Genomic DNA, 45,949 nt, shown 5'->3' with positions numbered 1-45,949 from the left:
GACGGTGGTGATAACTCCCGCAGGCGTCACCCGACGAATGCGGTCGTGGCCGCGATCGGCGATGTAGAGGTTGCCTTCGGCGTCCCTCGCAAGGCCGGTGGGGTTCGACAGCCGAGCCGAGCGAGCCATGCCGCCGTCGCCCAGGCCCGTGGCCGTGGGATCTCCGACCTCGCGCTCGATCATGCCGTCCGGAGTGACCCGGAGAACTTGGTGGTTGTTGGTATCCGCAACCCAGAAGCCGCCGCCGGGGGTCGCCAGAACGGCTCCCGGCCAGCGCAGGCTGACAGAGGTTGCCGGACAGCCGTCGCAGCCTAAGGCCGAGGTTTCGAGGTCGGGCGTCGCTCGGCCGCTGGGGAGACCTTCGACCGCGAGATCGAGGAAGTTGAAGAAGCAGTCGCCGGCGACGGTCGAGATGGTGCCGTCGGGAGCGACGCGGCGTACGCAGTCGGTACCGATGTCACCAATCAGCACGCCGCCGTTTTCTTCCACCGCCACGGATGCCGGATGGGAAAGCTTGGCGAGGTGAGCCGGCCCACCGTTGCCGCACTCGGTGGCGGTGTCGCCGATCGTTTGCTCGGTGCACTGCCCGCCGCCGCCGGCAAAGGTGGTGATGATGCCATCGGGCGAAACCTGACGGACCCGACCGCTCGAGACGTCGGCGAGGTAGAGGGTGCCGTTGGGAGCCACGGCGATGCTCCAGGGCCGCCGGACGGCGGCTTGCTCGGCCGGTCCGAAGTCGCCATTCGAGCTGTACTCGCCGGTGCCGACGGCGCGCTTCGATGCGACGCCGAAGGGCCTTGGCGTGCGCCGATCGCCCGTGCCGAGGTAGAGGGAGCGGGAGTCCGGGTCGTAGGTGTGGTGCGGCGACAGGGTCCAGCCTCCGAGGCCGGTGTTGCGGGCATCCCACTGGGTGAGCGGAGCGCCGAGCTCCGAGAGGTTGGTGCGCCGCACCCGTTCGGTGCAGACCACGCCGGCGGTGCGGACTTGACTCGGGAAGATGCCACCGACCTCACCGAACCGCCCCCAGGAGCGACGCGACTCGGGCCCGACGGAGGGGTTGTACTCGAGCTGATAGCAGAAGCGCTTGGCGATGCGCGCTTGGGTGCGGCCGTTGGTGTTTCGGCCCCAGCCGTCGCGACCATCCCAGGAGAGCTGCAGAAACTGGTTCGGTAGCGGTTCGAAGGTCTCGTAGATCCTCTGGCCGGCGACCTCGACGATGACTTCGGCGCGCTGCAAGGACGCCGGAACGGTGGGGCCGGTGACTCGCACGCTCAGGGTTTTGCCTTCACGGCGCCCCGGCGTTCGGTCTGAGCGATAGTGCAAGGCCAGACCGGTACCGGGAATGGAGACCGCCTCACCGAGGATCTGGTTCTGACACTCGATCACCGAGCCGCCGGTACAGTCCGGTTCGTCTTGCATCGGGTCGTCGCGATCGGCATCCTCCTCGCCATCGGGATCCGAGGGGTCCGAATCGTCCGAGTCGTCGCCTTCTTCGTTGTCGTCTGCCGGTGGCAGCTCGACATCGCCCGGCGGCTGGAAGGGCCAGTTGCAGTCGTAGGGCGTCAAGTGAGGAATCGGCACTCGCCACAGGCTGGTGCCGATCGCATAGCGGCTCGCCAACTCAATGCGCTCCGCCTCGGTCACTCCGAGGTCCGCGAGTGCCGCGGCGTCCGCCGCTTGGCCGGAACCGTCGAGGTCGAGCTCGGCGCGGCCCTGTCCATCGACCGACAAAATCTCGATCACGCGGCCGTCTTCGACTCCCACCCAGGCCGCCTTCTCGCGGTCGTAGTAGCCGGTGGGTACCGGTTCGCCGATGGGGAAGCCCAGGAAGTTCTCCTGGTGCAGGACCAAGGGCTGGCTGAAGCGCACCTCGGTGGCGCCGGCGGCGTTCGCTTCGTCGGCGGAGATCTCCGCCGCCCAGGTGTAGGCCGAGGCCGGCGGCAGATCGGCCGGCATGGCGTCGGGCCCCATCGCGCCGAGGGTGAACTCGCTGACCCGCAGGCTGGCGGTGCCGAGGCTCTGCATCGAGCCATCGGGAAGCTCCATCTCGATGTCGGTGCCGGCCGGCGCCAGCACCACCGGGCAGCGAGTGCCGTCCTCGTCGGTCACCTCGGTGCCGACCATCACCTGCATCGACCCGGCATTGGCGGCGATGGCGGTGACCGCGGGGTCGAGAGGCGTCATGACCACGTCCGGGGCCCAGGCGAAGTCGCGCCAGGGGACGTCGAGGCGCCGCTGCAGGGGCAAGTAGCCGTCTTTCTCGTAGACCACCACCCGAGGACCGCCGCCGGAGACGGCGAGGTCGAAGATGCCGTCGGCGCGGGTCTTGGTCTCACCCAGCTCGGGATGGCCGTGGCAAGTGATCTTGACCCCCGGCAAGGGCGCGCCGGCCCGCGAGAGCACTCGCCCCCTCAGCACGGCGATGGTGCGGTCATCGTCGAGGGCGCCGGGGGCGACGCCGGTCTGGATCGGGTTGGGGCCCTCGGTAAGAAACTCGATCTCGGTGGCGAAGTCGGTGGCGACGGTGGGATCGATTGGCGGGGCGACTTCCGCCGGGTTGGGCGGCAGGTCCTCCCCCTGGCCGGGAACCGTAACCAGGGCGGACGGGCCGGTGTTGCCGGCGCAGTCGGTTTGGCGCAGGGAGAGGCTGTCGCCGGCTCCGGCACCGAGCTTGAGGAGGAAGGAGCCGTCGAGGTTTGCGGTGGTGTTGCCGCCCCCACCGGGACCGATGGCGCTGACCGATGCCCCAGACTCCGCAGCTTCCGGGCCACCGGAAACGCTCACTTGAGAGCCATCGAAGGTGAGCGTGACGCGCGCGGTGTCCACCGCCAGGGGTGCGCCCGCGTCGACGGAGAAGCTCACCGAGGCGCTCGAAGCGAAGTGGCTGGCGTCGTCGGTAACGCTGGCGGCCAGCACCACCGAGCCTTCCGGAAGGTCTTCGAGCAGAGTGCAGTCGATGCGCCCACCGGCGGCGCCGCAACGCACCGCCAGCGGATCGTCGTTGGCCGACAGCATCAGCGTGGCGACGTCCGGCTCGAGGTCCCCGGGACCGCTATAAGAAAGGGCGACATCCGGCCGCAGTTCGCCCAGGCAGCCGCCGGGAAGGGGCTCGAGGAATCCGATCGTCAGTCGCGGGAAGCGGTCGCTCCAGGAAGAGGTGTCTCCGGTTTCGAAACCGTCGACGAAGATCACGCTGCCGGGGGGCGGTTCCTGGGCCAGGTGAGCGCCAGTCGCGAGGAGGAGAGCCAGTAGCGTCGTCAAACCCCAGGTCTTCCAGATTCGGCCTGCACTGCGGTGAGTCATTCGGTTTGCTCCTCGTCGGCTCGGGGTGGGGCCTCGAGCTCTTTGGCGGTCGATCGTTCCGTTGCTTCGTCTTCCCGTCGCGCCTTCTGGGCTGCTCGTTCCGCCGCCCAGATCAAGTCCGCCAGACCCCAGGTGCGCGGCGACATCGCTCGGTCGCGGCAGGGCTTGCCCGGCCCATCAGTCGAGGTCGACGGAGGCAGGCGGTGGGGGCGTTGGGAAGACAAAAAGTCATCACTCCATCCCGGAGCACTCCTCGAGCCGTTTGTCCGGGTCATCAACCCATAGGGCAAGGATCATGCCGGCCGAAAGTGGCCTTTTTGCACAGGTTTCTGTGCAAAAGATGTCCGGAAGATGTCCGAAAGATGTCCGGACAAATGTCCGCTGCCTCGAGAAGGGGTGACCGGGCCTCTCGCGCCGACTCTCGATCGGAGGCGGACCCGGTGGGCTTCACCTGCGCTGGTGAAGTCGCGACAGAGACCGATGGCTGCGCCCGGCCAACGAACCAATTCTGCCGCTGATGTTTGGAGGGAGCCCGCGTTGGCCCCAGGCTCTCGGCTCCCGTGGTGGCTGAGAGCCCCGTCTCAGGTCTCGGCCGACGTCAGGCGTTGGTGACGAAGCCCTCGCGCACCGCCAGGAGTGCGGCCTGGGTGCGATCGTCGACGGCGAGCTTCGACAGGATGATGCTGACGTAGCCTTTGACGGTTCCTTCGCTGAGGTGGAGGGCCGAGGCGATTTGCTTGTTGCTGCGGCCGTGGGCGATGAGCTCGAGGACGGTTTTCTCCCGCGGCGTCAGCTCGTCGAAGGGGGAGGGTTGCTGGACGCGCTGCATGAGGATGCGCTGCGCCTCCGGATGGAGTGCCGGTCGGCCGGCGGCGGCTCCCCGAATGGCGCTCACCAGGTCGCCCTTCGAAGCGTCCTTGAGCAGGTAGCCGAGGGCACCGGCCTCCACCGCCTGGCGCACCATGTGGTCTTCGATGAAGCTGCTCAGCACCAGGATGCGGGCGCGGGCTTGACGGTTGCCGAGCTCGGCGATCGCCTCGAGGCCGCCCATCTCGGGCATCACCAGATCCATCAAGACGACGTCCGGGTCGAGGCTCGCGACCTGCTCCAGGGCTTCCACTCCGCTACCCGCCTCGCCGACGACGGTGAGATCGTCGAACTCACCGAGCAGTGTCCGCAGCCCTTCGCGCACGATCTGATGGTCGTCGACGATCAAGATGGAGATGTTGTGGCTCATCGCGTCTCCTTGGCTTTTCTTGGCTCCTGCCGCGGGCCGAAGGGCGAGGTGCCCTCCGACTGGGGTACCGGCGGATCGTCCGCCGGCGATTCCTTGGGCAGGCGCGCGGCCACCCGGGTGCCGAGGCCGACGAAGCTCTCGAGGCGAAAGTCTCCTCCGAGGGCGCGAATCCGTTCGCGCATCGACAGCACGCCCATACCGGACTCGGAGGCGGGTCGCGCCAGGGCCTGCCGGGCGTCGAAGCCGAGTCCGTCGTCCTCGACCGCCAGCCGAACCTGGGAGTCGCTCGCTTGCAGGGTGAGGGTGACCTTTTTCGCTCGAGCGTGCTTCGAGATGTTGTTGAGGCACTCCTGGGTGACCCGGAAGAGGGTTTCCTCGAGGTCCGCCGACTGGCGGCTGTAGTCGGACCACTGGCGGGTCACCTCGAGACCATCGCGCTCGAGCTCCGCCAGCAGGTCGTCGATCACCGGCAGGAGTCCATCGCGCCGCACTCGGAAGATCGTCGGTCGAGGGAACTCGCCGCTGTTGAGGGGCATGGGTTCTTCGGCCGGTCGCAGCTCGCGCAGCAGGGCGCGCATCTCGCCGAGGGCGGAGCGGTTGAGCTCGAGCAGGCGCGCCAGTCGGCGCTCGCCCTCCTGCGGATCCCGCTGGTAGGCCTGCGGGACGGCCTGGGCGATGAGGGTGGCGCTGAACAGCATCTGAGTGACCGAGTCGTGGAGCTCCCGCGCCAGCCGCTGGCGCTCTTCGAGCACCGCCAGGCGCTGGGCCTGGGCGAACAGGGAGGCGTTCTTGATCGCCACCGCCAGGTGATCGGCGACGATCTCCAGGCTCGCCGCGTCTTCCGAGGTCAGCGTTCCGGAGGTCTCGACGTTGAGGACGCCGAGGACTTCGCCAGCGAGGAGGATCGGCACGGCGAGCTCCGCCTGAATCGCCTCGGAGCCGGGTGTCGGCACATAGCGCGAGTCGCGATGGACGTCCTGGACCAGCATCGTCCGGCGCTCGCGGACGGCGGCTCCCATGATGCCCTGGGCGACGGGAAGCCGGTAGACCTCCTGGATCAGGTTGCGGTAGCTGCCGCCGACGGCGCGCAGGACGAGGGTTTCGGGTTCTGCCGGGTCGATCACCGGGATGGCGACGTTGGCATAGCCGAGGAGTCGGTGGATCGCCTCGGCGGCGTTGTCTAGAAGATCGTCGAGGTCGAGGCCGGCAGCGATGATGCGGGCGACCTGGGCGAGCAGGTCGAGGCGCTCGGCGCGCTCCTTCTCGCGCTGGTAGCGCTCGGCGTTGACGATCGCCACCGCGGCGTGGCGGGCGAACAGACTGAGGATGTCGACGTCGCTGCGATCGAAGCGGCGTGGCGGCTGGGCGCCGATACCGAAGAATCCGATCAGGTCGCCATGCCAGAAGATCGGCACCCCCAGAACGGCGTTCTCGGCGAGCTCTGGCAGGACCGGCTCCGGGACGTCGCCGTAGCGCTCCAGAACGACTGGCTCACGGCGCAGCAGAACCTGGCCGGCGAGTCCCTGGCCGACGGCGACCTCGGAACCGAGCTCGCCTTCGGGCATGCGATAGACGGCGGCGATGCGCAGCACACCGCGATCGTGGTCATAGAGACCGATGCTGCCGTCGTGGGCGACCAGCAGCTCGCAGGCTTGGCGCACGATGCTGGTGAGGAGAGGGCGCAACTCGAGCTCGCTGCTGATCTCCTCGATCACCTGGCGCAGCGCTTCCTGTTGGCTGAGGAGGCGCTCGACCCCGAGGTTGCTGTCTTCTTGCAGGCCCATGACGTTCGCGCAGCAGTCTAGCGGTCGCCCTACCTCGGGGACCACCCACCTTAGTCAGGGACGGCAGCCTGGCGAAGGCTAGGAGGAATCAGCGCAGCAGCGCTTGCCGGCGGAGTAGAGCTCGCGGTTGCGTCGCCATTGCGCCACCAGCTCGCTGCCGGCCTTGTCACCGTAGGCCTCGAGCAGGCGGTCTTGCTCTTCGACGGCTTGCTCGAAGCGGCCGGTCTCGGCATAGGCCATGGCGAGGGTCTCGAGGCTCTGTGGCGTCGGTACCTGGCGTGCCACTTCGAGGGCCAGGGTGAGGGCACGGTCGCCGTCCCGCACCTCGAGATCGGGGCAGCCGGCGAGGTGTCGGGCCAGCACGTCCTTGAGATCGAGACTTTCGGGAGAGGCCTCGAGGCCGGCTTCGATACTCGCCAGGGCTTGGCGATGCTCGCCGGCGAAGATCAGCGCGGTCACCTGGCCGAGGCGGGCCGAGACGTCGTCCGGTGCCTGCTGCAGGATCAAGCCGTAGGTCGAGGCCGCTTCCGTGTAGGAGCCGGACTGGCCCATCAGGCCGGCGAGGCCGCGCAGGGCTTGCCGGTGGGTGGGGATCAGGCGGAGCGCTTCCTGGAAGCGGCTCGCCGACTCCGGGAGGTCGCCGAGGCGTTGGGCGATGAGGGCCAGGCCGACGTGGGCGTCGGCCTGCTGGCGCCGGCTGCCGCCGATCTCGATGACCCGCAGGAGGCGTCCGCGGGCCTCGTCTACGCGTCCCGCTTCGAGATCCTTTTGGGCCCCTTCGAGGAGCTCTCCGGCGCGTTTCGCTTCGGTCTGGGCGAGGGTCGGGGGAGTCGCGGCGAGGAGCACGATCATGGCGAGGAAAAGCAGGCGTCTCATGGCTGAGAGCTTACCAAGGATGGGTTCGCGGGCCGACCGACGGCCACTGCTGCTAGCATCTGGCAGGAAGCGAGATCTTGCCCGCGAGGAGAATGACGACCGCCATGAAAACCCGATCCGCTCTGCTCATCCTGACCCTCCTGCTCGCCGCCGGCTTCTATGCCTCCGCCCAGGATCCGGCCGCGAGTGACGATTCCGCCGGCTCGCAAGTCTTCTTCGAGTCCCTCGACGTCAACCTGGTGAATGTCGAGGTCTACGTCACCGACCGGCAGGGCAACCCGGTGCGCGGCTTGACCAAGGACGACTTCGAGGTCTACGAAGACGGCCGGCGTCAATTGGTGAGCAACTTCACTGCCGTCAGCAGCGAAGGCAAGCGACCGCGGGCCCTGGGGGTTCCCAACCTGCCGGTGCCCGAGGGCGAGGTTCCGGAGTCGATCGCGGTGGAGCAGCCGCAGGTCTCGGAGGACCAGCGCCTTCACCTCATCGTCTACTTGGACAATCTCTACCTCAAGCCCTTTGGCCGCAACAAGGTGTCGCGCGAGGTGCAATCTTTCCTCGATTCCTATGTCGGTCCCGAAGATCGGGTTCTGGTGGCGACCTTCGAGCGTTCGCTGAACATCCGTCAGCCCTTCACGGCGGACCGCGCCGCCATCGCCAAGGCCCTGCGCGAGACCGAGAAGCTCACCGCCTTCGCGGTCCAGAACGAGCAAGAGCGTCGGCAGGTGATTCAGCGCATCGAGGCGAGCGATAGCCTGCAGACGGCGGAAGTGGCGGTGGAGAGCTACGCCGGCTCCGCATTCCAGGACGTTCGCACCAGCATTCGTGGCCTCAAAGAGCTGATCAGCTCCCTCGGTGGGCTGCCCGGTCGCAAGGCGATTCTCCACGTCAGCGAAGGCATGCCGATGACCGCCGCGGAGGACCTCTTTCGCCTGCTCGACATCGAGTTCGGCCAGGTCGAGGGGGTCGGAGGCCAGCTCCGTGCCCAGCGCTACAACGCCCGACCCCAGTATCGCGAGCTGATCTCCCACGCCAATGCCAATCGGGTGACCTTCTACACCCTCGACGCGGCGGGCCTGAAGTCACGCTCCTCGGTGTCGGCGGTGAATCGCGGCGCCGCGCGAGGCGGCTCCCAGATCGAGCTCGACTTCATCGAGCAATCGAACATGAGCGAGCCCCTGCAGATGATCGCCCGCGACACCGGTGGCCGCTCGGTGTTCAACACCAACAACTTCAAGCTCGCCTTCGACCAGATGGCGACGGACTTCGACGACTACTACTCCCTCGGCTACCTGCCGGCCCACAACGGGGACGGGCGGTACCACTCGATCGAGGTCAAGCTCAAGAACAAGGTCAGGGGTTACGAGCTGCGCCACCGCGCCGGCTATCGCGACAAGACCCTCGAAACGCGCCTCAACGAGGGCGTGCTGGCGTCCCTCCATCACGGGGTTGGGGTCAACCCGCACGGGCTGCGGGTGAAGACGGCGAAGCCGAAGGCCCGGCGCGATCGCTTCTACCAGGTGCCCGTCGAAGTCGAGATCCCGATCGGTTCCATCGCCATGGTGCCGCAGGGCGACGCCTACCATGGTCGGCTGGTGGTGGTGGTGGCGGCGATCAACCGCGATGGCGGCACGTCCGTGCCGGAGCAGAAGCCGATTCCGCTGGTGATTCCCGCCGCCGAGTTCGAGCGCGCCCAGCAGCAGCACATCACTTACGAGGCGGAGCTGCTGATGCGGGCCGGGTCGCAGGAAGTCGCGGTTGGCTTACGCGATGAGTTCTCCGGCAAGACGTCCTTCATTCGTCGGGTGGTTCAGGTCGGCTGACGGGGCGCGGGAACCTTTCTCCCGTTGCGGGGTTGTAAGGGTCGAAAGCGGGGCGGGAGCTCCTGTCGATCTCACAACACAGGTGGAGAAACTCAACATGATGAAGAAGTCTCTGGTCCTCGGTCTGTCTGCCCTTTTGATCGCCGTTGGAGTCTCGCTGGTGGCGTCCGCCGGCGACGACGCCCAGCGCGTAGAAATCCGTAAATTCATGAGCCCCTGCGAGGGCGACGACTGCCCCTCTTCGGACGACGTTCGGGCCCTCTTCATCGGTGAGGACGGCCATCACGTCGGTCTCGGAGGCGGCCCGCTGAGCTGGGTCCACGGTGGCGGCTTCCTGGGGGTGGCTCTGACCGAGCTGTCGCCCGAGCTGCGCGAGCACTTCGGCGTTTCCGGCGACTTCGGCGTCATCGTCTCGCAGGTGATGGCCGACAGCCCGGCGGAGACGGCCGGCATCGAGGTCGGCGACATCATCACCGGTATCGATGGCGAGGGTGTCGCGAGCGCCTTTGGCCTGTCGAAGAAGGTGCGGGGGCTCGAAGAAGGCGAGGCAGCGGCCATCGAGCTGTGGCGGGATGGCCGTCAGGAGGTTCTTTCGGTGGCGGTCGAAGAGCGCAAGGGAAGCGGCCTGTCGAGCTTTGCTTTCCGCTGCGAAGACGGCGAATGCGAGGGCTTCGACTCCGGCGACGCCAACATCTTCGTGCTCGGCAGTGGCGATGGCGACCGTCATCACATCGTGCGGGAGAACCGCAAGGTGGTGGTTCTCGATTGCGACGAGGGCGATTGCCCCGAGATCGCGACCTCGGGTGGAAATTTCGACTTCGATTTCGACTTCGACTGCGGTGACGAGGCCTGCCAGATCGAGGTCAACTGTGACGGTGGCGACTGCTCCTGCACCCTCAATGGCGACGACGCGGACTGCAGCGCCCTCAGCCTCGACCTCGGCGACTGAGGGAGGCTCGGCGGTCAGAAGAGCTCGCAACCTGCGGTCGCGAGCCGTTTGGAAAGGGGACCCGTGGCGGTCCCCTTTTTTCGTGGCCGTTACTGCGAGCGGGGCACGAAGACCGAGCTGTCGGAGTGAATGTGGTCCCAGCGGAACTCGCTGTTGGGGCGAACCAGATTCCAGTTGGTGCGCAGCGTCGGGCGCCCGTCGTCGGCGAAGCAGTAGCCGGTCCAGGCGGTGAGGCTGCCGTAGTCGCCCCAGTGGACCGTGAAGGTGACGACTCGGGCGTGATGTCCCTCCGCCTCCGGTTCGCGGTCGTTGCTCCAGCCGATCATCGGGAAAGTTCGACCATCGGTCGAGGTCGATGAGATATACCGCCCCTCGATGCGTCCGCTGGTGCTGTCGATGGAGTCGATGGCGAGCACCGAGTCGAGCTCGTTGACCCACTCGCCGGCGAGGCGCTCGCAGTCGGTGTCGGAAGGTCCCGCCGCTGACGCTGCGGAAGCCGTCGCAGAAGCTGGAGCGGCCTGTCCACTGACGCAGCCCACGGTGAGGAGGAGACAGAGCGGGAAAAGGATCGTCAGGCGGCGGACGGGCGGCTTGCGGTGGTGGCTCATCGTGTCGGATCTCCCATCGGTCGCCGTGGACTCTATCTCCTCCCGGCTCCCGGTGGCGAGGCCTTTTGCCGTCACTACCGCTATGATGGAGCCTCGCCAAGACAAGGAGGCTCGCGGATGAAGATCGCCGGAGAGTACACGTTCGACGCCGACCGCGCAGCGGTCTGGGAAGCGCTGCAGGATCCTGTCGTGCTGGCCTCGGTGCTGCCGGGCTGCGACAAGCTGGAACAGACCGGCGAAGGGGCCTATCAAGGCATCCTCAACCTCAAGGTCGGGCCGGTGCAGGGCAAGTTCCAGGGCAAGGTCGCCCTCGTCGACATCGATCCCCCCAACGGCTACACCATGCAGGTCGATGGCCGGGGAGCTCCCGGGTTCGTCAAGGCCACCGGCGCCGTTCGGCTGGAGGATCGCGACGGCAAGACCCATCTCCGCTATGAAGGCGAAGCGCAGGTCGGAGGGCGGGTGGCGAGCGTCGGCCAGCGCTTGGTGGAGAGCTCCGCGAAGTCCATCGTGCGCCAGAGCCTGGAAGGGCTCGGAGCTTCCCTTGGAGTCCGGGAGGGAGGGCAGGATGGGGCGTCCGAGGCGGCGCCCCCTGCGGAGGCTCCGACGCAGGCCGAGTTCGCGGCGCGGGTGGCGAAGGACGTCGCCAAGGACGTGATTCCGAAGCCGGTCTGGCTGATCGGCGTCGTTCTGCTGGTGCTGGCGCTTCTCTACTGGGTCGTTTTCTAGTCCGAATCTCTTGCTGAGAGCCCGGCCAGACTGGCGCCAGCGCTGTGGCAGCGGGCTGGGGCTGCTCGAGGGTCCTTCCCGAGCGGCCCGACCGCGTTATCGGCTGGGTTGAGCCGCGGATTGGTGCGGGAAGTCGGCGGCGTTGTCCTCGGGCTGCTCCGGGCAGTCGAGGGCGCACTGATCCAGGGAGCCGACGCAGGTCTTGCCGCCGTCAGGGAAAGAGCAGGCCTGGAAGTTCGCCGAGGTGCCGCTCTCGAGGGTCTCGAAGAATTTTCGCGTGCCGTAGTTGCAGCGCAGAGCGAAGGAGCCGTCGGAAACCACGATGCTGGCCTGCAGCAGGGCGAAGGACGGAATCCAGCCGGCCCCGAAGCCGCCGAACTCGACGCCATCGGACTTGGCCGTGAAGTAGGAGTTGACGGAGTGCGGGATGGCGTGGACGACCACCGTGTCGGCGGCCGGACACTGAATCGTGACGTGGGCTGCCAGCGGCAGGGCGCTGACCAGGGCGGCGGCGGCAAAGAGAGCGCACTTACGAAGCATCGTTACCTCCTCAGGTTCGAATTAACGAAGGGGCTTCGCTCGTAGGTGCCGCCGGAGGAGGAAACGTTTCGGACGCGCCGCCGGCCTTCAGCGAGCGGCCCCGGCCCAAGGGACGACCGGAAATCGGGTTGACAGGAGCAGCCGCCTGCTAACCAGCAGGCGGCTCCCGAGCCCACCGGGCGAGGCGGCGGCGTAGGCCGCCGAGGATGGGGGTGAGGGCGCGCGACATGCGCGAAGCCGGGCCGCGCGCCCGAGGGGGGCGCCTTTAGCCATTGCTGTCCCACAAAGTTTTCAGAGAGCGTTGATCGGGAGTTGGAGCTGTTCCTCTGGGGGTTGTTTGGGCGGTGGTCTGAGGAGCTGTAGGAGGTTTCTTCGGTCGAAGAGGTTGAGCTGGAGGAGCCTGAGGATCTTCTGGAGAGAGCCTTCGACCTTGGCTCTGAGTTTGAGTTGCTGGAGGAGGAGGTAGACGATGAGGGCGACCCAGATCTGAGAGAGCACGGCGTTGGGACTGGTGCCGAGGAAGTTCAAGACCCGAAGGTTCTGCTTGATCCACTTGAAGAAGATCTCGATCTTCCAGCGCTCCTTGTAGATCTGAGTGATGGTGAGGGCTGGCAGATCCTCGGCGTTGGTGAGGAAGACGTAGTGCTTGCCGGACTCGGGATCGCGATAACCGATGCGTCGCAGAACCAAGCCGCTCTTGCCTTGCATGCGGATGAGCTGGTCACTCGTCAAGCCAGTGTCGGGCTCGACCGGGCGACGCTCCAAGACGGTGTAGCGCAGATCGCGACGGTGCCGGGTCACGAAGCGGATCTCTCGGCTTATCAAGCGTTTGAACAGCTTGAAGTCGACGTATCCGCGGTCGAAAACCACCACGCTTCCGGCCGGAAGGTCCAAGGTTCTCGCCCAATCCCCGTCGTAGCTCTGGCCGTCCGTCAGCTCCACGAATCGCGGTAAGTAGCCATCGTGATCCAAGCCGATATGCAGCTTGGCGGCCCCTTTGGCGGTGTTGAATTTGGCCCACGGAAACATCGAGGCCGTCAGCTTCAAGAAGGTCGCATCCAGCGAGAACAGCTTGCCCTGAAACTTGAATTGGTGGCGAGGAGCGTGCGGAGAGGTTCGGGCCAGGAGCTTCTCGTAGATCTCCTGGTACAAACTGGCCGGCTGATCCCGATTAACCCGAGCCAGCGAAGAACGACTCACCGGTCGAGCCCCGACGTGGTAGAGCTTGTGGCTCTGAGCCCGGAGATTCGAGACCAAGTCCCGAAGGCTGGCTCGCCGGGTCAACTGCGCAGTCGCCAGAGCCACCAGCTGATCCCAGCGACGAATCGACCGCAAACGACGACCTCGGTGGTGGCGACGAGCCGCCGATTCGAATTCATGTCGAGGAATCAGCTTGAGCAGCTGGCTGAGAACGGTAGAATTGTGAGCCAAGGCCTGGTTTCCTTCGTTGTTTCAATGGTTTGGGTCGCACCTTCATTGTAACAACGGACTCAGAAACCAGGCCTTCTTGCCTCTACCCTCCCAGTTTGTGGGACAGCAGTGGCCTCTAGCCCCCCTGAAACGAACCGCAGGGGCAGAAGAAGCCGCGAATGCGGCTGCTTCTGCATCCTGCTAGCGGAAGCGCACCCGGAAGAGGACCGAGTACAGCAGCGGTACCACGAACAGCGTCAGCACGGTGGCGAAGGCGAGACCGAAGATGATGGTTACCGCCATCGGTTGGAACATCGCCGTGCCGCCCCACCACAGCGGCATCAGGCCGAGGACGGTGGTGGCGGTGGTGAGGAGGATCGGCCGCAGGCGCTGCTGACAGGCGTCGACCACGGCCTGGGCCGGTTCTTTGCCGAGCTCCTCGCGTTCGATCTTGATGCGATCGAGCAGCACGATGGCATTGTTGATGATGATGCCCGACAGGGAGATCAGGCCCAGCAGGGTGAAGAAGCCGAAGGACGAGCGCGCCACCAGCAAGCCGAAGGTGACCCCGATCAATCCCAGGGGAATGGTCGCCAGGATGATGACCGGGCGCCGGAAGGAGTTGAACTGGCCGACCAGCAGCAGCAGGATGGCCATGCCGGCGAGGGGCAGCTTGGCGCCGATCGAAGCGTTGGCCTCGTCGGAGCTCTCCGACTCGCCGCCCTCCTCGTAGCGATAGCCGGAGGGCCATTCGTCGCTGGCCTGGGCCAGCCAGGGGGAGAGCTCGGCGTTGACCTCGGCGGCGGTGATGCCGGGATCGAGGGTCACTTGCAGGGTCATGGTGCGCTCGCGGTCTCGCCGCTCGACGACCCCGGGCTCGAAGGCCAGGCGGACGTCGGCCACCTGCTTGAGGGGCACGGTGCTGCCGGTGGCCTGGGAGTAGACCGAGAGGGCGTCGATCTTGCCGAGGTCCTGGCGATCGGCGGCGACCGAGCGCAGAGTGACCGGAATCAGCTTGTCGCCCTCGCGATACTCGGTCATCTCGATGCCCGCCAAGCTGGCGTTCAGCGAGTAGGCGACGTCGTCGCTGGTGACGCCGGCAAGGCGGGCGCGCTCCTGGTCGACCTCGACCACCAGCTTCTTGGTTTTGACGCCCCAGGTGTTCTTGACCGAAGCGACGGTGGGAATCTCGTACAGGCGGGCGGTGATCTGGTCGGCTAGCCGATAGAGCGGCGCCAGCTCCGAACCGCTGATCCGGATCTGGATCGGATAGCCCACCGGCGGCCCGTTCTCGAGGCGCGCAATCTGCGTCTGGAGGTCCGGGTGCTGCTCTCGGATATAGCTCTCGAGGCTCGAGATGATCTCGTCGACGTACCGTCCCTCGGAGGTCTTGCCGATCAGGAAGGTGTTGGCAGGATTGGCGTTGGGCGGATCGAGGACGAGGGTGAAGCGCGGTCCCCCTTCGCCGATGAAGGTCAGCCAGTGGGTCAGCTTGGTGACGCCGTCGGCGCTTTGGTGGAAGGTGCGATCGAGGTAGTCGTCGATGTCCGCCATCACCTCCTGGGTGGTTTCGATCGACGTGCCGAGGGGCATCTCGAGCTTGCCCGAGAACACCGGGTCCTCGGATGGGGCGATGAAGATCTGCGGCACCCAGCCGAGGCCGAAGATCGCCAGCACGAAGGCGGCCAGGACGACCAGGCCGCTGAGCGCCTTGAAGCGCAGGGCGCGCACCAGCAGGCCGCGGTAGAGGCGGTACCAGCGGCCGCTGAAGACCTCCTCATCGTCGCTCTTCACGGCACCCTTCTTGAGCTTCAGGGCGACGGTGGTGAGGAGCGGAATGAAGGTCATCGCCAGCAGCCACGAAGCCAGCAGAGTGATGGTGACGACGTAGAAGATGTCGGCCGTGTACTCGCCGACGGCGGATTCCGCCAAGGCGATGGGCATGAAGGCGGCGGCGGTGGTCAGGGAGGAGATCAGCAGCGGCGTGATCAGCTCCTTGCCGGACTCGACAGCGGCCGGGATGGCGGCCATGCCGCGCTCCCGTTTTACCAGCACCGACTCGACCATGACGATGGCGTTGTCGACCAATAGGCCGAGGGCGATGATCAGCGCCGCCAGCGAGATCTGATTGATGGTGATGCCGACGGCCTGCATGACGTAGAAGGTGATGATCATGGCGCTGGGAATCAGCGTCGCCACCACCATGCCGGTGCGCAGGCCGAGGGTGAAGATCATCACCAGGATGACGATGCCGATGGCCTGCAGCAGGCTGGAGACGAAATCGTCGATATTGGCCTCGACCAGCTCGGCCTGGAACCAAACCTTTTCGAGCTCGATGCCCCAGGGATAGCGCGCCTGTATCTGGGGAATTTCGCGATCGAGAATGGCGCCGAGCTTGAGGATGTCGCCGCCCTCGCGCATCGAGACGGCGATGGCGATCGCCGGCGTACCGTTGATGCGGGCGACGCTCGACGGCGGATCGATGGTGTCGCGGTAGACGTGGGCGATGTCCTCGAGATAGACGACGCTGCCGGAGGGCAGCTGGAGCACCGTGCGGCGCAGATCCTCGACCGACTCGAAGTTACCGGTGGGCTCGAGCACAATGCGCTCGCGGCCGCTCAGGACGTTGCCGCCGGAGGACAGGATGTTGGCGCTCGCCAGAGCTCCCGAGAGCTGCTGCGGCGACAGGCCGAGCTCGCGCAGGCGGGCGTTGTTGTACTCGACGTAGACGACCTCCTGCTGGGTGCCGTGTAGCGAGACCTTGGCGACCTCGGGGATCTTGAGCAGGCTGTCGCGGATCTCGTCTGCGATGTCCTCGAGCTCGGCGTACTCGTAACCATCGCCGGTGAGGGTGTAGACGCTACCGAAGACGTCACCGAACTCGTCGTTGACGAAGGGACCCTCGATGCCTTGCGGCAGGTCGCCTTCGACATCCTGCACCTTGCGCCGCAGATCGTCGAAGATCGGGCGCATGTTCTTGTAGCTCTCGAGGAAGTTGACGAAGACGATGGAGATGCCGGTGCGCGACTCCGAGGTGATGAAGTCGACCTCCGGCATCTCCTGGGCCTTCTTCTCGATCTTGTCCGTCACCAACTGCTCGACGCGCTCGGGGCTGGCACCCGGGAACTGGGTGGTGATCACCGCCGTGCGCACGATGAAGCCGGGATCCTGCGCCTTCGGCAGGGCGACATAGGCGAGCATGCCGGCGAAGAGCAGCAGGCCGACCACCGTCAAGGTGACCCGGTTGCGGCGAATGGCGACTTCGGTCAGGGACACGCCGTCAGCCCTCCTCGAGGAGGACTTCGAGTCCATCCCGGATCACCGACACGCCGGCGGTGATCACCCGTTCTCCGGGAGCCAGGCCGGCGGTGATCTCGGCGCCGTCGGCAGTCAGCTCGCCGACGCTCACCGAGCGGCGGCGGACGACCCCGCTGCCGGAGCCCTCACCCTCGGCGAGGAAGACGTAGGTTTCGCCATCGCTCTCGATCAGCGCCGAGAGGGGGATCAGGAAGCGCTCACCGCGGGTGCTGTTGGCGAGCTCGAAGCGCACCTCGGCGGCGAGGCCGGCGCGCAGCTCCGGGTGCTCCCCTTCGAGGGTGACGGTGGCCGGAAAGGTGGCGCCCTGACGGGCGGCGACGCCGACCTCGGTGAGGCGTCCCGAGTAGGCCTGCCCCGGCTGGGCGTCGAACTGCACTTCAGCGGCCATTCCCGGTGTGAGCGAAGCGATCAGGCTTTCCGGTACCGACAGGTCGACCTCCAGACCCTCGCCGCAGTTGACTGTGGCGACGGTGCCGCCGGTGCTGACGTTCTCGTTGATTTCGACGTCGATGGAGGCGACGGAGCAGTCCGTCGAGGCGGTGAGACGGGTGTAGGAGACGTTGAGGCTGGCGAGCTCGAGCTCTTTCTCGGCGGCGCGCACCTGGGCCCGGGCCGACTCGGCGTTGGCGCGGGCGCCATCGAGATCGGTGCGCGAGGCGTTGTTGTCGGCGTAGAGGTCCTTGGTGCGCTCATAGGTCGCCGAAGCGTTGCGCTCGGCGGCCTTGGCCTGGGCCAAGCTGGCCTGGGCCTGCTCCGCCTGGAGCTCGAACGGGAAAGGGTCGAGGCGCGCCACCAGCTCGCCGCGGCCCAGCTCTTGACCGACCTCGACCGGCAAGGCCACCAGGGTGCCGCCGACCTTGAAGCTCAGGCGCGAGGTCTGACGGGCTCGGGAGGTGCCGGAGAAGGTGCGGGTGCGACTGCCGTCGCTGGCTTCGACGGTCACCGTGCGTACGCTGCGCGGAGCTTCCTCGGTCACCATTTCCTCGGCGGCGCAGGCGCCCAGGAGAAGAAGCGTCGGGGCGAGCAGGCGGCGGAGGTGGGTCATGGCGATTCCTCTCCTTGGGTCAGGCTGCGTTTGATGTCTTCGAGGGTTTGGCGGCGTTCTTCCGGATCGAGGAAGAAATCGAACTGACCAACGGCTCGCTGCACGTTCATCAGGTCGATGAGGAACTCGTAGACCGTGCTGGCGGCGCCGAGCTCGGCGCGCAAGGAGGCATTCTGGGCATCGAGCAGATCAAGAATGCCGGTGGCCCCTTCGCGATAGGAGGCGGTGACCAGCTCGAGGTTGCGTCGTGAGGCCTCGGCAGCCTGCTCGGCGAGGGGAATGTTGTTGTAGGAGGCGTTGGCGAGGTGCAGATTGGAGCGAATGCCGAGCTCGATCTGCTCGCGCAGCGAGGCCAGGCGGTGCTCGACGGCCTCGATCTCGAGGCGCCGCTGAAGCTGACGGCTCTTGCGGGCGCCACCGGTGTAGAGGGGCAGCGTGGCGGAGACCGCCACCGACCAGTCCTCCTCGCCCTCGAGGCCCGGTGGCCCGGAGCGGCTCTCGCTGACCACGTCGCTGGCCTGCCCCTGGAGGGAGACTTCCGGCGAGTAGTAGGAGCGCCGCTCGGAGGTGAGCTGCCGTTCGAGGACCGCCAGGCTGCTCTCCAAGGCACGGATCTCCGGCGCTCGCTCGAGGCCGTCCTGAACCAGTTGCTCGGCGAAGGCCTGGAAGGAGCCGGGGTTGTCGATCAGCTCGCCGATCTCGTTCTCCGGGTCGAGAAGCTCCGGGTCGTCGAGGGTCGATGGGGTGATCGGGCGCCGTTCCGTGAGCGGGCGATTGAGCACGCCGTTGAGGCTTTCGTAGGCCCGGTCGCGGTCGGTGACGGCGTCGATGGCGGTCTGCCGCGCCCCCGCCAGCTCGCTCTCCCAGCGATAGACGTCGGAGGGGTTGGAAGCGCCGATGCGGACCCGGTCCCGCGCCAGGTCGAGGTTGGCGCGGGTGACCTCGAGGTTGTTGCGTTGCACCTGCCACTGGGTTTCGGCGAGCTGTACATTGAGGAACGCCAGGGTGGCTTGCTGGATGGTGTCGAGGCGGAAGGCCTCGAGGTCGTCGCGGGCGCCGTCGAAGGCGAGCTGTTGAATCTCGACGCCGGCGCGGGCCGATTCCGACCACAGGAGCTGCTGCAAGGACAGGGCGGCCGTCAAGCTGCGTTCGGCGACCGCACCGGACTCGACCGCCGAGCTGCCGGAGCGCAGTTGATTGCCCTGCAGGCTGGAAGAGACCTGGGGACGCCAGTTGGCCCGCGCCTGGGTGATGTTCTCCTCCTGGGCGCTGGTGTCGTAGCTCTGGGCGAGATAGGCGAGATTGTTGCGCACCGCCTCGCGGGCGACCTCGGCGAGGGTCCAGGGGGCGCCGTCGGTGGGTGGCTCGGCGTTGACCAGCTCGGCCTCGATCAAGACCGAGTAGGTCGGCCAGATTCCGAGGGCCCGGGCCGTGGCCATGTTGAGGAACAAGCGGCGCTTTTCGAGAAAGTCGACCGGCAGGCGCGACACGTCCTCGCCGAGGAGAGCCCCCTGCAACTGCAACGCTGTCTTGCGGCCGATGCGCTGCCAGTTGGAGCGTCGCGTATCGGCCACCAGCATGCCGCGCTCGACCATGTCGTCGCCATCGAAGCTGAAGCTCGGTAGCCCGCGCTCGATCAATCCCTCGACCAGGCGCTCGAGGGCGGCATCGCTGAGGCGATCGGCGCCGCCGATCATCACGGCGTCGACCTGCGGCGGAATCATCCCGACGAGGTCGCCTTCCGGGTCCGAGAAAGGCAGCAGGACGATCTCGACGCCGGCCCCCTTGGCGATCCGGGTCGCCTGCTCGGCGACATCCGCCACCGCACCGAGAACGACGGCGTCGACCAGCACTCCGAGGGTGTCGAAGTCGGTGACCCGACGGAAGGACTCGAGGTCGACGGAGAAGTCGGTGGTGCCGGTCAGATAGGCGAGATTGGCCTTGCCCGAGCCCACCCCCTGGCGCGGCAGGCCGAGCAGGCTGGCATCGAAGACGATCGGCAGCAGGGTGGGCTTGGTGAACCGCTCGCGCTTGCCGAGGATCTGATTGGCCAGCACGCCGGTCACGACGACGGCGTCCACGCGCGGGTCGGCGTAGGCCTCTTCGAGGGCCCGATTGATTCCGTCGGCGGTCCAATCGCCTTCCCAGACGAGGTACTCGACCTCGAACTCGTCGGCGAGCAGAGCGTCGATCTCCTGGCGCAGGTTCTTCGAGGCGACGTCTTCCTGAGGTTGGGGCCCGTCGCCGATCAGAGCGACGCCGATGGGTTCGGCGACGGCGGGCAGAGCGAGCAGGAGGGGCAGCAGCCAGTAGGCGATGATTCTAGGCACGCAGTGCTCCTTGGAGTCGGAACTGGATTGCGGCGAGTCTAGCGCTGTGCGCCGGGAGAGGGAACCCGTAGCGCCCGCCTTACGCGGCGTGACCTGTGGCGGTGCCGCGCCCGACCCGGCGTGAACGGGCCGCCTTGGATAGGAAGCAGAAGCACGGCCGCCGCCTTGGCCCGGGGCGTTGCGCCCGAGGAGGGCAGGGCGGCGGCGGGCGCTAGACGGTCGAGCCGACGGCTATCGGGGCGAGCCAGTGGTCGTGCTGCGGGCTGCTGCCGTCGAAGATGCCGCGGAAGCGCTGCTGCAGGTCACGGGTCAGCGGGCCCGGCCGGCCATCGCCAAGGGCGAGGCCATCGACTCGCCCGACGGGCACGATCTCGGCGGCGGTGCCGGTGAGGAACATCTCGTCGGCGGCGTACACCCGCTCACGGGTGAGCTGATCCTCGCGCACCGCCACTCCGAGGTCGGCGGCGAGGGCGATGACGGTGTCGCGGGTGATGCCCTCGAGCACCGAAGCGGCGAGGGGCGGGGTCACCAGGGCGCCGTTCTCGACCACGAAGATGTTCTCGCCGGCGCCTTCGCTGACGAAGCCGGCGGTGCTGAGGGCGAGACCCTCGGTGTAGCCGTGACGGCGCGCCTCCTGAGAGATCAGGCGGGAGCTCAGGTAGTGGCCGCCGGCCTTGGCCATCAGCGGAGTGCTGTGGGACGGCGGGCGCACCCAGGACGAAAAACCGACCTCGATGCCCTGCTCGTGGGAGTCGGCTCCCAGGTAGGCCCCCCACTCGAAGGCGGCGATCGACACCTCGACGTCGCAACCCTGACCGGTGAGGCCGAGACCGCCGGCGCCGAGGTAGGCGATCGGTCGCAGGTAGGCCTCCTCGAGATGATTTGCGGCGACCACCTGGCGGCAGGCCTCCTCGATCTGCGCCACCGAGTAGGGCATCTCGAAACGATAGATGCGGGCCGACGCGAAGAGCCGGTGGATGTGATCCTCGAGGCGAAAGATCGAGGGTCCGAGATGACTGCGGTAGGCGCGAATCCCCTCGAAGACGGAGGTTCCGTAGTGCAGGCCATGGGTCATGACGTGCACCGTGGCCTGCTCCCACGGCACCAGCTCACCGTTGTGCCAGATCCAATCTGCTCGCTTGCTCATCGCTGCTCTTTCACCCACGCGCTGCGAAGTTGGTGGAATAACCAAGGCCGGGTATCAGGATAACCGATTCCCGGTCCCCTGGAGTCAGGCTTCGGGAGAGAACTCGTCACACCACCATCAGGGGCACCCGGCTTTGCCACCAGGCTTCCTCGAAGCGGCCCGTCACCTCCGCCGCGAGCTCGGTGCTGGAGAGGATCACGGAGTCCTCCTCGGCGATGTCCGGAGTGCGCAGACCCTCCGCCAGAACCTCGTCGACGGCGCTTTCCAGGCGCACGGCGAGCTCTTCGAGACCGAGACTGTGGCGCGCCAGCAGTGCGACGCTGAGGAGCGCACCGATGGGATTCGCCAGCCCGGCTCCAGCGATGTCCGGCGCCGAGCCGTGGACCGGCTCGTAGAGACCGAAGGTCGACGCCCCCAGGGAGGCCGATGGCAATAGGCCGAGGGAACCGGCGATGGCGGCGGCTTCGTCGCTCAGGATGTCTCCGAACAGATTGCCCGTCAGCACGACGTCGAGGTCGGCCGGCCGGTGCAGCAGGTCCATCGCCAGGCGATCGACATAGCAGTGCTCGAGCTGGACCGCCGGATAGGCGCTGCCGACGGCGGTCACCGCGCGGCGCCACTGGCGCATCGAGGCCAGCACGTTGGCCTTGTCGACGGAAGTGACGCGCTGGCGCCGACCGCCGGCGAGCTCGAAGGCGACCTTGGCGATGCGGTGAATCTCGCGATCGCTGTAGGACAGGGTGTCGAAGGCGTCACCGTCGGCGCTCTGCTCGGCCCGTCGGCCGTAGTAGAGGCCGCCATTGAGCTCGCGCACGAAGAGCAGGTCGACACCGTCCAGGCGCTCGGCCTTGAGCGGGGCGAGGGAGGTCAGGGCCTCGAACCGCGGCACCGGCCGCAGGTTGGCGAAAAGCTCGAAGTGGCGGCGCAGGGTGAGCAGAGCCTGTTCCGGAGTCAGACCCTCGGTCGCCGTCGGAGCCGACGGGCTGCCGACCGCCCCCAGAAAGATGGCGTCGGACGACTCGCAGGCCGCGAGGGTGGCCGGCGGCAAGGCGGTGCCGTGGCTCCGCAGGGCGGCGGCGCCGATCTCTGCGACATCGAGCTCGAGGCCGAGGCCGCTGACCCGCGACAGGCTCTCGAGGGCGCGCTGGGCCGCCGCCGTGACCTCCGGACCGATGCCGTCTCCGGGGAGCAGGGTGATGCGGGCGCCGGCGCTCATGGCCGCCTTCCGAAGCCCTCGAGGGCGTGGGTGTCGACCGGCGACGGGTGAATCCGTTCCCAGCGCTCGTACTCCTTGCGGCGGGCCAGCAGGTAGTCGAGGGAGTCGATGCCGAGGAGCAGCCGGTGGCGCGCCAGCGGGGAGATCTCGAAGCTCGTTACGCTGTCGCCATAGCGCACATGCTGTTGCCGCAGATCGACCTCGATCTGCTCCTCCGGATGCTGCTGAACGGTGCGCACCGCCCGGTCGTGGAAGGGGACCTCGATCTCGACCGCCAGCAGACCGTTCTCGAGGGCGTTGTGGCGGAAGATGTCGGCCAGTCGCGGCGCCAGCACGACGCGGATGCCGTAGGCCATCAGGGCCCAGACGGCGTGCTCCCGAGAGCTGCCGCTGCCGAAATTCTCACCCGCCAGCAGAATGCTGCCGCCGCCGTGGGGCGGATGATCGAAGGGGCTGTCGGGACGCGCCGAGCCATCCTCTCGGAAGCGCCAATCGGCGAGCAGGGCGCGGTCCAGGCCCGCCTTCTCGGTGGTCTTGAGAAACCGCGCCGGCACCAGCTGGTCGGTGTCGACGTTGGGTTGCGGCAGCGGAATGGCGCGGTCGCGGTGGACTTCCAGTCTACGCATGGAGAACCTCCCGGGGGTCGCAGAGGACGCCGCGCAGGGCGGCGGCTGCAGCGGTCAACGGGCTCGCCAGCACGGTGCGGCTGGCGGGGCCCTGGCGACCTTCGAAATTGCGGTTGCTGGTGCTGACGGCGAGCTCGCCGGGGGCCACCCGGTCGCCGTTCATGGCCAGGCACATGGAGCATCCCGGCCGGCGCCATTCGGCACCGGCGCGGCGAAAGACGTCGTCGAGACCTTCTTCCTCGGCGGCGCGCTGGACCTGCTGCGAGCCGGGCACCACCAGCATGCGGACCCCCGGAGCCAAGCGCCGGCCGCGGAGCAGTGCCGCGGCGGCCCGCAGGTCGGGCAGGCGACCGTTGGTGCAGCTGCCCAGGAAGACGGTGTCGATGGGCTGACCGGCGACCGGCTGGCCGGCTTCGAAGCCCATGTAGCGCAGCGCCCGGTCGAAGGCCGGCCGCTCCGCCGGAGCGACGCTGTCAGCCGCCGGGATCTGGCCATCGATGGCAACGGCGGTTCCGGGATGGGTGCCAAAGGTCACCATCGGGGCGACGCTGCCGGCGTCGAGCTCGAGGCGTCGGTCGAAGCGCGCCCCGGGATCGCTGCGCAGCTCGCACCAGCGGGCGACGGCTTCTCGCCAGCGGCCGTCACGGGGTGTGCCGGGACGGCCCGCGAGGTAGTCGAAGGTGGTCTCGTCGGGGGCGATCAGGCCCGCTCGGGCGCCGCCCTCGATCGACATGTTGCACACCGTCATGCGGCCCTCCATGGAGAGATGGCGGATCGCCCGGCCGCGGTACTCGAAGACGTGGCCGGTGCCGCCGGCGAAGCCGATCCTGGCGAGCACGGCGAGGATCAGATCCTTCGCCGTCACGCCATCCGCGAGCCGGCCCTCGAGGCGGAGCTCGAAGGCCTTGGGGCGGTGCATCAGCAGGGTCTGGGTCGCCAGCACCTGGGCCACCTGGCTGGTCCCGATGCCGAAGGCCAAGGCGCCGAAAGCGCCATGGGTCGAGGTGTGGCTGTCGCCGCAGACCACTGTCATGCCCGGTTGGGTCAGGCCGAGCTCCGGGCCGATGACGTGGACGATGCCCTGGCGCGGGTCGTCGAGGTCGAAGAGGGGAATGCGGTGCCGGCGGCAGTTTTCGCGCAGCGTTTCGAGCTGCCGGTGGGCCTGGGGATCGAGCAGCGCGAAGCGGCCGGCGTCGAGCTGCGGGTTGGTCGGAGTGGAGTGATCCATGGTGGCGACGGTCTGACGCGGTCGGGCGACCGGCAGATCGCGCTCGGCGAGCTGGGCGAAGGCCTGAGGTGAGGTCACTTCGTGGATCAGATGGAGGTCGATGGCCAGCGCGTCCGGCAAACCGGCCGTCGCCTCGCCCGGCAGAGTGTGACCGTGCCAGATCTTGTCGAGCAGGGTGGCAGGCGTCGCCATGGCTCAGCAGGCCTCCGAGCGTTCTACTCGGGACGACGTCGCGGCAGGATCTTTGCGGCGGGCTGGGGTGGCCGCCAGGAGGCGATTGAAGGCCGAGAGCAGGGCGCGGGCGGTGGCGACGACGATGTCGATATCGGCGCCGTAGCCGGAGAACCGGTGCTCGGCGTCGGCGCCGTGGAGATGTACCGAAACCTCGCCGACGGCGTCGGCCCCGGCCCCGCTGCTCAGCACCCGGTAGTCGGCGAGCCGCGCCGCCGGCGTGATCAAGCTACCCATGGCGCGGAACAGGGCGTCTACGGGGCCCGGACCGACGGCGGCGGCGGCGGTTTCGGTGCCTTCCCGGTCGCGCAGCCGCACGGTGGCGCTGGCGGTCTCCGGCTGGCCGCAGACGACATGCAAATGGACCAGCTCGAAGACCCCCTCCGGGGCACCGATCTCGTCCGCCGCGAGGGCTTCGAGGTCGCCGGCGGTGAGGGTCTTCTTGCGATCCGCGAGGTCCTTGAAGCGCGCGAAGGCGTCGTCCAAGGCGCGGCCCTCGAGATGGAATCCGAGCTCCTCGAGGCGCTGCCGGAAGGCATGGCGGCCGCTGTGCTTGCCGAGCACCAGCTCGCTGCGTTGGCGACCCACCGTCTGGGGCGTCATGATCTCGTAGGTCTGGCGGTGCTTGAGCATGCCGTCCTGGTGGATGCCGGCTTCGTGGGCGAAGGCGTTGTCGCCGACGACGGCCTTGTTGGGTGCCACCGCGAAGCCGGTGAGCTGGCTCGCCAGTCGGCTGCTGCGGGCGAGCTCTTCGGTGACCACGGTGGTGTGCCAGGGCAGGGCATCGCGGCGGGTGCGAAGCGCCATCACCAGCTCTTCGAGGGCGCAGTTGCCGGCCCGCTCGCCGATGCCGTTGAGGGTGACCTCGGCCTGACGGGCGCCGGCGGCGATGCCGGCGAGGCTGTTGGCGGTGGCCAGGCCGAGGTCGTCGTGGCAGTGGACGGACCAGGTCACGGCCGGGGCGGGAATCTGTTCGCGCAGGGTCGCAATGAGATCGCCATAGTCCTGCGGTAGGGCGTAGCCGACGGTGTCCGGGAGGTTGAGAACCCGCGCTCCGGCGGCCACCGCGGCGGCGAGCACCTCGGCGAGGAAGGCGGGGTCCGAGCGGGTGGCGTCCTCGGGGCTGAACTCGACCTCGGCCCCCAGCTCCCGGGCCTGCTCGACCGCCGCGACGACCCGCTCGAGAACCTGGGCCGGGGTCATACAGAGCTTGTGCTCCATGTGCAGGGGGGAGGTGGCCAGGAAGGTGTGGATACGCGGCCGGGCCGCTCCGGCGACTCCCCGCCAGGCCGCGGCGATGTCTTTCTCCTGGGCTCGCGCCAGGGCGGCGATGGTGATGTCGGGCTGCCCTCCGATCTCCTCGGAGATGGCCTGGACGGCGGCGAGATCGTCACGGCTGGCGGCCGGAAAACCGGCCTCGATGACGTCGACCCGCAGGCGGGCGAGCTGACGAGCCACGCCGAGCTTCTCAGCCTGGTTGAGGGAAGCGCCGGGGCATTGCTCCCCATCCCGCAGGGTGGTGTCGAAGATTTCGATCCGGCAGCTTTCGTTGGTCATGGCATTGCCCTTTCGTTTGAGCTCGGCCCCAGAAAACGAAAAAGCCCCCGGCTTTCGCCGGGGGCTTTGCATCGTTCAGATCTGGTGGGATCGACGGCGCTAGGTTGCCCCCGGCGAGATGTCGCGAATAAGGACCAGAAGAAGAACGAGGCTGGCGGCCGCCAGGCAGAGATCCGCCAACAGCGCAGCGGGCTGCGGCAGGGAGCGGGACGGAAGGCGACCGGTCGAATGCATTTGACGGCGGAGTGTAGGGGCGCTGTGGAGGCGTGTCAAGGCGATCCGCCGATTCTCGCAGTTCTACCGCGGCTCGGTTGCCGGGTTCCTCGTCCGGGGCTTGCTCCGGCGCCGGGCCCGCTAGTCGTTTTCTAGGGTGGGTCCGAGACCAGCTCGACGCGATTGCGACCGGCCGCCTTGGCGCGATAGCAAGCCTCGTCGGCGCGGCGCAGGAGCTTCGCTGGATCTTGCGGCAGAGTGCGCGTCACGATGCCGCCGACGCTGGCCGTCAGGGACAGACTGTCACCGCCGGGAAGGGGCGCCAGCGGTGCTTCCTCGAGGGCTTGGCGAATGCGCTCGGCGATCGCCCGGACTTCGTCCGCCGCGCTGTGGGCGACCAGGACGACGAACTCCTCGCCACCCCAGCGGAACAGCAAATCGGTCTCCCGCAGGGAGCCCTCGATGCGGCGGGCGGAGCGGGCGAGGGCCAGATCACCGACCTCGTGGCCGTACTGGTCGTTGACGCGCTTGAAGTGGTCGAGGTCGACGAACATCAGGCCCAGGCCGAGATCCAGTCGGCGGCTGCGCTCGGCTTCGCGGGCGAAGGCTTCGCCGAAGGCGCGGCGGTTCCAGCAGCCGGTGAGCCCGTCGATCAGAGCTTCGCGCCGCTGCCGCTCGCCGATGCGGGCGAGGGCGGTGGAGAAGATGCCCGTCGCCAGGATCAGGGCGGTCGAGAGCAGGCCCATGGCGAGGACGATCTCGCGCAGCTTGGGGAGCAGCAGCTCGCCGTCGGTGGTGCGGGCGTCGAGGGCCACCTCGATCGAGCCGAGGGCCTGGTAGACGCCGAGGAACACCACCAGCCCCAGAATCGCGAAGGCCAGAACCGTGAGGGCGACGCCGTGGGTGGCGTTGAACTCGCGCCGCGGCGGATTGACGAACTGACGATCGATCCAGGGGCGGGCATGGGGACCGACGAAGCGCAACAAGGGAATGGCGACGACCACCAGCTGGAGGAAATCGCCGGTCACCCAGCCGCGCCAAATGCGCTGCCCCATGGTGGGGTCGAGCTGATGACTGGAGTTCCACAGGATCGCCGCCAAGGAGCCAGTCACCGCCGCCACCAGGCCGGCGGCGACGAACCAGGCCAGGTCGCGGCCGCGGCGGAGGTCCGGATCGACCCGCAGGGCCACCAGGGCGCCCCACAGGATGAGGGTCTCGATGGCGCCGGCGAGGGCGAAGATCAAGGCCATCGGCCAGTCCATGCCGCTGGCCAGGGCGCTGGCGAGATTGGCGAGGTAGATCGGCACTATCGCCCAACCGGGGCCGATCCAGAGGGCCACCAACACCGAGAGCAGAAAGGGTGGATAGAGGGTGACCTGCAGAGGCAAGCCGAAGAGTGCGAGCTCGGAGCCGTTCCAGCTCATCAGCACATTGGCGATGCCGAAGGCCAGACTGACGGCGATGATCGCCAGCCAGAACACCAACACCCAGCGCAGGCGCCGCACCGAGTCGGCGGAGCGCAGCTCGCCCAGGCTCCACCAGCCGGGGCCACGGGGCGAGAGATCGTTGTGCATGGAAGCCGAGCTGATCATGGCGGTGGCTCTAGATTCTAAGGGCTGGGGACCCGAGGGTCTTGGCCCGGCGCTGCTGAGAACTTACAGACCCGGAGTGTGTGCCCTTCAGTCTTCGGGAACCGAAGGGCCGGAACGGCGGTCAGAGTCGGTATGCCTCTCTACAGCTCTTGGCTCGATCCGCGGCTGATCTCGGACGAGATGTTGGGCTTTTTCTGGCCGACCCTCGTGGCGAGCCTGGTCTGGTCCCTGCTGGTGGCGCGCCCCGGTCGCCGGCGCAGCACTGGTCCTGGACTCTGGCTGCTGCCGTGGTGGATTTGGGCCCTGCAGGCCAATCACTACCTGCGCTGGTGGGCCCTCGGTCACAGTTCCTTCGAGCGGGTTGCCGACTTCTTCGCCGCGGCGGTGCTCCACGCCACGGTGATCGCGGTCAGCGTGCTCATTCCGACCTTCGGGGCCCTCCCAGGGCTGTGGCGGGCAGCGCGTCATCCCAGCCGACTGCACCTGATGGCGACTCTCGTCTTGGTCGCCGGAACCCTGCTCGAAAACGCTCTGATCCTCGTTCAGCGAGTGCACCTGGCGCTGGGACAGTGGTCCTAGTCGGTAGCTCCTCTTCGGCTCTTTCGGGCGCAAGGTCGTGGGTTGCTGAAGATGCAAGGCGGCGGTCGGCGCAGCGACACCGCCGTCTCTGACGGCGGTGATTCTCAGCGGAATGGAGGGCGCCTGGCCCTCCCTCGCGGGTTTGCTGGCGGCTCGACCGAGAGTGGAGTCACCGGGCTGCGAGGGCCGCTTGGAGCTTGTCTCCGAGATGGGCGAAATCGGCCATTTGCAGGAAGTCGGCTCGCGAGACCCAGCGCCAGTCTTCTGATTCTTCGAGGTCGATGACCACCGCGGCGTTCGATCGGCGGCAGCGGAAGAGAAAGCGTAGATCGTGGTGGAAGTGTGCCGGCTCGCCCTTGCGCGGATTGGCCGGGATGGCGTGAACGTTGATGTCGAAGGGCAGACTTTCGGCACCCGGCAGATCGAGCAGCTCGAGGTCTTCGAGGGAGGTCTCCTCCGCGACCTCCCGACGGGCTGCCGCAATCGGGGATTCCTCGCCGCAGTCGAAGTGACCCCCGGGTTGGATGAATTTCCGCAGATTCTTGTGAAACAGGAGTAGCACCTGGGCGCCATCGGCCGAGAGAACGATGCCGCTAGCGGTGAGGTGGCCGACGAAGTTGTGACGGGACTTGAGATCGGCGTCGCGGGGGAACTGTGCGATCAAGCGACTCAGGGGCTCGAGCTCATCCCGCTCCCGTGGGTAGACCGCGAAGTAGTCCTCGACGATTGTAGCGATCATGGCCGGCGCTCGCGAGCGCTGGGAGCCAGCAGCGCGACGGCCACCAGCAGGTCGAAGCTCAGGCAGGGCAGGGTGTACCAAAGAGGGGCGAAGTGACGGCCGCCGGCCGAGAGGTGCAATCCGACGTCCCACAGCGGATGGAGAGCCCATCCCGCGACCAGCCAGTAGCGAGAGCCGCGCAGGCCGAGCCAGGCCAAGGCGCCGTAGAGGCCGACGCCGGCGATCTCGATCGCCAGCCAGAGGGGAGGGTCGGGGGCTCGCAAGGCGAAGAGGACGTAGACCAGCGCTGCGACGACCAAGCCCTGGGCGAAGACGATGCGCCCGCGAGAGCGGCCGTAGGCCACGAAAGGCAGCGCCAGAAGGAGGCCGAGAATCAACCAGAGAATCGTGCTCACGGCCGAAGACTAACCGCAAACCGGAAGGTCGCCGAGGGAACCGGAAGCGCCGAAGTTGTTGCGATTGCTGAGATGGCAGTACGTCATTGCGTCCTGACGTTCAGCCTGGTACCATCCGCGTCAGTTCAATTAGAGAATCAGTAGATCTCTTGAATAACTCAAGAGGGCGACCGGGGGGATGGCCCTTGAGGACCCGGTGCGCATCGAGTCTTCGCCTCGAAGACCTATGCGTGCTTCAGTATTCGTTTTGCGAGAGCTGTCGCGAAACGCATGGGCGTTTCGGGGCGCTCTACGCCCGATGATTCGGCGGCTTCGGGAGTTCGGAACGCCGTCGATTTTGCAAGGAGGAAGTATGCAGTCGAGCACTCGTCTTGGTAGGACCCTGATCCTGGCCCTCGTGGGGGCCGCTCTCCTGTGGACGGGAGCGGCCCTGGCGATCGGTCCGGTCGCCGATGATGGACATGCCCATAACGATTTCGACGCCCGGGTGCGCTACAACCAGACCTTCAAGGTCGATCCGCAGCCCCTCCAGCAGCAGCGTATCGGGGTCATGGAGGCCCTTCTGCCGGAGCTCGCGGTCACCTTCGAGGGAACGACCGGTGCGACGCGCACCTTGTACAACAAGACGGGCTATTTGACCGCCCCGAAGGCGGGCGAGGCGATGTCCATCGCCAAGGACTATCTCGACTCGCAGCTCCCTCTGCTGGGCCTCGATGCGGCCGATTTCGCCAACCACGAGGTCACCGACGAGGTGCCGAGCAAGGTCACCGGCGCGACCCACATCTACCTGCGTCAGGTCCACGCCGGCATTCCGGTCTACAACGGCCAGCTGCACGTCAACGTCAACCGTGCGGGGCGCATCATGGGCGTGAACAACGCCTTCCTGCCCAAGATGGCGAGTGCCGCCAATCGCTCCCAGCCGACGCTGCGGGCCGCCCAGGCTATCGAGCTCGCCGCCGAGCATCTCGGCCTGGCGATCGGTGCGGTGCGGGAGCTCAGCCGGCCCGATGGCGTCCGTCGCACCACCCGCCTGCAGGCCCGCGGCCTCTCCCTCGACGAGATCGAGGCCGGCCTGATGTGGTTGCCGGTGCGCCGCGGTGAGGCTCGTCTGGTGTGGAACTTCAACGTCAGGACGCCGGATGGAGTGCACCACTACGACATCAACGTCGACGCCCACAGCGGCAAGATCTGGACCCGCTTCGACTGGACCAAGAACGACAGCTACCGCGTCTACCCGCGGCCCCTCGAGTCGCCGATCCACACCACGCCGGTACCGCCCGGCGACGGCCGGACCCTGGTGAGCGATCCGGCCCTGTCGACCTCGCCCCTGGGCTGGCACGACACCGGCTCGACCAGCTACACGATCATGCGCGGCAACAACGTCCACGCCTTCCCGGACACGGACGGCAACGGCGCTCCGCCAGGATCGGAGACCAGTTGCGGTGGTTCCCTCGATTGTGATTTCCCGATCAACCTCAACCAGGCGCCGAGTCAGTATCAGCCGGCGGCGACGGCCAACGCCTTCTACTGGAACAACATCATCCACGACATCCAGTACCTCTACGGCTTCGATGAGGCGGCCGGCAACTTCCAGCAGAACAACTTCGGCAATGGCGGTGCCGGTGGCGACTACGTCAACGTCTCGGTGCAGTCGGGCAACTTCCGCTGCCCCAACAACGCCTTCTTCTCGACGCCGCCGGACGGCGGCAACGGCGCCATGCTGATGTGCCTGTGGACGTCGCCCAATCCGGATCTGGACGGTGACCTCGACAACGGCATCATGGCCCACGAGTACGGCCACGGCATCTCCACCCGCCAGGTCGGTGGCCCGTCGAACTCGAGCTGCCTGAACAACAACCAGCAGGCCGGTGAGGGCTGGAGCGACCTGATGTCGCTGATCTACAGCGCCGAAACCGGCGACCAGGGCAGCGACCCGCGCGGTATCGGGACCTACGCCCTCAACCAGCCCACCAGCGGCTCCGGGATTCGGACCCAGCGCTACTCGACGAACCCGGCAGTCAACACCCACACCTACGAGTCGATCCAGGGAATGGCGATTCCCCACGGTGTCGGTGAGGTTTGGGCGCAGGCCTATTGGGAGGTCTTCTGGGCCCTCGTCGATCGCCATGGCTTCGATGAGGACTTGGCCAACAGCACGGCTGGCGCCGGCAATCACCGGGCGATGCTCTACCTCAACGAGGGCTTCAAGAACACCGCCTGCTCGCCGACCTTCGTCAACAACCGCGACGGCATCATCCAGGCCGCCACGGACAACTACGGCGGTGCCGACGTCTGCCTGATCTGGGAGACCTTCGCGGCCTTCGGTCTCGGTGAGGATGCGGTCTCCGGCGGCTCCGGCTCGACCAACCCGACCAACGGCTTCGCGGTGCCGGCCTCCTGCGCCTGTCAGCCGACGGCGGTGGCCGATGCCGGTGCGGATCAGACCATCTGCCTCGGTGATTCGGCGACGGTCGGTACAGCGGCCCTCGCCAACCACACCTATAGCTGGTCGCCGGGCGGTCAGACCTCGGCCCAGATCAGCGTCAGCCCGACGGCGACCACCACCTACACGGTGACGGCGACCACCTCCTGCGGTACGGACCAGGATTCGGCCACGGTGGTGGTCGACGACGGTTCCGGCGGTGGCTTGACGGACGACTTCGAGAGCGGCGCCAGCGGTTGGACCGCCACCGGCCTGTGGCACTTGACGGCCAACTCGACCTGCGCCAGCCCGCAGAACGGCTACACCTCGCCGGTGAATGCCTTCTACTACGGCATCGATTCGTCCTGCGACTACAACGCCGGCTCGCCCAACACGGGAAGCCTGACGTCGCCGGTGATCTCCGGCGTCACGGCGTCCTCGACCCTGACCTTCCAGTATCTGCGTCAGGTGGAGAGCTTCAACGGTGCCTTCGACACCACGGTGGTCGAGATCGTCACCGGCAGCGGCGCCACTTCCGTGTTCGCTCTCGATGCGTCGGACGCTTCGACCTCCGTTTGGGAGTCGAGCGGCGCCATCTCGCTCTCGGCCTTCGCCGGCCAGAGCATCCAGGTGCGTTTCACCTTCAACACCGTCGACAACACCGACAACGACCAGATCGGATGGTTCATCGACGATGTGGTGGTCAGCGGCAACTCCACCTGCACGCCGACCAACACCGCTCCGACGGTCAACATCTCGGCGCCCTCGGGCTCGACGACGGTGACCCAGGGCGATTCGGTGACCTTCACCGGGACGGCGACGGATGCCGAGGACGGCTCGCTGACGGGCTCTTTGTCCTGGAGCTCGAACCTGGACGGCGCCATCGGTTCCGGCGGCTCCTTCAGCACGTCGTCCCTGTCGGTGGGCACCCACACGGTGACCGCCTCGGTGACCGACAGCGGTGGCCTTTCCGGATCCGATTCGGTGACGGTGACGGTCAACGCGCCGACCAACGATGTTCCGAACGTCAACATCTCGTCGCCGGCCGATCCGACGACGGTGACGGACGGTGACTCGGTGACCTTCACCGGCACGGCGACGGACACCGAGGACGGCACGCTGACGGGCTCGCTGTCCTGGAGCTCGAACCTGGACGGCACCATCGGTTCCGGCGGCACCTTCAGCACGACGTCCCTGTCGGTGGGCACCCACACGGTGACCGCCTCGGTGACCGACAGCGGTGGGGCTTCCGGCTCCGACACGGTGACCGTGACGGTCAACGCCATCGGTGGCGGTTGCACCGATTGCATCGACTGGAGCGCCACCGGCACGGTGTCCTACTCGGGCCAGGACAACAGCAGTGACGTCACCGTCGAGGACGGTGGCGACACCATCCTGCTCGAGCAGAACACCTGGCGTCGTACCTCGCAGACCTTCACGGTCACGCCGAACACGGTGATCGAGTTCGAGTTCTCGTCCTCCTCCGAGGGTGAGATCCACGGCATCGGTTTCGACGAGGACGACAACATCAGCAACGCCGTCCGGGTGTTCCAGGTGCACGGCACCCAGAACTGGGGCAGCGCCAACCACGACTTCGACAACTACGATGGCAGCGGTAACTTCACCAGCTACACCATCCCGGTCGGTCAGTACTACACCGGCAGCTCGATGTTCCTGGTGCTGGTCAACGACAAGGACGCTGGTGCGTTGACCAACGACAGCCGCTTCCGCAATGTGCGGGTGTACGAGGACGTGCCCGTGGGCTGCGCCGTCAACGACAACTTCGAAGGCAGCACGGCCGGCTGGCAGACCAGCGGCAACTGCACGACGGGTACGTTCGTTGCCGGCACGCCGACGCAGCAGACCAACAGTGGGGTCACCACCCAGGTGGGCGGCGATCACACCACCGGTTCGGGGACGGCGTTGTTCACCGCCAGCAACACCAGCGCCGGCAATGCCGACGTCGATGGCGGCACCTGCATTCTGACCTCGCCGCCGTACTCGGTGGCGCAGGCTTCGGATCTCGCCGTCTGGTACTTCCACGGCCAGCGCGATGCTGGAGACGACAGTGGTGACTTCTTCTTGCTCGAGGTCTCCACCAACGATGGTGCTACCTACTCGCCGGTGGTCTCCCTCGGCGACATCCAGATCAACGCCGCCTGGACCCAGGCGACCGCCAGTATTCCCGCCGGCTCGACGGTTCGCCTGCGGGTGCAGGTGGCCGATGGTCCTTCCGAGGGGGATCTGGTGGAAGCGGGCATCGACGATCTGTCGATCTGCCAACCGTAAGGCGATGAAGCCAGGATTCCCGCGGGGATCCCGGCTCGCCTCGTGAGGACCCTTCGGGCCCGGCTTCGGCCGGGCCCGTTGCATTTCGGTCGGTCGAGGCATGGGCTAGAGTTCGCAGATCGTCGCCGTCGGCGGTGAGTCGAGGGAAAGGCCCATGATTCGAGTTCGCAACCTCCGTTTACCGCTGGAACACTCGGACGCCGAGCTGCGCGCCGCCGTGGCGTCGCGGCTGCGGGTTCGAGAAGGCGATTTGCGCTCCCTGAAGGTCTTCAAGCGCAGTGCCGACGCCCGCCGGCGAGGCGCCGTGCGGCTGATCTATAGCGTCGACGTCGAGAGCGCGCGCGAAGCGGAGCTGCTGGCGCTCCACGCCGGCCAGAGCGAGATCGGGCCGACGCCGGACGCGACCTACCGCTTCGTTGCTCAGGCCCCGCCGCGGCTGGCTCAGCGGCCGGTGGTGGTCGGCATGGGACCGTGCGGCCTCTTCGCTGCCCTGGTTCTGGCTCAGATGGGCTATCGGCCGCTGGTTCTCGAACGCGGCAAGGCGGTGCGCGAGCGCACCGTCGACACCTTCGGCCTGTGGCGCAAGGGGCGCCTCGATCCGGAATCCAATGCCCAGTTCGGGGAGGGCGGTGCGGGCACCTTTTCGGACGGCAAGCTCTACAGCCAAGTCAAGGATCCGGGCCATCGCGGCCGCAAGGTGCTCGAGGAATTCGTCGAGGCCGGTGCTCCGGCCGAGATTCTCTACGTCGGCAAGCCCCACATCGGGACCTTCCGACTGGTCAAGATGGTCGAGCGCATGCGCGCCAAGATCGAAGGCCTGGGAGGCGAGATCCGCTTTCGCCACAAGGTCGAAGACCTCGAGCTCGACGCGCAGCATCGAGTGATCGGGCTGCGTCTCGCCGGCGGTGAGCGGATGGCCGCCGAGCGGGTGGTGCTCGCTCTCGGGCACAGCGCTCGCGACAGCTTCGCGATGCTGCATCGGCGGGGCGTGCACATGGTGCCGAAGCCATTCTCGATCGGCTTCCGCATCGAGCATCCCCAGGCCTTGATCGACCAGCGCCGCTTCGGTCGCCAGGCCGGGCACCCGATCCTCGGCGCCGCCGATTACAAGCTGGTGCACCACGGTGCGAGCGGTCGGTCGGTTTACAGCTTCTGCATGTGTCCCGGTGGCACGGTGGTGGCGGCGACCTCCGAAGAGGGCAGGGTGGTGACCAACGGCATGAGTCAGTACGACCGCGCCGAGCGCAACGCCAATGCCGGCATCGTGGTCGGGATCGATCCGGAGGATTACCCCGGGGGGCCGCTCGCCGGCATCGCCTTGCAGCGTTTCTGGGAAGAGCGCGCCTTCGAACTCGGCGGCCGCGACTATCGAGCCCCTGGGCAGCTAGTGGGTGACTTCCTCGCCGGCCGACCCTCGACCCGTCTCGGTTCGGTGACTCCGTCCTACACGCCGGGAGTGCGGCTGGGGGATCTCTCACAGGCCTTGCCGGAGTTCGCGGTGGCGGCGATTCGCGAAGCGCTGCCGGTCTTCGATCGCAAGCTGCCGGGCTTCGCCATGGACGACGCGGTGCTCAGCGCCGTCGAGAGCCGCACCTCCTCGCCGCTGCGCCTCGAGCGCGGCGACGACCTGCAGAGCCTCAACACCGCCGGCCTCTTCCCGGCGGGGGAAGGGGCCGGCTATGCGGGCGGCATCCTGTCGGCGGCGATCGATGGCATCAAAGTCGCCGAAGCGGTGGCGCTGAGCCTGGAGTGACCTCTCGAGGAGCCCTGAATTGGATTGAGGCCTGGCTGGCCGCGAGCCGCACGACATATGCGTGCGGGCCGAGCCGCGCAAGCTGAGGGAGGCGCCTTTAGCCCCCCTGGAAACTAAGCCCCGGGGTGCTTCTTCTGGACGACGAAGAAGAGGAAGTCGGTGCCGCGATAGACGGCGCCATAGGCCTCCTCGTCGAACTTCGGCACCACGGCGCCGACGGAGTAGTCTTCGCCGCGATACTTGGTGGCCAGGTAGAGATCAATCTTGCCGCCGGATTTCTTGGGCGTCGCTTTCCAGCCGCCGTCCTCGAGGGCCTCGACGGTCCACTTCTTGGACGCCGAAAGGTCGCCGACGATGCCGGACCCTTCTTCGGTGATCATCATCGAGCCGTCGTCGTTCTTCTGAAAGCGGAACCAGGTCACCGACGAGGCCTGCCAGCGGTTGGGCTCGAGATAGGACAGCTCGCGCAGGAGATCCATCTTCTGGGTGGTCTTGTCGGAGCTACTGATGGTGAGCTGATCGCCAATGCTGGCAGCGTCGAGGGTCAACCCGGAGTTGCCCATGGTGCGTGGCCCTGCGCCCTGCGCCCAGGCCGTCAGCGGAAGCGAAAGGGCGACGAGTACGAACCAGATTATGAGGTGCTTGCGCGGTCGTGACATGCTGCGGAGTCTCCTTGGATGGTGCCGGTCCTGGTGCCGAGTTCTCCCCCGAGAAACGCACCACGGTGGTGAATATTTCACCTGCGCCGTGGATCTCCTTGTGCCGGGGTGACGAGCGTGGACGCCGGATCGGTGGCCGGCACCCACGCCCCTTCTGATCACTCCTACGAACTGGCGGCCGAAAGGATTCCAACCGCCCTCCGGCTGGCGTCAGGCGGGCGACGGCGTCGGCTCGGCGCGCGCCACCCGTGCCGTCCAGCCGGACACCAGGTCGCCCAGGACATGCAGCACGATGGCCGGCCAGAGGGATCCGGCGAGCACCGTCAAGGCGATCAGGAAGACCCCGGCGGCGGCCGCCCGCAAACCGCCCAGCCAGCCTTGGTAGAGGTGAGCGGCGCCGAAGAAGATCACCGTGCCGGCGGCGGCGGCGATCGTGCCGAGGCCGAGGTGTTGCAACCACCAGAACAGGAAGCCGCGGTAGAGCACCTCCTCACAGAAACCGGCGGTGAAGGCCACGGCGGTGAAGCCGAGGCTCTCCGAGCGGCTGGTCGGCATCAGCCCGTCGACGGCGTCGAGCTGGCTGCGGACCTGGCGTCGCCACTCATCCTTGTGACGACCGATCAGCACCTGGGCGGCGAGAGCGCCGACGGCGACCAGAGCCAGCACCCAGGCGATGGCGGTGGCGCGATTCCAGGGGCCGGTCAGGCCGAGCTCGCGCCAGGAGAGCCCCTCCAAGATCCAGTAGCCAACCACCAGCAGGGTCGCCGCCCACTCGGCGAGGAGGATTTCGTTGTAGAGGCGCCAGCGGCTTATGCGACCGGCACGGATGGCGCGCTGCTGGCCGCGATAGGTGAGGCCGCCGAAGATGGGGTAGAGGACGAAGAAACCGCCGATCAGGATCAGTTCGATAACCAGGCTCATGGGGTTTGTCTCCCGAAGATCTGAGGTGATGTCGCGGTGCACGGCACCGGAGCTGAATTCACCGTAGCAGGGTTTTTCCTATTATTCAAATTTTTCCTATTAATGGGAATTTTCCATGCTAGGCTCCGGCCATGGCAGACGATCCATCCATCGCCCCGGAGCCGCCGTCCCTGGCGTACTTCACGATCCGAGACGTCGCCCAGCTCAAGGCCCTGGCGGACCCGCTGCGGATGAGGATTCTCGAGGTCTTCTGTGTCGGCCCCGCCACCACCAAGCAGGTCGCCGAGAAGCTGGGGGAAAAGACCACCAAGCTCTACCACCACGTCGAGACCTTGGAGAAGGCAGGCCTGATCGAGCTGCACGCCACCCGTCCCAATCGCGGCACCCTGGAAAAGTACTTTCTGGGCGTGGCACGGGCCTTTCGAGTCGATGACGAGCTTCTGCTGTCGGACCCCGACGCCGGCGGTTGGACCAAGATGGGCAGCGAGCTCCTCAGCCGCGGTGCGGAGGACATTCGCGCCCTCGAGGGGCGAGATCTGGAGGGAGTCCTACCGATGATCGCGCAGCTCAAGGCGAGCGTGCCGCGGTCCCGACTGGAGTGGCTGCAGGGTGAGCTCGAGAGGCTGATCGATCAGCTCGGTGCCGAGTCGGAGGAGCGCAAGGCGACCGAGGATGCCGATGAGTGCGCCGATGCGGTGGAGTTCCAGTTGATTCTGGCTCTTTACCCGACACCGGTGCCGGATTCCTGACCGGCGATCGGGCTCGCCGGAACTTCCGCCGAGAGATCTGGCGAGAAGCTCGGCCTAGGGGCCGGTTTGCCAGGCGTCGGTGTCGCCGGACTCGAAGCCGTCTCGGAAGATGAACCGCCGCGGCCCGTAGGCCGGTGGAGCGCTACCGACCTCGAAGGCTCCGAGGTCGGGCCGACCATCGAAGACGAAGGGTTCGTTGAGGTTCGGGAGAGCCTCTCCGCGGTCGCGGGGCAGGGCACTGGCGAGGCGCAGGTCCCGGCTGGCCGGTGCCACCTCGACATCCCAGCTCGCCGGTAGGGTGGCGTCGACCAGGTCGTCGAAGGCGACGGTGACGCCCCGGAGCTCGATTCCGACCGCACCCTGCAGGTCGCCGAGGGTGTCGTAACGCACGTTGTTCCATTTGAAGTGGGGAAGGGAACCGCCGCGGGTGGTGCCCCAGCCGTTGTAGTCGAAGTCCCGGAAACCATCGGACGAGATGTTGATGAACTCGAAGGCGTACTCGGTGCCCAGCCAGAGATTGTTGCGAAAGACCGCATTGCGCCAGTTGGAGCTGCCGGTGTCGTGGACGGCATTGCCGCGCTTGGCGCCGGTGTTGTGGGCCACCCACAGGCCCGCCGGAGAGTTGTGGAGCTTGATCGGCTTGTCTTCGAGATTGAACAGCTCGTTGCGCAGGATGTAGGCCGGGCCGCCGGCGATCGGCTGCACGCTGACTCCCATGCGAGCGTTGTAGACCCGGTTGCGCCACACTCGGACGTTCGATTGGTTGTAGTCGATCTCGATGCCATCGTCGACGCAGCGAGCGACGTCGTTGCCGAAGACGTCGTTGCCGAAGGAGTCGCCGGTGAAGGGCTGCACCGAGATGCAGTCGCCAAAGTCGCGCACGAGGTTGTGGCAGACCACGTGCCCATGGCCGCGCAGGTCGATGCCTCGCTCGGCGGGGATGCCGCTGCCGGGCCAGGGGGTCCGTCCGAGGATGACGTTGTCGCACACCGTTTGGCGCCGTTCGAGGTCCGCCGCGCGGCGGTTGAGGACGCCGAAGTCGACATCGCGGATGCGGTTACGCCGCAGGACGATGTCGCTCGAGTGTTGGAGGTCGACACCCCAGCGACCGTTCTGGATGGTCAGTCCCTGCACCAGCAGGTGGGACACCGGGGCCGAGCCACCGGTGCCGAGGGTGACGACACCGCGGTCGGTCCCGCCGCCGTCGACGATGGCCGATCCGTCCGGCGGGCCGACGAAGGCGATCACCGCCCCTGCACTGCCGCTGGTGGCGATGGCGAAGGGTTCGTAGAGGCCGGCATCCACCAACACCACATCGCCGGCGACGACGCCATCGGCGGCGGCCTGGAGGCCGCGAAAGGGATCGCCGAGGCTGCCGCTGCCGCCGCCGGTACCCGGAACTGCGTAGCGCAACCGGCCCGGGGGCGGGTCCGGGATCGGTCGCCGGGTGCTGGCGGTGAGGACACGAGTCGTGCTGCCGCCATCCGGGTCTTCGAGCCGTAGGCGGAGCTCGTAGGCGGTGTCGGGCTCCAGAAACAGGGCGCTGGCGGCCCAGTAGTGCAGGCCGAGGGGAGAGCCGTTGACCACCAGCTCCGGGCGCGCTCCGAGGGCAGGGGCGGCGGCTCGCCAGAGAGTGGTGCCGGCGCGCCGGAGCTCGAGGGTGAGCCGGCTGTCGCCGTCGTCGTCGCCGCCAATCGACCACCGGACTCCCAGATTCTCGTAGGTGGCGTCGACCCGAATCGCGCCGGCGATGACGGCATCGGCGGCCCAGAGGGCATTGGGTAATCCGAGGAGGATGATCAAGGCACGCAAGAAGTGGCTCATGGCTACGATTCTATGCGCGGTGGCATGTGAGGAGGGTGGCATTTTCGTTGCGCAAAATGACTCTTCTGCCAGTTTCGCCTCTTCCCGATGACGGCGAGACTGGCGGCGTCGATTTCAACCTCCCGGAGAGCCCTGTCGATGAAGAAGCAAATCGTTCTGCCGCTGCTACTCGCCATCCTGGTGCTGGCGGCCATCTTTCTGCTCGCCGCCCTGACATCTCCACCGGCCGACGCGTCGTCCTTGGCGGCGGCGCTGCCCGTCGAGTCCTCGCCGTCGGCAGCGTCGCCGGGATCCCTCCCTGGCGAGTCCGAGCAAGAGGACTGTCAGGAGCCCGACGAGCGTTCCGACGACGGGGCCCGCGGGACCATCCGCTCTCGGCCGTGAAGCCGGAGTCTGCGCCGGCAGCGGGTGGGGCCTTCGGCCTGCCACTGGGCTGACCCGCTGTCCGGCGCAGAGGCCGACCCGGAGACAGCTCTCCTGGCGTCGCCCTGCGATCGCAGAAGGTTGGACTCCGGGGCTCTTACCGAACGTCGTAGCGTCGGCGGATGCTCTGCACTTTGAGAGCGATGGCCGAAGTATCGGGGTGAGAGGCTCGGGCTAGAATCTGGAGCAGCCCCGCGATGCGGGGAGCTTTCCGGAGAACAGCCATGGCCCAACGCGTACTCGCTCTTTCCTCGCTGTTGATGATCGCCCTCGTCCTGGTGGGCGGTCCGGCCGCCGCGACCTACTCGATCCTCGGCTACGACCCGCAGACCGGCGAGGTCGGTGGGGCGGTGCAGTCGAGAGTCTTCGCGGTCGGCAACGGCGTGCTCTGGGCCGAGGCCGGGGTCGGGGTGGTGGCGACCCAGGCCTGGGTCGACGTCAGCTACGGCCCGCGGGGCATCGAGCTACTCAGCGAGGGGCTGTCGCCGGCGGCGGTGGCGGAACGCCTGCTGGCGGAGGATCCGGATCCCCTGCCGCAGGACTGGCCGAAGGCCGGTCGCCAGTTTGCGGTGATGGATGGCCGCGGTGCCTATGTCGCCCACACCGGCGCCCAGGCCAGTGACTGGGCCGGCCACGAGAGCGGCCGATTCTGTACCGCCCAGGGCAACCTGCTCGCCGGGGAAGCGGTGCCGCGGGCGATGGTTGCGGCCTTCGAGAGCACGACCGGCTCCCTCGCCGAGCGCCTGCTGGCGGCTCTCGAGGCCGGGCAGGTGGCTGGCGGCGACAAGCGCGGTATGCAGTCGGCGGCGTTGCTGGTGGTGCGGCCCGAAGGTGGCGTCTGGCTCAACAACGATGTCGTGCTGCGGCTGCAGGTCGACGACGATCCGGAGCCCCTGGTGGAGCTGCGTCGGCTGGTCGAGAAGTCCGTCGAATGGCAGCGTCGGGCGACCATCGCTGTGCCGCGCGCCGCTATGCCGCGCGCCGCTGTGCCGCGCGCCGCCTCACAGCAGGCGGCGGCGGGGGCGCCGGGCGAGTGGCGTCTCGAAGAGACCACCATCGCCCAAATCCACGCGGCGATGCGGTCCGGCCGCCTGACCGCCCGGTCGTTGGTGCAACAGTACCTGGATCGCATCGCTGCCTACGATCAGCAGGGGCCGGCCCTCAACAGCCTGGTCAGCCTCAATCCGAAGGCTCTCGAGCGGGCGGAGGCGCTCGATCGAGAGCTCGCCGAATCGGGACAGATGAGCGGCCCGCTGCACGGCATTCCGGTGGTCGTCAAGGACAACTACGACACCCACGACCTGCCGACCACCGCCGGCTCTTCGGCCCTCGCCGGCTCGCTGCCGCCGGACGATGCCACCCAGGTGCGCAAGCTGCGCGCCGCCGGTGCCATCGTGCTGGCCAAGTCGAACATGGCGGAGTGGGCTTTCTCGCCCTACCAGACGGTGGGTTCGGCGCTGCCCGGTCACACCAAGAACCCCTACGCCCTGGATCGCGTGCCGGCGGGCTCGAGCGGCGGCACGGCCGCCGCCATCGCTGCCAACCTCGGTACCGTCGGCCTCGGCACCGATACGGGCAACTCGATTCGTGGTCCGTCCTCCCACAACCTGTTGGTCGGTGTCCGATCGACCATGGGCCTGACCAGCCGGGACGGCATCGTCCCCCTCTACTTCGATCACGACATCGGCGGCCCGATGGCGCGCACGGTGGAGGATGCGGCGCGTCTCCTCGATGTCATCGCCGGCTACGATCCGGCGGATCCGGTGACCGCGAAGGCGCGCAATCGCTACCCGATCGCCTATGCCGCGCTGCTCGATGGCGAGGCCTTGCAGGGCCAGCGCATGGGGGTGGTTCGCCAGCTCGCCGACCGTGACGAAGGCGATCCGGAGGTGCGACGGCGGTTCGAAGAGGCCCTCGCCGTGCTGCGCGCCGAGGGCGCCGAGATCGTTGACCCGGTGACGATTTCATGGCTCGATCAGACGCCACCGGACGAGCGCTGGTGTCCGCGCTTTCGGTGGGATCTCGACCGCTATCTAGAGAGCCTGGGGGAGGCGGCGCCCTTCGACAGCCTGGCCGCCATCGAAGCTTCCGGCAAGTTCCACCCTTCGGTCGCCTCCGGGATCCGCTATTTCCTGGGCATCGAGGGATCGCCGGAAGAGAACCCGACCTGCCGACAGGCCTGGGCCCACGGCGAGGCGCTGGCGGCGGAGCTTCGGGAACGGTTCGAGGAACAGCGCCTCGATGCCTTGATCTATCCCACCTGGAGCAATCCGCCGCGGCGCATCGGCGACCTCAACACGCCCCATGGCGACAATAGCCAAGACCTCTCGCCGCACAGCGGTTTCCCGGCGGTGACCGTGCCGATGGGCTTGGTGCAGGGCTCTCTGCCGGTGGGGATGACCTTCTTGGGCGATGCCTGGAGCGAAGCCAAGCTCCTCGCCTTGGCCTATGCCTACGAGCAGGCCACTCGTCACCGTCGGCCGCCGGCCGCAACGCCGCCGTTGTGAGGTTCCATCCGACCGCAGAGGAGAATCCCGTGCCGAACGTCCGCCCCTTCGCCCTTCGCTCGCTACTCTGCCTGCTCGTCTCGCTCTTGCCGGCCCTCGCGGCCCAGGCTCAACTCGAGGCGGTGGATGGACCGGTCGCCAACGGCGTGCCCATCACTTTTGAAATCTTCAACGTCACCGCCGGCACGGCCTTCGACCTCGATTTTGCACCGGGGGCTACGGTCACTGGGCCGCTAGAAGTTCTGGCGGCGCCACCGGCGGTGCTCCCGGGCCTCGACGTCGGCAAGGTCCGATGGCGGTTGGCGGTGCCCGAGGGGGCGATCGCTCCCGGCGTCTTCGAAACCGTCAGCTTTCGCCTGCCGATTACTTTGACGGCGCCCCTCGCCGGTTCCTGGACCGGCGCCGCCCCGCTCCTCCTGCGGATCTCGAACGCCTTCGGGCAGACCCTCACCCAGGGCGGTGAGTTCGGCGTCGAAACCCCCTCCTTGCCGCCGACCTGTGAGCTCGCCGGCTGCGGTGCCGAGGCGCCCGCGTGTCCGGCTCGAGGCGGTAACCTCGAGCCTCGCTGCTACCTCTTCCAGAGCGCCTTCTTCTGCTGTCTCCAAAGCCCCGGAAGCTGATCGCCCAGGAACCCGAGGCGGAGATCGGCGAGCGCGTCGTCCTGCGAGGCGTTTCTGGGGGTCGTCATCGGCTCGCCTCCTGCCTCTCCCCGGTCCTCATTTGACGAGCTGGCGAAGACGATCGAGCTGAAGTAGGAAGCCGGCATAGATCCGGTGGTCGTCGACCCCCTCGCCTGCGTTGAGGTGCAAGCCGACGTAAAACGGTGCGATTCCGTTTGCGGTGTTGGCGAGTCGAAATCCGGCATCGACCACGAGGCGCCAGTGTCGGTCGTCTTCGTTGCCGAACTCTTCGTAATAGGCCCCCGAGATCTCGGTGAAGAGCACAGGGAAAGAGTTGACGTTGTCGTGCTCCTTGGTCGCCGCAGCGGTTTGATTGAGGGTGAAGGCGACACCGGCGTTGAAGAATGAAATGGAAGTGTCCGTGTTGCTGTCGACGCTGTCGCGGGTGATGAAGCCTGCGCGCGTAAAGAACCCGAGGCGGGTGGCGTCAAACGGCCGGTCCGAATCCCGAGAAGTGGGCTTGATTCGGGTCAGCCGGGCGGGCTGCCATAGAAGGTTGAGGGTTCCGGAGTAGAAGTCGACAAACTCTACGGCCTCAGAGTCATCCTCTCCATCTTGCGGCGTCTCCTCCATCATGTCGTCGCCTTCCATCATGCCATCGTCACCGTTCATCCCGTCCTCTGGCATCATCGGCGGCATCTCCATCTCGCCGAGTTGGCTGGCGAAGCTGCTGGTCAAAGCGCGAAATGAGCCATGAAGCTTCCAAGGTTTGTCGATTCCCCACATGTGATCGACGTTGAGACGCACCACCGGATCCGCGGTGCCGAAGCCCTCACTGTCGCCCTCTTCGTTGTATTCAAAGCGAAACGTGCTTCCGAGGAAGAGCTCGGAGGCGACGCGGTCGCTACGCAGGTTTTCGGCGAGGTCGGTGGTGACGTTGACGGTCACCATCAGGGGATCCGTGGTGAGCGGTGTGTTGTTGCGCACCGCCCGTACTTCGAGGATCACGGGACCAGGTGGAGAGTTCGAATCGAGGGCCGTGAGGTCCAAAGAGACATGGGCGGTCCCGAGATCCGAGGCGTCAACGGTGACGGTTTTCCTCGGGGCATCGGTGGCGCCGGTGAAGAGCCGGCCGTTTCCCTGGGCCCGAATGACGAATTGTGAGTGTTTCAGCAGCTCGGTTGGAAGGGAACTCGAGAGCTCATCGCCCACGAGTTGCAGCTTCAGCGCGTCGACGTGTCGTTGCCCGGCGGCAAGCCCGCTAGGCACGAAGGTGGCCTTCACCTGCACCTGGGTGAGGGAGAGCGTGTGAACTTCCTCCAATTGCACGGTTCCTGCGCTCCAGACTCGGACTGCGAAGACTGCGACCTCGGTCTGGGGAGATTGGCCGGTAAGGTCGATGCCCACTCCCAGCTTGCTCGATGCAGGGGCGTTGACCTTTTTATGAACCATGCCGTTCGTGAAGAACCGAATGGCCTTGAGCCCTTCGACTTCCAAGACTCGATTACGGTCTGAAAGGGGTTGTCCCTGGCTGTCGACCAACTGAACCTGCAGCGCATCATCGATTCGTGCGCCGACCGGGATCGGCTCGTCGGGAATCGACACGGTGACACCAATGCCCTGCGCATCAAGAGAAGACGCAAGGATCCCGGTCAAGAGCGTCGACAGTAGTAAGGGTCGAAATCGTTGGTACGAGATGCTCACAACGCGAGCGGCGATGGTGGTCATTTCCGTCCCCCAGAAGTTGATGAAGAGGTTCTGGAGGGTTAGTCGGACATCCGTGCGGAAATTCTCAGGGAGTTGTCCAACGAAACCGATCGATGGGTTCGCTGCTCGGCTTTGGGAGCGGGCGCCGTTTGGCCCTTCCCACGACAGCATTTCGCGGGCCACAAGCTTGGGAGCTGCGAGGCTCTCCTCGATGAAGGAATTGAGCTCCAGAAAAGTGGCGCGGGAGGAGCGCTGTCTTTGTGCTCTGTTCTGACGGCTCTGCAGAGCCTGTCACTTCAGGGGCGCCCGGCGAGGGGCTGGGCACCCCTTCGCCGGCTCGTCCCGAAATCAGGGCAGATTCTCGGCGGCCCGCGCAGGGCCTCACCCCATCTCACGGCGTCGCAGCCGAGCCCCCTAGGACCCGGGAGCAGATGGCCATGAGTTTTTCAGCAACCTGCTAGCAGGCTGCTGAAAAAGTCCGCTTCGCGGATTTTCCAGCGCTGCTAGCTATTCGTTCCGAGAGGGGCTACGCGCCCCTCTCCGGCCCAAGAAGCGTGGTTCTTGGGCCTCCTCTCCCGTCGCGGCGGCCGTGCCGCCCCCCGG

Annotated in this window: 32 protein-coding genes; 10 read left to right on the top strand and 22 right to left on the bottom strand. The window is 67.1% G+C overall.

Annotated elements, in window-relative coordinates; translation table 11 throughout:
• From AAF604_19200 to AAF604_19185, 4 genes are all read right to left on the bottom strand, one after another.
• The coding region (locus AAF604_19200; protein MEM7051801.1) for a hypothetical protein at positions 1–3,303 on the bottom strand (3,303 nt) is incomplete at its 3' end.
• Between the two features lie 598 nt (positions 3,304–3,901).
• Positions 3,902–4,540: a response regulator transcription factor gene (locus AAF604_19195; GenBank protein MEM7051800.1), complete on the bottom strand. Its 639-nt coding sequence runs from the start codon at positions 4,538–4,540 to the stop codon at positions 3,902–3,904.
• Complete coding sequence (locus AAF604_19190) at positions 4,537–6,324, bottom strand: GAF domain-containing protein (GenBank protein ID MEM7051799.1); 1,788 nt, start codon at positions 6,322–6,324, stop codon at positions 4,537–4,539. Before AAF604_19190 ends, AAF604_19195 begins: the two co-directional genes overlap by 4 nt.
• A 78-nt stretch (positions 6,325–6,402) precedes the next feature.
• Positions 6,403–7,200 (bottom strand): tetratricopeptide repeat protein, encoded by a 798-nt coding sequence (locus AAF604_19185; GenBank protein MEM7051798.1) that lies wholly within the window; start codon positions 7,198–7,200, stop codon positions 6,403–6,405.
• Between the two features lie 104 nt (positions 7,201–7,304).
• Here AAF604_19185 and AAF604_19180 point away from each other — a divergent pair, with 104 nt between their 5' ends.
• On the top strand, positions 7,305–9,020 hold the full coding sequence (locus tag AAF604_19180; protein ID MEM7051797.1) for a VWA domain-containing protein: 1,716 nt from the start codon (positions 7,305–7,307) through the stop codon (positions 9,018–9,020).
• A 97-nt stretch (positions 9,021–9,117) separates the two neighbouring features.
• On the top strand, positions 9,118–9,969 hold the full coding sequence (locus AAF604_19175) for a PDZ domain-containing protein (GenBank protein MEM7051796.1): 852 nt from the start codon (positions 9,118–9,120) through the stop codon (positions 9,967–9,969).
• An 89-nt stretch (positions 9,970–10,058) separates the two neighbouring features.
• Here AAF604_19175 and AAF604_19170 read toward each other — a convergent pair whose 3' ends face one another.
• Complete coding sequence (locus AAF604_19170) at positions 10,059–10,577, bottom strand: avidin/streptavidin family protein (GenBank protein ID MEM7051795.1); 519 nt, start codon at positions 10,575–10,577, stop codon at positions 10,059–10,061.
• A 117-nt stretch (positions 10,578–10,694) separates the two neighbouring features.
• On the opposite strand from AAF604_19170, the gene AAF604_19165 reads away from it, so the two are divergent.
• Positions 10,695–11,306 (top strand): carbon monoxide dehydrogenase subunit G, encoded by a 612-nt coding sequence (locus AAF604_19165; GenBank protein ID MEM7051794.1) that lies wholly within the window; start codon positions 10,695–10,697, stop codon positions 11,304–11,306.
• Between the two features lie 96 nt (positions 11,307–11,402).
• Here AAF604_19165 and AAF604_19160 read toward each other — a convergent pair whose 3' ends face one another.
• From AAF604_19160 to AAF604_19110, 11 genes are all read right to left on the bottom strand, one after another.
• On the bottom strand, positions 11,403–11,846 hold the full coding sequence (locus AAF604_19160) for a hypothetical protein (protein ID MEM7051793.1): 444 nt from the start codon (positions 11,844–11,846) through the stop codon (positions 11,403–11,405).
• A 291-nt stretch (positions 11,847–12,137) separates the two neighbouring features.
• Complete coding sequence (locus AAF604_19155) at positions 12,138–13,277, bottom strand: IS4 family transposase (protein MEM7051792.1); 1,140 nt, start codon at positions 13,275–13,277, stop codon at positions 12,138–12,140.
• A gap of 180 nt (positions 13,278–13,457) precedes the next feature.
• Complete coding sequence (locus AAF604_19150; protein ID MEM7051791.1) at positions 13,458–16,532, bottom strand: efflux RND transporter permease subunit; 3,075 nt, start codon at positions 16,530–16,532, stop codon at positions 13,458–13,460.
• A gap of 4 nt (positions 16,533–16,536) precedes the next feature.
• Entirely contained in the window at positions 16,537–17,619 is a 1,083-nt protein-coding gene (locus AAF604_19145; GenBank protein ID MEM7051790.1) for an efflux RND transporter periplasmic adaptor subunit, read from the bottom strand.
• The gene (locus AAF604_19140) at positions 17,616–19,949 is read right to left on the bottom strand and encodes a TolC family protein (GenBank protein ID MEM7051789.1); all 2,334 of its coding nucleotides are present in this window, start codon (positions 19,947–19,949) and stop codon (positions 17,616–17,618) included. Before AAF604_19140 ends, AAF604_19145 begins: the two co-directional genes overlap by 4 nt.
• 211 nt (positions 19,950–20,160) lie before the next feature.
• On the bottom strand, positions 20,161–21,096 hold the full coding sequence (locus tag AAF604_19135; protein ID MEM7051788.1) for a branched-chain amino acid transaminase: 936 nt from the start codon (positions 21,094–21,096) through the stop codon (positions 20,161–20,163).
• 106 nt (positions 21,097–21,202) lie between these two features.
• A complete protein-coding gene (gene leuB, locus AAF604_19130; GenBank protein ID MEM7051787.1) occupies positions 21,203–22,312 on the bottom strand; it encodes a 3-isopropylmalate dehydrogenase in 1,110 nt (369 codons plus the stop codon).
• A complete protein-coding gene (gene leuD / locus AAF604_19125; GenBank protein ID MEM7051786.1) occupies positions 22,309–22,938 on the bottom strand; it encodes a 3-isopropylmalate dehydratase small subunit in 630 nt (209 codons plus the stop codon). The genes leuB and leuD overlap by 4 nt, the downstream gene beginning before the upstream one ends.
• On the bottom strand, positions 22,931–24,358 hold the full coding sequence (gene leuC / locus AAF604_19120; protein MEM7051785.1) for a 3-isopropylmalate dehydratase large subunit: 1,428 nt from the start codon (positions 24,356–24,358) through the stop codon (positions 22,931–22,933). The genes leuD and leuC overlap by 8 nt, the downstream gene beginning before the upstream one ends.
• Positions 24,359–24,361: 3 nt before the next feature.
• Positions 24,362–25,954 carry a 2-isopropylmalate synthase gene (locus AAF604_19115; protein MEM7051784.1) on the bottom strand — a complete coding sequence of 531 codons (1,593 nt, stop codon included), beginning with the start codon at positions 25,952–25,954 and terminating at the stop codon, positions 24,362–24,364.
• A 365-nt stretch (positions 25,955–26,319) separates the two neighbouring features.
• Positions 26,320–27,759, bottom strand: a complete 1,440-nt coding sequence (locus tag AAF604_19110; protein ID MEM7051783.1) for a GGDEF domain-containing protein — start codon at positions 27,757–27,759, stop codon at positions 26,320–26,322.
• Between the two features lie 132 nt (positions 27,760–27,891).
• On the opposite strand from AAF604_19110, the gene AAF604_19105 reads away from it, so the two are divergent.
• A complete protein-coding gene (locus AAF604_19105) occupies positions 27,892–28,338 on the top strand; it encodes a hypothetical protein (GenBank protein MEM7051782.1) in 447 nt (148 codons plus the stop codon).
• Between the two features lie 169 nt (positions 28,339–28,507).
• Here the strand turns inward: AAF604_19105 and AAF604_19100 are convergent, their stop codons facing one another.
• Both AAF604_19100 and AAF604_19095 read right to left on the bottom strand, forming a co-directional pair.
• Entirely contained in the window at positions 28,508–29,077 is a 570-nt protein-coding gene (locus tag AAF604_19100) for an NUDIX domain-containing protein (protein MEM7051781.1), read from the bottom strand.
• Positions 29,074–29,472 (bottom strand): hypothetical protein, encoded by a 399-nt coding sequence (locus AAF604_19095; GenBank protein ID MEM7051780.1) that lies wholly within the window; start codon positions 29,470–29,472, stop codon positions 29,074–29,076. The genes AAF604_19100 and AAF604_19095 overlap by 4 nt, the downstream gene beginning before the upstream one ends.
• 352 nt (positions 29,473–29,824) lie before the next feature.
• On the opposite strand from AAF604_19095, the gene AAF604_19090 reads away from it, so the two are divergent.
• Together AAF604_19090 and AAF604_19085 are read left to right on the top strand one after the other, a co-directional pair.
• Positions 29,825–34,183, top strand: a complete 4,359-nt coding sequence (locus AAF604_19090) for a M36 family metallopeptidase (GenBank protein ID MEM7051779.1) — start codon at positions 29,825–29,827, stop codon at positions 34,181–34,183.
• A gap of 154 nt (positions 34,184–34,337) precedes the next feature.
• Complete coding sequence (locus AAF604_19085; GenBank protein MEM7051778.1) at positions 34,338–35,936, top strand: NAD(P)/FAD-dependent oxidoreductase; 1,599 nt, start codon at positions 34,338–34,340, stop codon at positions 35,934–35,936.
• A gap of 113 nt (positions 35,937–36,049) precedes the next feature.
• On the opposite strand, the gene AAF604_19080 is transcribed toward AAF604_19085, so the two are convergent.
• Both AAF604_19080 and AAF604_19075 read right to left on the bottom strand, forming a co-directional pair.
• Positions 36,050–36,595, bottom strand: a complete 546-nt coding sequence (locus AAF604_19080; protein ID MEM7051777.1) for a hypothetical protein — start codon at positions 36,593–36,595, stop codon at positions 36,050–36,052.
• Positions 36,596–36,805: 210 nt separating this feature from the next.
• Positions 36,806–37,516 carry a CPBP family intramembrane glutamic endopeptidase gene (locus AAF604_19075; GenBank protein MEM7051776.1) on the bottom strand — a complete coding sequence of 237 codons (711 nt, stop codon included), beginning with the start codon at positions 37,514–37,516 and terminating at the stop codon, positions 36,806–36,808.
• Between the two features lie 131 nt (positions 37,517–37,647).
• Between AAF604_19075 and AAF604_19070 the strand changes: the two genes are divergently transcribed.
• A complete protein-coding gene (locus AAF604_19070) occupies positions 37,648–38,265 on the top strand; it encodes a helix-turn-helix domain-containing protein (protein ID MEM7051775.1) in 618 nt (205 codons plus the stop codon).
• Between the two features lie 54 nt (positions 38,266–38,319).
• Here AAF604_19070 and AAF604_19065 read toward each other — a convergent pair whose 3' ends face one another.
• Positions 38,320–40,089 carry a right-handed parallel beta-helix repeat-containing protein gene (locus tag AAF604_19065; protein MEM7051774.1) on the bottom strand — a complete coding sequence of 590 codons (1,770 nt, stop codon included), beginning with the start codon at positions 40,087–40,089 and terminating at the stop codon, positions 38,320–38,322.
• A gap of 138 nt (positions 40,090–40,227) precedes the next feature.
• Here AAF604_19065 and AAF604_19060 point away from each other — a divergent pair, with 138 nt between their 5' ends.
• The 3 genes from AAF604_19060 (at position 40,228) to AAF604_19050 (ending at position 43,639) form a co-directional block, all read left to right on the top strand.
• On the top strand, positions 40,228–40,473 hold the full coding sequence (locus AAF604_19060; protein MEM7051773.1) for a hypothetical protein: 246 nt from the start codon (positions 40,228–40,230) through the stop codon (positions 40,471–40,473).
• A gap of 263 nt (positions 40,474–40,736) precedes the next feature.
• Positions 40,737–43,019 carry an amidase family protein gene (locus AAF604_19055; GenBank protein MEM7051772.1) on the top strand — a complete coding sequence of 761 codons (2,283 nt, stop codon included), beginning with the start codon at positions 40,737–40,739 and terminating at the stop codon, positions 43,017–43,019.
• Between the two features lie 29 nt (positions 43,020–43,048).
• Positions 43,049–43,639: a hypothetical protein gene (locus AAF604_19050; protein ID MEM7051771.1), complete on the top strand. Its 591-nt coding sequence runs from the start codon at positions 43,049–43,051 to the stop codon at positions 43,637–43,639.
• A 96-nt stretch (positions 43,640–43,735) separates the two neighbouring features.
• Here the strand turns inward: AAF604_19050 and AAF604_19045 are convergent, their stop codons facing one another.
• The gene (locus AAF604_19045) at positions 43,736–45,367 is read right to left on the bottom strand and encodes a hypothetical protein (GenBank protein ID MEM7051770.1); all 1,632 of its coding nucleotides are present in this window, start codon (positions 45,365–45,367) and stop codon (positions 43,736–43,738) included.
• Between the last annotated feature and the right edge of the window lie 582 nt (positions 45,368–45,949).

The sequence above is a fragment of the Acidobacteriota bacterium genome, from assembly GCA_039028635.1.
GTDB lineage: Bacteria > Acidobacteriota > Thermoanaerobaculia > Multivoradales > JBCCEF01 > JBCCEF01.
This window is presented reverse-complemented; position numbering and strand designations above follow the sequence as displayed.

Bases quoted from the DNA above. Each gene is read 5' to 3' on its own strand.
- AAF604_19090 (MEM7051779.1), top strand. From the start codon at position 29,825: ATGCAGTCGAGCACTCGTCTTGGTAGGACCCTGATCCTGGCCCTCGTG.
- AAF604_19045 (MEM7051770.1), bottom strand. From the start codon at position 45,367: ATGACCACCATCGCCGCTCGCGTTGTGAGCATCTCGTACCAACGATTT.
- AAF604_19100 (MEM7051781.1), bottom strand. From the start codon at position 29,077: ATGATCGCTACAATCGTCGAGGACTACTTCGCGGTCTACCCACGGGAG.
- AAF604_19080 (MEM7051777.1), bottom strand. From the start codon at position 36,595: ATGTCACGACCGCGCAAGCACCTCATAATCTGGTTCGTACTCGTCGCC.
- AAF604_19160 (MEM7051793.1), bottom strand. From the start codon at position 11,846: ATGCTTCGTAAGTGCGCTCTCTTTGCCGCCGCCGCCCTGGTCAGCGCC.
- AAF604_19175 (MEM7051796.1), top strand. From the start codon at position 9,118: ATGATGAAGAAGTCTCTGGTCCTCGGTCTGTCTGCCCTTTTGATCGCC.
- leuB (MEM7051787.1), bottom strand. From the start codon at position 22,312: ATGAGCGCCGGCGCCCGCATCACCCTGCTCCCCGGAGACGGCATCGGT.
- AAF604_19060 (MEM7051773.1), top strand. From the start codon at position 40,228: ATGAAGAAGCAAATCGTTCTGCCGCTGCTACTCGCCATCCTGGTGCTG.
- AAF604_19115 (MEM7051784.1), bottom strand. From the start codon at position 25,954: ATGACCAACGAAAGCTGCCGGATCGAAATCTTCGACACCACCCTGCGG.
- AAF604_19065 (MEM7051774.1), bottom strand. From the start codon at position 40,089: ATGAGCCACTTCTTGCGTGCCTTGATCATCCTCCTCGGATTACCCAAT.
- AAF604_19185 (MEM7051798.1), bottom strand. From the start codon at position 7,200: ATGAGACGCCTGCTTTTCCTCGCCATGATCGTGCTCCTCGCCGCGACT.
- AAF604_19190 (MEM7051799.1), bottom strand. From the start codon at position 6,324: ATGGGCCTGCAAGAAGACAGCAACCTCGGGGTCGAGCGCCTCCTCAGC.
- AAF604_19165 (MEM7051794.1), top strand. From the start codon at position 10,695: ATGAAGATCGCCGGAGAGTACACGTTCGACGCCGACCGCGCAGCGGTC.
- AAF604_19180 (MEM7051797.1), top strand. From the start codon at position 7,305: ATGAAAACCCGATCCGCTCTGCTCATCCTGACCCTCCTGCTCGCCGCC.
- AAF604_19135 (MEM7051788.1), bottom strand. From the start codon at position 21,096: ATGAGCAAGCGAGCAGATTGGATCTGGCACAACGGTGAGCTGGTGCCG.
- AAF604_19110 (MEM7051783.1), bottom strand. From the start codon at position 27,759: ATGATCAGCTCGGCTTCCATGCACAACGATCTCTCGCCCCGTGGCCCC.
- AAF604_19085 (MEM7051778.1), top strand. From the start codon at position 34,338: ATGATTCGAGTTCGCAACCTCCGTTTACCGCTGGAACACTCGGACGCC.
- AAF604_19075 (MEM7051776.1), bottom strand. From the start codon at position 37,516: ATGAGCCTGGTTATCGAACTGATCCTGATCGGCGGTTTCTTCGTCCTC.
- AAF604_19070 (MEM7051775.1), top strand. From the start codon at position 37,648: ATGGCAGACGATCCATCCATCGCCCCGGAGCCGCCGTCCCTGGCGTAC.
- AAF604_19145 (MEM7051790.1), bottom strand. From the start codon at position 17,619: ATGACCCACCTCCGCCGCCTGCTCGCCCCGACGCTTCTTCTCCTGGGC.
- leuD (MEM7051786.1), bottom strand. From the start codon at position 22,938: ATGCGTAGACTGGAAGTCCACCGCGACCGCGCCATTCCGCTGCCGCAA.
- AAF604_19170 (MEM7051795.1), bottom strand. From the start codon at position 10,577: ATGAGCCACCACCGCAAGCCGCCCGTCCGCCGCCTGACGATCCTTTTC.
- AAF604_19055 (MEM7051772.1), top strand. From the start codon at position 40,737: ATGGCCCAACGCGTACTCGCTCTTTCCTCGCTGTTGATGATCGCCCTC.
- leuC (MEM7051785.1), bottom strand. From the start codon at position 24,358: ATGGCGACGCCTGCCACCCTGCTCGACAAGATCTGGCACGGTCACACT.
- AAF604_19195 (MEM7051800.1), bottom strand. From the start codon at position 4,540: ATGAGCCACAACATCTCCATCTTGATCGTCGACGACCATCAGATCGTG.
- AAF604_19105 (MEM7051782.1), top strand. From the start codon at position 27,892: ATGCCTCTCTACAGCTCTTGGCTCGATCCGCGGCTGATCTCGGACGAG.